This is a genomic window from Pseudomonas persica, assembly GCF_900291015.1.
Taxonomy (GTDB): Bacteria; Pseudomonadota; Gammaproteobacteria; order Pseudomonadales; family Pseudomonadaceae; genus Aquipseudomonas.
Genome location: NZ_OLKL01000045.1, coordinates 112,310 through 169,980, shown reverse-complemented (window position 1 = coordinate 169,980; position 57,671 = coordinate 112,310). Strand labels below are relative to the sequence as shown.

Here is a 57,671-nt window from a genome sequence, read left to right as displayed (position 1 = left end):
CATCCTCAAGCAGCTGCGTGCCATCGGCCAGGCCGAAGGCGAGCGGCTAGGGATTGCCCCCGAGCTGATGCTGCGCAAGAAAGCCCTGGAGGCGCTGCTCAAGAGCGGCTACCCCAATGGCCCCTATCAATTGCCCGATTCGCTGCGCGGCTGGCGCCGTGAGCGCATGGGCCAGGCCCTGCTGGACAGCCTGGCAGGCGCCGGAGAGACCCGATGAAACGCATTTGCTCTATCTACAAGAGTCCCCGCAAGAACGAAATGTACCTGTACGTGCTCAAGGCCGACGGCCTGGAGCGCGTGCCCGAAGGCCTGCTACCGTTCTTCGGCACCCCCATGCATGCCTTCGACCTGGTGCTTACCCCCGAGCGCAAGCTGGCCCGCGAGGATATCGCCAAGGTACTGGAAAACCTCGACAACCAGGGTTACCACCTGCAGATGCCGCCGCCGGAAGACGACTACATCGAGCACCTGCCCGAAGAGTTGCTGCGACGTAACGACCCGGCCTGATCATGCGAGTACTGATTGCTGAGCATGATCATGCTCGATACGCCGAGATTTTGCGTGCAGCCGCGCCTGAACTGGAAATCCTCACCAGTGGCGACTCCGCCGAACTGGCCCGCCAGGCGCCGCAGTGCCCGGTGTGGCTGGGCCAGCCGGACCTGCTGGCAAGCCTGCTGCGCCAGGGCCACAAGCCGGGCTGGATACAGTCCACCTGGGCCGGTATCACCCCGCTGCTGGCCGAGGGCCTGCCGCGTGACTATCGCCTGACCCGCGCCGTGGGCATTTTTGGCCAGGTGATGGCCGAGTACATGCTCACCTACATGCTCGGCCATGAGCGCGAGGTGCTGTCGCGCCTGGTCAGCCAGGTCGAACGGCGTTGGGACGACCGCCCGGGGCGTACCCTGGAAGGGCGCAAGGTGCTGATCGTCGGCACTGGCGACATTGGCCAGCGGGTGGCCGAGTTTCTGCAGGCGTTTGGCGTGGTCCTGTATGGCGTTGCCAGCAGCGCCCGTGAACAGGTGCCGTTCGTCGAGGTCGCGGCGCTGGCCGACCTGCCGCGCATGGTTGGCCAGGTCGACTACGTGCTCAACCTGCTGCCGGATACCCCGGCCACCCACGACTTGTATGACGCGGCGCTGTTCAAGTGCTTCCAGCCCACGGCGCTGTTCATCAATGCCGGGCGTGGGGCGGCGGTGGTCGACGCAGACCTGGTCGAGGCGCTGAGGGAAGGGCACCTGGCGGGAGCGGTGGTCGATGTCTGCCGCCAGGAGCCGCTGCCCCGACAGCACCCGTTCTGGACTGCATGGGGCTTGCTGCTGACCGGGCACAGCTCGGCACCCACCTCGCCAGCGGCGATGGTGCGGTTGTTTGTCGAGAATGTGCGGGCGTTTGCGGCGGGGCAGGGGTTGCGTGGCGAAGTGGACTTCGCCCGGGGCTACTGATTTTGTAATGCCTGGGCCGGCCTCTTCGCGGGTAAACCCGCTCCCACAGGATCTCCACTGCCCTCAGGTCCTGCGGGAGGCTGGTGTTGGCTGTACTGGCAAAGCCCCATGGGCCAGTGGAGATCCCTGTGGGAGCGGGTTTACCCGCGAAGAGGCCAGTACAGCAAGTGCAAGGCTTACAGGCTGAAATCACCCTCGGCAGCCAGCTCGCTCAGTGGCTTGCGCGGGCTGGGCACTTCACGCGCCTGCAATGCCTCGTTCAGGCTGGCCTTGTCGCCCAGCTTGCCGATAGCCACCATGGCATGCAGCACGTAGCCTTCAGGCACCTTCAACTCCTGACGCGCCAACGCCTGGTCGAAACCGGCCATGCCATGGGTGTGCCAGCCGCTGATGCTGGCTTGCAGGGCCAGGTGCCCCCAGGCGGAGCCGGTGTCGAAGGTGTGCCACAGCGCCGGTTTTTCTTCCGTGGCGCCCGGGGCGGCGTAGGTGGTCTTGGAAATCACCAGCACCAGCGCCGAAGCCTGTTGCGCCCAGCTGCGGTTGGCCGGCACCAGCAGGTTCAGGTAACGCTCCCAGTTCGGCGTGTCACGGCGGGCATAGAGGAAGCGCCAAGGTTGCGAGTTGTTCGCCGACGGTGCCCAGCGTGCGGCTTCGAGGAAGCTCAGCAGGGTGTCTTCGCTGATCGGCTCTGCGGTGAAGGCGCGTGGCGACCAGCGGTTGATGAACTGCTCGTTGATGGTGTAATCGGCAATGCGGGGGTTGGCGCTCATGGCGGCTCCTGCAAAAGGACGGCAAACGCGCACGCTACTGCGTCGTGTCGCGCCTGACAAGCGGTCTGGCTTTGCCGAAGGCCAGGCTCTAGACTGGCGCCGCCGCGCGCCGTGGCCCCAAGATGAATGCAGGAAACCCGTGTCATGATCGCTGAAAACGCGCCGTTCTGGCAGCGCAAGACCCTCGAGCAACTCAGCCCGCAAGAGTGGGAGTCGCTGTGTGACGGCTGCGGCCTGTGCTGCCTGCAAAAGCTCGAGGACGAGGACGACAACAGCGTCTATTACACGCGCATCGCCTGCAAACTGCTGGATCTGGACAGCTGCCAGTGCAGCGATTACCCCAACCGCTTCGCCCAGGTACCTGACTGCATCCAGCTCACCCCGGGCAAGGCTGACCAGTTCAAGTGGCTGCCGAGCACCTGCGGCTACCGCCTGGTCAGCGAGGGCAAGGACCTGCCGGCCTGGCATCACCTGGTCTGCGGCGATCGCCAGCAGGTCCATGAACAGCGCATTTCCCAGTCGGGGCGCATGCTCAGCGAACACGATGTGCACGAAGACGACTGGGAAGACCACCTGATCTTCCGCGCCAGCTGACCGGCGCGACCCGCTGCCGCGGGGAAACAAGGAGTTTCTGTATGCGTTGCCAGCTGTTGTTGCTGTTGGGCTTGATGGCCAGTTCGCCGGCCTGGGCGAAAAAGGTCGACCTCGACTATCAGGTGCGCCTGTTACCGGCCAGTGGCCAAGCGGAAGTCCGCCTCACCTTGGCCGAAGGCAGTGCCGTGCGCAGCCTGGACTTCGACCTGGGCAAGGCCGGGGCCTACAGCGGCTTCCAGGCTGATGGCCAGTGGCAACTGCAGGGCCAGCGCGGCGTGTGGCAACCGGCGGCTGGCAAGACCAGCCTCAGCTACCGCGTGCAACTGGACCTGAAGCGCGGCAGTGGCGCCTATTCGTCGCGCATTACTCCGCATTGGGCGCTGTTCCTCGGCGACCAGCTGGTACCGCCTGCGCGCCTCGACCAGCAGGATGGCACCGAGCTGGTGGCGCGTCTGGGGTTCGACCTGCCGGAAGGCTGGAAGAGCATCGAAACCTCCTGGCCGCGCATCGGCAAGGACAAGTTCCGCATCGACAACGTTTCGCGCCTGTTCGACCGCCCCACTGGCTGGATGCTCGCCGGCGACCTGGGCAGCCGCCGCGCCCGCCTGGGCGAAACCGAGGTTACCGTGGCCGCACCGGTGGGGCAGGGTATGCGGCGCATGGACAACCTGACCTTGCTGACATTTGTCTGGCCGCAATTGCAGGCGGTGTTCCCGCGCAACCCGCCGAAGCTGCTGTTGGTCGGGGCCCGCGACGGCATGTGGCGCGGGGCCGTGGCCGCGCAGGGCTCGTTGTACCTGCACAGTGCCCGGCCGATGATCAGCGAGAATGGCAGCAGCCCGTTGCTGCGCGAAGTGGTGCAACTGTTTGCGCAGATCCGTGGGCGTGACGGTAGTGACTGGCTGGTGGAAAGCCTGACCGACTACTATGCCAGCGAGTTGCTGCGCCGCTCGGGCGGGGTGAGTGATGACCGTTACCAGGCCTGGCAGGCGCGCCTGAGCAAGCAGGGCACCAAAGTCACCCGGCTCAAGGGCGAGCATGCCACCCCGGCGCAGGTGGCGCGTGGGGTGATGTTGCTGCAGGCGCTGGACAAGGAAATCCGCATCCACACCCAGGCCAAACGCTCGCTGGACGATGTGGCACGCGGGCTGATGCGCCTGCCCAGCGTCAGCACCGAAGACTTCGTGCAGATCAGCGAGAACGTGCTGGGGCGGCGCTCCGAGGTGTTGCAGAGCAAGGCGTTGCGCTAGGGCTCTCTATTGCCTGTCCCGGCCCTTTCGCGGGCACCTGTGGGAGCGGGTTTACCCGCGAAGAAACCAACGCGGTGTATGGCACCGGCTTCGCCGGTGTTCGCGGGTAAACCCGTTCCCGCAGGGGCCCGGCTAAAGCGACAAGTCAGGTGCAGTTCAGTGCAAGATCAACTGCCAGCCAACGGGTCCTTGCCGGTCACCGTCACCCCGCGTGTCGCCGCCTTGGCACTGGCCTTCAGCGCCTCCAGCTCCGCCGCACTGCGCTCGATGTCCGCACGCAACTGCTGATATTCCTGCCGATGCCGCTGCCACCAGGCCTTGGTCGAGCAATGCCCGCTGACCCCGCGCGCCACCGCCAGGCCTCCCACCACCATCTGCAGCAAGCCGACCAGGCCACCATGGCGCAGCCCCTTGCTGAACATCAGCGCCCCTCCGGCCAGCGAGCTGACCCGTTCCAGCCCATGAACATTGTGCTGCGACGCCGCCGCCGCGGAATGGATATCGAGCATGGCAAGTCACCGAGCACCTGAAGGACTGGAAGCTGGGCGACCCGCTCGACCCGGACAACCGCCTGGGCGCCATGGTCAGCAAGTCGCACTTCGAGAAGGTCAGGTCGTACCTGGAATACGCCGCCGAGCACAAGCTCAGTATCGTCCAAGGTGGCGAGAGCGAAGACGGCGTGTTCGAGCAGCCGACCATCGACGAGGCGATCGCGCTGGCCAACGACACTCAACGCTTCGTAATCTGAGCAAGACCGGTGCTGTTCTGACGGAGTTCGGCACCTGGCCGCCCTGTGATGGCAGGGCTGGCCTTTTCGCGGGTAAACCCGCTCCCACAAGGAATGCACAGTCTGTGGGAGCGGGTTCACCCGCGAAAGGGCCGGCCCTGATGTCGCAGTGGCGGCCTTTTCATTACTTGAACCTGGGCCCCGAGCGGGTATTCAGCCCCTTGGCCATGCGGTCATACAGCACCACATTCACCGTCGCCGCCAGGTTCATGCAGCCCTCGGTCGGAATGTAGATGGTCTCTTCGCACCACGCTCGCACATCGGCACCGAGGCTACCGTCTTCCGGCCCGAAGATGTAGATGGCCCGGTCCGGGTGGGTGTACTCCGGCAATGGCCGCGCACCCTCCACCAACTCCACTGCCACCGGCGTGCAGCCCAGCGGGATGATGCGCTGCAGGTCGTCGATGCCGATCAGCGGGATGTCGTAGTGCACGCGCTTGGTGTCGGTGACGAAGTCTCGGGCGCGCTCGTAGCGTTTGCCGGTGTAGAACACCGAGTTGACGCCATAGCAACCCGCGGCGCGCATCACCGAGCCGACGTTTTCTGCCGACTTGGGGTTGAACAGACCGATGCAGCTGTATCGTTTGTTTGCCACGTACCGGGGCCCTTCGCGAAAAAAGCGCGATTATACGGGCTGCCCGGTAACAGCGGGGGGCGAATCGATGGTCAGTCTTTCTTCAGCAGGCCCGCCAGCCCGGCGAACGGGTTGTGGGTGGCCTTGGCGATGCTCGGGGTGCTGGTGGAGCCTTCGCTGAAGTACTGCTGGTCGGTGTAGCGCGAGTGCTCGTTGTCGTGGCAGTACAGGCACAGCAACTCCCAGTTGGAGCCATCCTGGGGGTTGTTGTCGTGGTTGTGGTCGCGGTGGTGCACGGTCAGCTCGCTCAGGCGCTTGCCGGAGAACTCGCGGGCGCAGCGGCCGCAGACGTGCGGGTACATTCTCAGGGCCTTGTCGCGGTAGCCCATTTCCTTGTCGCGCTTGGCATCGGCCAGGATGCGGTCCAGGCGCGCGGTGGCGGCGGCGGAAGAGGTGGAGCTCATGGTGTTTCCTTTGTTCTGATCAGGCAAATGACGGTTATGCCACTGAGTCTAGCGCGCTTGCGGGGCAGGCGGACAGGCGAAAGCTTCGATTTAGGCGTAGCCTGTAGGAAGGTTCCCGACAGGAGGTTGCTGATGTTTCGCGCGATCCTCGCTGTGCTGTTGTTGGCCGGCCTGCCCATGGCCGAAGCTGCCAGCACGCCACCCCGGCTGACCACGCCGGTGCCCGGTGCGCCGGGTACGCCTACGCCTACGCCATATCCGCAGATTACCCCGAGTACGCCGCCCAAGGCCTACGACAACCAGCCGGGGGCGCCGTTGCTACCGCCGATGCCGCTGCCCGGGCCGCCGAAGGACCAGCCATTGCCGGGGTTGCGCCAGGACCCGCCGAAGCCGCCGGTGCAGGATGATTGACTGAGAGGGCCGTGTTGGCTGTGCGATCCTGGGGCTGCTTTGCAGCCCATCGCGACACAAGGCCGCTCCCACAGGGATCGCGCAGGATTCAGGGCATGCGCGATCCCTGTGGGAGCGGCCTTGTGTCGCGAAAGGGGCGCAAAGCGCCCCCAGATATCTCAAACGATACCTAGCTCGCCGAATACGAACGCATACTCAAGGGCCACATCCTTCAGCCCCTGATACCGCCCGCTCATCCCGCCATGCCCAGCGCCCATCTCGGTCTTGAGCAGCAGCAGGTTGTCGTCGGTCTTGCGCGTGCGCAGCCGCGCCACCCACTTGGCCGCCTCCCAGTACTGCACGCGGCTGTCGTTGTAGCCCGCCACTACCAGCATCGCCGGGTAGGCCTGTTGCTTCACGTTCTCGTACGGTGCGTAGGCCTTGATCCGCTCATACACCTGCGGCTCTTCAGGATTGCCCCATTCGTCGTACTCGGTCACGGTCAGCGGCAGTTCGGGGTCGAGCATGGTATTGAGCACGTCGACGAACGGCACTTCGGCAATCGCACAGCGGAACAGCTCGGGGCGCAGGTTGAGCACTGCGCCGATCAGCAGGCCACCGGCGCTGCCGCCACTGATGGCCAGGCGGTCGGCAGCGGTCACACTCTCGGCGATCAGGTGCTCGGCACAGGCGATGAAGTCGCTGAAGGAATTGTGCTTGTGCTCCTGCTTGCCGGCGCGGTACCAAGCTTCGCCCAGTTCGCCGCCGCCACGCACATGGGCGATGGCAAAGGCCACGCCGCGCTCCAGCAGGCTCAGGCGTGCATGCGAGAACCATGGGTCGAGGCTTTCGCCATAGGCGCCGTAGCCATACAGGTACAGCGGTACGGTCCGGCCCAGGTCCTGGCGGCGGCGCACCAGGCTGATCGGCACCTGGGTGCCGTCCGCTGCGCTGGCCCACAGGCGTTCGCTGACATAGTCGTCGGCATCGAACGGCCCCAGCACCGGGGTTTGCTTGAGCACCGCCTGGGCACCGCTGGCCAGCTCCAGCTGGCGCACCTGGGCCGGGCGGTTGAGTGCTTCGTAGCGCAGGCGCAGGCGTGGGCTGGCAAACTCCAGGCTGTCCTGCACGTACAGGCTGTAGGCCGCGTCGGGCAGGGCGACGCGGTAGGCCGCCAGGCCCTGCGGGCGTACCTCGATGATCGGCAGGCCGCCTTCGCGCAGGCTCAGGGTCAGCGCGCCGGCATTCAGGCTGAGGCCTTCGAGCATGATCGTGTCGCGGTGCGCTACCAGCACCTGCCATTGCTCACGGCTGGGCACCGGTGCGACCGGGGCGTGGTACAGGGCGAAGTTGATGCCGTCCTGGTTGGTGCGGATGAACCAGCGCCACTGGCCGTCGAGCTGGCCGTGGTCGGGGAAGTACTCGTGGCCTTCGACGCGTGGTGCCAGGCAGGTGAACGACGCCTGCGGGGTCTGCGCATCCAGCACCCAGGCCTCGCTGGTGGTCTTGCTGTTCAGCAGCAGCACCAGCTGGCGCTCGGAGCTGGTGCGGTAGCAATGCAGGAAGAAGCGCCCGTCGGGCTCCTCGAACACGGTCTGCGCGCCTTCGTTGCCCAGGGTGTGGCGCCGCAGGCGCCACGGCCGGTGGGTGTCGTCCAGTTCGGCGAAGAACAGCGTCTGGCTGTCGTTGGCCCAGGTCAGGCTGCCGTCGCAGTCGTCGAAGGGCAGGGTGGTGACGCTGTCACTGGCCAGGTCCTTGACGTACAGGGTGAAGATTTCGTCGCCGCTGGTGTCCAGGCTGTAGGCCAGCAGGCGGTGGTCGGGGCTGACGTTGAACGCGCCGAGGGACAGGAAGCTGCCGTTGGCCAGGGCGTTGGGGTCGAGCAGCAGTTGCTCCTGGCTTTCATCGACCGTGTTGGAGTCGTCGGCCGGGCGCGGGCAGCGGTAGTGGCGCGGGTATTCGTCGCCTGCGGTGGTACGGGTGTAGTACAGGTAGGGGCCCCAGGGCGCCGGCAACGACAGGTCGGTTTCCAGGATGCGGCCCTTGATCTCTTCGAACAGTTGTTCGCGCAGTGGCGCCTGCTCGGCCAGGCAGGCTTCCTGATAGGCGTTCTCGGCCTGCAGGTAGGCCAGCACCTCGGGGCTGTCGCGCTGTTGCAGCCAGGCGTACGGGTCAGCGGTGTTGTCGGCGTGGGCAATCGGGGGTTGGGGCTTGGTTTGCATTGTAGATCTCATGATTGGGGTTGCCTGTACTGGCCTCTTCGCGGGTAAACCCGCTCCCACAGGATCACCGCAGACTTCGAGCCATGCGCATTACCCGCGAAGAGGCCGGTACAGGCAAACACTGTCTGCGCCCGGAAAAGTGTTTATCATAGGCATCTCTTTGCCTGGCTTGCACGAACACCATGACCGAGAACGACTACACCCTCGCCTGGGGCCTTTATGCCGTTGCCGCCCTGGGCTGCCTGCTGGTGGGCTTCAAACTCACCGGGTGGATGTGGCGCTGGCTGCGCGAACCGCTGCGGGTGGTGCTTGCGGTGCTGCTGCTGACCCCGACCATCGTCGACCCGGTCAAGGACAGCTTCGCCCCGGCCATTGCCATCACCGCCCTGGATGTCGCCTTCAAGGTCGGCAACAATGCCTGGCGCGCGGTGTCCGACTTCGCCATGTACGGCATGGGCGCCTTTTCCCTGTATTTCCTCTTCGTACTGCTGCGCTTTCCGCTGGAGAAACGCGCCCGCGAGCGCCGCGCGCAGGCCGAGGCCGCTGCCCAGCGCCAGGCTGGCGAAGATGACCAGTTTGGCGCCCAGGCCCCGCTGGCTGCCGAGCGCCGCGACCGTTACCGTGATGCGCCACCCCCTGCCGTCTCCCGAGGCGGCGGCCGGGTCGAGCCCCGTCTGTAAGTGGAGACACGCCTATGTGCGAACTGCTGGGCATGAGTGCCAACGTCCCCACCGACATCGTCTTCAGCTTCACCGGCCTGATGCAGCGCGGCGGCCGTACCGGCCCGCACCGTGACGGCTGGGGTATCGGCTTCTACGAAGGCCGTGGCCTGCGCCTGTTCCAGGACCCGGCCGCCAGCAGCGAGTCGGAAGTGGCCAACCTGGTGCAGCGTTATCCGATCAAGAGCGAAGTGGTCATTGGCCACATCCGCCAGGCCAACGTCGGCAAGGTATGCCTGTCCAACACCCACCCGTTCGTGCGCGAGATGTGGGGCCGCAACTGGTGCTTCGCGCACAATGGCCAGCTGGGCGACTTCAAGGGCCAGGCCAGTTTCTACCGGCCGGTGGGCGACACCGACAGCGAGGCGGCCTTCTGCGATCTGCTCAACCGCATCCGCAGCGCCTTCCCCGAGCCGGTGCCGGTGGAACAGCTGTTGCCGGTGCTGGTCGAAGCCTGTGCCGGCTACCGTGGCCAGGGCGTGTTCAACTGCATGCTCAGCGACGGCGACTGGCTGTTCTGCTTCTGTTCGACCAAGCTGGTGCACATCACCCGCCGTGCACCCTTTGGCGCGGCGCGGTTGAAGGATGTCGACCTGATCGTCGATTTTCACGCAGAAACCACCCCCAACGACGTGGTCACGGTGATCGCCACCGAGGCCTTGACCGAGAACGAGACCTGGCAGCGCTACGAGCCGGGTCAGTGGGCCCTGTGGCGCCACGGCGAGTGCGTGGCGCACGGCCAGAGCTAAGGACGCGGCATGTTCATGAGTTACCTGCGGTTGCTGCTGTTCACCTTCGGCCTGCTGGCCGGTATCCAGGTCCCGGGGCTGGTCAAGGACTACAGCCAGCGGGTCGAGGCGCACCTGTTCGAATCGCGCGAGGCGCTCGACGGTTTCCGGCAGACCGCCGAGCGCTTCTTCAATGGCGACCTGCAGGCGCTGCTGCGGCATTACCGCAGTAGCGACGACCCGGTGTTCAACAGTGATGCCAACAGCATCGAAAGCCTGATGATCCGCAACGAACTGCTGGAAAACGAATGGCAGGCGCTGCAAGGGCCATGGGCGCTGCGTACCTGGCACGTGCTGGTGCAGGCCGACCCGCAGTTGCGCGAAGAAACCCTCAATGGCTACAGCTACCAGATTCTGCTGGTGCCCGAAGCGGTTGGCTGGGGGCTTGGCGCAGGGTTTGTGCTGGCCTTCGTGGTCGAGAGCGTGTTGCTGGGGATTGGCTGGGTGATCCTGGGTGGGCGGCGTGGCGCGGTGAAAGAGAGCTGGCGCTAAGGCGTTCTGTGCCTGTGCTGGCCTCTTCGCGGGTAAACCCGCTCCCACAGGTACAGCGCAGCCTTCAAGATCTGTGATGATCCTGTGGGAGCGGGTTTACCCGCGAAGAGGCCAGCACAGGCACTGCAAATCGGTCAGACCAACACAATCCGTTGCCCACCCACATCCCGCGCATACCCCTCCAGCACCTGCCGGCATACCCCGACCACTTCATCCACCAACGCCACCCCGGTCTGCCAGGCCACCACCAGCTCCAGGCTTGGCGGCGGTTGCAGCCCCTGCAGCAACACCAGCTCACCCCGGCTCAACTCGGTATCCACCAGCGCCGGCGGCAACGCGCCAATGCCAAACCCGTCGCGCAACAGCCGGGTAATCGCCGCCACCGAGTTCACGCAGTTCAGCCGCGGCGCTTCGGCCCCCGCGCCCTGCAGCAGGCTCAGCACTTCCTGGTGCGGCCGCGAGTTCTTCGAGAAGGTAATGATGCGTTCCCGCCCAAGCTCGGCCAGTGAAGCGTAGTCGCGGTGCTGGTGCGCGCCGGCGGCCACCACCCAACCCATCGGGTAACGCGCCAGGTCCAGGCTGCGGATCGACTGCTCGCGCAGCAGGTCGGTCTGCAGGATCACGTCGAGAAAACCCTTCTGCAATTGTTCGCGAAGGTTCAGCGCCGTGTCGGCCACCAGTTCGATCTCCACCTGCGGGTAACGCTCGGTCAACTCCGCCACCAGCGCGCTCATCCAGGTGTGGATCACCGTGTCCATCACCCCGATACGAATGCGTCCGACCTTGGCCCGGTCGCTGTCCAGCGACTGTTTCATGGCCTTGGCGGTTTCCAGCATGCGCTCGGCGTACTCCAGCACCTTGCCGCCCTCCGGGGTCAGGCTGACGCCACGCGAATCGCGCAGCAGCAGCTTCACGCCGAGGTCGGCCTCCAGCGCGGCAATGCGGCTGGACACCGAGGCCTGGGTGGTGAACAGCTTTTCCGCGGTCAGGCGGAAGCTCTTGAGCCGGGCGACCCAGACGAAGGTTTCGAGGAAGCGAAGGTTCATGATCAGTTTTTCTTGTTCCAGACCGGCGGTTTTTCTCGTTGGACGTGGGTGACGCGGCCTCTGAACAATGACGCACAGGCCGCGACACTTTGTCGCTCATAAAACAATACCAACAAGCCGAGGCAAGCATGAACCCCACCGGCGTACAGCAGCAGGTCAGTTCCCTACCTTCGTCCGGGCCTTTCGCCTGGTATCGCGACATCGACTCACAGCAACGCCGAACGTTCTGGAGCTGCAAGATCGGCTATGGCCTGGACGGCATGGACACGCAGATGCTCAGCTTCGTCATCCCCACGCTGATCATGCTGTGGGGCATCACCACCACCGAAGCCGGGCTGATCCATACCAGCACGTTGATCGCCTCGGCCGTGGGTGGCTGGGTGGCCGGCATTCTCTCCGACCGTATTGGCCGCGTGCGCACCTTGCAACTGACGGTGCTGTGGTTCGCCTTCTTCACCTTCCTCTGCGGCTTCGCCCAGAGCTACGAACAGCTGCTGATCGCCCGTACCCTGATGGGCTTTGGCTTTGGCGGTGAGTGGACCGCCGGCGCGGTGCTGATCGGCGAGGTGATCCGCGCCCAGGACCGTGGCAAGGCAGTGGGCATGGTGCAGTCCGGCTGGGCCCTTGGCTGGGGCCTCACCGCCATCCTCTACGCGCTGCTGTTCTCCTGGCTGCCGGCAGAGCAGGCCTGGCGCGCGCTGTTCCTGCTGGGCCTGGTGCCGGCGATCTTCGTGATCTTCGTCCGCCGTCTGGTCAAGGACCCGGAGGTATACCGCGAGGCCAAGGCGCTGGAAAACGCCGAGGCACCTGCGCAATTCTACGAAATCTTCGCCCCGGGCATGCTCTGGACCACCGTGCGTGCGTCCCTGCTGACCACCGGCGCACTGGGCGGCTACTACGCCATTACCTCGTGGCTGCCTACTTTCCTGAAAAACGAGCGCGGCCTGAGCGTGCTGGGCACCGGTGGCTACCTGGCCATGGTGATTGTCGGCTCCTACATTGGCTATGTGGTCAGTGCGTACCTGTCCGACCTGCTGGGGCGCAAGAAGAATTTCATCCTGTTCGCCGTGGGCTCGTTCGTCATCGTGCTGCTGTACACACAGATGCCGGTCAGCGACGGCGTAATGCTGTGGCTGGGATTCCCGCTGGGCTTCTTCGCCTCGGGCATCTTCAGCGGCATGGGCGCGTTTCTCACCGAACTGTTCCCCACGCGTATCCGCGGTTCGGGGCAGGGCTTCTGCTACAACATCGGCAAGGTCATCGCGGCGCTGTTCCCGCTGCTGATCGGCGTGCTCGGCCAGAAGGTGCCGCTGGGCCTGGGTATCGGCGTGTTTTCCGCGGTGTCCTACGGCGTGGTGATCGTGGCCGCGCTAAGCCTGCCGGAAACACGCGGCAAACAGCTGCAGGCGCGGTAAGGTAGGCATATGAACAACGACAACGGAGGCCGCGCGGTGGAACGCCTGCTACTCAATTGCGACATGGGCGAGAGTTTCGGCAGCTGGCGCATGGGCCTGGATGCCGAAGTCATGCCCTATATCGATTGCGCCAACATCGCCTGCGGCTACCACGCCGGGGACCCCGGCATCATGCGCCGCACCGTGGCCCTGGCGCTGGCGCACGGGGTAACCATCGGTGCACATCCGGCCTACCCGGACCTGGTCGGCTTCGGCCGCCGCTCCATGGCCTGCAGCCCGGAGGAAATCCGCGACCTGCTGCACTACCAGATCGGTGCGCTGGACGGCATCTGCAAAGTGTTGGGCAGTCGGGTGGCCTATGTGAAACCCCATGGTGCGCTGTACAACGACATGATGGCCGACCCGCTCAAGCTGCGTACCGTACTGGAGGCTGTGGCGGCTTATGGCGGCGAGCTGCCGCTGATGCTGATGGCCACCGCCGACAACCGTGCCGCCCAGGCCCTGGGCGATGAAATTGGCGTGCCGCTGTGGTTCGAAGCATTCGCCGACCGCGCCTACACCGCCAGCGGTCACCTGCTGTCGCGACGCCTGCCGGGCGCGGTGCACCACGACCCGGCGCGGGTGGTGGAGCAGGCCGTGCGCCTGGCCCGTGGCGACACGCTGGTGGCGGACGATGGCAGTGCCTTGAGGCTTGCGGCCCGCACCCTGTGTGTGCACGGCGACAACGACAGTTCGGTGGCGGCGGTGCGGCAGATTCGCCAGGCCCTCGATGCCCTGGAGTCGCGATGAAACCGCGCATTGAAATCGTGGCCATCGACAGCCTGATGGTGCGCCTGTTCGACCGTATCGACGAGGGCAACATGCCGTGGATGCTCGCCGCCAGCCAGCGCTTGCACGCGGCGTTCGGCGAGCACCTGCTGGACCTGGTGCCGTCCTACACCACGCTGATGGTGCAGTTCGATCTGCCACCGGGTGAGGCGAGGGCGCTGATTATCCGTGCGCTGGAAGGCTTGCAGCCAGACACGGGCAGCGCTGGCCGCAGCCATGAGATCCCGGTGTGGTACGACGCCAGCGTCGGCCCGGAACTGCCGGTGCTGGCGGCCCGTAGCGGTTTGAGTGAAGCAGAGGTGATCCGCTTGCACAGCCAGCGCGAGTACCCGGTGTTTGCCCTGGGTTTCGCCCCCGGTTTCGGTTTCATGGGCCTGGTGGACGAACGCCTGGCCAGCCCGCGCCTGAGTACCCCGCGCAAGCGCGTGGCGGCCGGCAGTGTCGGTATTGCCGAGCGCCAGACAGCAGCTTATCCGGCGGTATCGCCGGGAGGCTGGAACCTGATCGGGCGTACCCCGGTGCGCCTGTTCGACCGTGAACGCGAGGGCTACAGCCTGTTGCAACCCGGTGACCGGGTGCGTTTCGTGCCGGTTTCGCGCAGCGAGTTCCTGGCCTTGGGCGGCGATGTGGAGGCACAAGGATGAAGCAGTTGAAGATCGAGGCCAGTACACCGCTGTGCCAGTTGCAGGATGCCGGGCGCTTTGGCGTACGCCACCTGGGCGTGACTCAGGGCGGGGCGCTGGACTGGGTGGCGATGCACTGGGCCAACTGGCTGCTGGGCAACCCGTTGGCGGCGCCGGTGGTCGAGGTAGCGCTAGGTGGCTTCTGTGTGGTCGCTGAGCAGGATTGTGTGCTGGCCCTGGCCGGTGCCGATCTGGATGCACGGGTCGATGATCAGCCGCTGGCGCCCTGGCGCAGCTTCACATTGGCCAAGGGGCAGCGGTTGACCCTGAAACAGCCGAAGCAAGGCGTGCGGGCGTATCTGGCAGCACCTGGCGGCTTCCTGGGCGAGGATGTACTGGGCAGTTGTGCCACGGTTGTACGGGAAGAACTGGGCGGTATCGATGGCCAGGGCGCTGCGCTCGGCAAAGGCCAGGCGCTGGCCTTTTCAGGCACTTCAGCGACCCTGCGTGAGGTACCGGAAGCGCTGCGGCCACAGTACGCACAAAAGCCTGTGCTTGACCTGGTGATGGGCGCACAGCTCGGTGACTTCAGCGGTACCAGCCTGTTCGAGGCGTTCAACCGCGAGTGGACGCTGGACAACCGGGCCGACCGCATGGGCATCCGCCTGCAGGGGCCGCAGCTGGTCTACCAGGGCGCGCCGATGATTTCCGAGGGGATTCCGCTGGGGGCGGTGCAGGTGCCGCCGGATGGGCAGCCGATCGTGTTGCTCAATGACCGGCAGACCATTGGCGGCTATCCACGGCTGGGGGCATTGACGCCGTTGGCGCTGGCGCAACTGGCGCAGTGCATGCCGGGGGCGGTGGTGCGGTTCCGGGCGGTGGTGCAGGATGAGGCGTGGCGGGAGCAGCAGGTATTCCTGGACCGTTGGCGATAAGGCTGCCGGCCTCTTCGCGGGTGAACCCGCTCCCACAGGTACAACACAGCCCTTGAGAAATGTGCTGTACCTGTGGGAGCGGGTTTACCCGCGAAGAGGCCGGTACCGGCAACCTCACTTGGACAGGTAGCGCATCCCTTCCTCCAACCCCTGCAAGGTCAGCGGATACATCTTGTCCTCGATCAAGTCGCGCACCAGATGGGTTGATGCAGTGTAGTCCCAGGCCTGCTTGGGGTACGGGTTGATCCAGATGATCTTCCTGAACTTCTCCATGAAGCGTTGCATCCACACGTACCCGGCTTCCTCGTTCCAGTGCTCCACGCTGCCACCCGGCTGGGTGATTTCGTAGGGCGCCATGGCCGCGTCGCCGACGAACACCACCTTGTAGTCATCGCCGTATTTGTGCAGCAGGTCGAAGGTGGAATACCGCTCCGAGGTGCGGCGCAGGTTGTTCTTCCACACCGACTCGTACACGAAGTTGTGGAAGTAGTAGTACTCCAGGTGCTTGAACTCGGTCTTGCACGCCGAGAACAGCTCTTCGCAGACCTTGACGTGGGCATCCATCGAGCCACCGATGTCGAACAGCAACAGCAGCTTCACCGTGTTGCGCCGCTCGGGGCGCATCTGGATGTTCAGCAGCCCGGCATCCCGTGCGGTGTGGTCGATGGTGCCGTCGATGTCCAGCTCTTCGGCGGCGCCTTCACGGGCGAACTTGCGCAGCCGGCGCAAAGCCAGCTTGATGTTGCGCGTGCCCAGCTCCACCTGGTCGTCGAGGTTCTTGTATTCGCGCTGGTCCCACACCTTCACCGCCTTGCCCTGGCGCTTGCCGGCTTCGCCCACGCGGATGCCCTCGGGGTTGAAGCCGCCCGAGCCGAACGGGCTGGTGCCACCAGTACCGATCCACTTGTTGCCGCCGGCGTGACGTTCCTTCTGCTCTTCGAGGCGCTTCTTGAATTCCTCGATCAGCTTGTCCAGGCCGCCCAGCGACTGGATCTGCGCACGCTCCTCGTCGGTCAGCGAACGCTCGAATTCCTTGCGCAGCCAGTCTTCGGGGATCAGCGCCTCGATGTGCCGGTCGAGGTTTTCCAGGCCCTTGAAGTAGGCGGCGAAGGCCCGGTCGAACTTGTCGAAGTGGCGCTCGTCCTTCACCAGGATGGCGCGGGCGAGGTAGTAGAACTCGTCCATGTCGGCGAACACCACGCGCTTTTGCAGGGCCTGGTGCAGGTCGAGCAGTTCGCGGACCGACACCGGCACCTTGGCCGCGCGCATTTCATTGAACAGGTTGAGCAGCATGGCCCGGCTCCTGTCAGCGGTTGCCGCGCCGGCTCATGAAGGCCAGGCGCTCGAGCAGCTGCACGTCCTGCTCGTTCTTCACCAGCGCGCCGGCCAGCGGCGGAATGGCCTTGGTCGGGTCGCGTTCGCGCAGCACCGCTTCACCGATGTTGTCGGCCATCAGCAGCTTGAGCCAGTCGACCAGTTCGGAGGTGGACGGCTTTTTCTTCAGGCCCGGTACCTTGCGTACGTCGAAGAACACGTCCAGCGCCTCGCTGACCAGCGACTGGCTGATGTTCGGGTAGTGCACGTCGACGATCTGCTGCAGGGTGGTGCGGTCGGGGAAGGCGATGTAGTGGAAGAAGCAGCGGCGCAGGAAGGCGTCCGGCAGCTCCTTTTCGTTGTTGGAGGTGATGATGATGATCGGGCGCTGTCTGGCCTTGATGGTCTCGTCGATTTCGTAGACGTAGAACTCCATCTTGTCGAGCTCTTGCAGCAGATCGTTGGGGAACTCGATGTCGGCCTTGTCGATTTCGTCGATCAGCAGGATGACCCGTTCCTCCGCTTCGAAGGCCTCCCACAGCTTGCCCTTTTTCAGGTAGTTGCGCACATCGTGGACCTTGTCCACGCCCAGCTGCGAGTCACGCAGGCGGCTGACTGCATCGTACTCGTAGAGGCCCTGGTGGGCCTTGGTGGTGGACTTGATGTGCCAGGTGATCAGGCGCGCACCGAACGAGGCCGCCAGCTGCTCGGCGAGCATGGTCTTGCCGGTGCCGGGTTCGCCCTTGACCAGCAAGGGGCGTTCGAGGGTGATGGCCGCGTTTACCGCCAGTTTCAGGTCGTCTGTGGCGACGTAGTCGCGGGTGCCTTCGAACTTCATGGGTCTGTCCTCTGCTGGAAGCCTGTACCGGCCCTTTCGCGGGTAAACCCGCTCCCACTGGTACCCCACCTATCCTGAGGTTTGTGGAATACCTGTGGGAGCGGGTTTACCCGCGAAGAGGCCAGGACAGGCAGCACATATTTTTGATTTGCCACCGACTATAACGCGGGGTTCGCCGAGTGGAAACGCAGACCAGCTATTCAGTCCCTGAATGCCCCGTCACGCGCGTTCAGTCAGACTTCGGCGCCGGCTGCTCGTACTGCGCATTGAACGCCTGGATAAAGCCGTTGCACAGGATCTGCAAAAACGCCTCGAAAGCGCTGATATCCTGCTTGTGTACGCTGCCATTGAGTTCCACGCGGGTGGCGAACTGGTTTTTCGGCTGGTTCTTCAGCACGGTCTGGGTCGCACCCACCAGCGCCTCCCACACCGAGCGGAAAAAGCCTTTGTCCTCTTCCTGCACATCCTGGTGCCAGTTGAACACCTCCACATCGCGCAGCAGCGGCTTGATATAGCCGGTCAGCCGGCCCTTTTCGGCCTGGGCTTCGATCACCAGGTCGCCGTGCCCGGCATTGAAGTCGAACTTGCCGTAGGCGCCGGAAAAGTCATTGAGCTTGCGCAACTCGATGCCTGTGGCGCGCAGGCGGAACTGGAAGTCGTCGAAATCGCTGAACGGGTCGAAGGTGGCACGGCTTTCCACCTTGGCATCTCCCAGCAGCAGGGCGCTGGCGTCCAGGCTGGCGTCGCGCCGGCCCTTTTTGTCGCGTACGTTGGTCAGGTTGCGGATGTTGGCGTCCAGTTGGGTGGCCTTGAGGTTGACCGGTGGTCTGGAGTTGAAGTTGCGGAAAGTCAGCACGCCTTTGTCGATGCGAACCTCGTCCAGGGTGATCGGCAGCAGTTTTTCCAGTTGCTGGCGCCAGTCGGTGCCCTGACCGGTCTGCGAGTTCTGTTTGTTGCCGCCATCGACGAAGTTGAGTTCCGGCCGGTCGAACACCACTTCGGCTACCACTGCGCGGTCGTACCACAGGGCCTGCCAGCTCACCGACAGGTCAATCAGCGGAGCGTCGAGAAACGGCACCGGCACCTTGCCGGTGGTCTTGACGATCTTCAGCCCGTTGATCTGGTAGGCGCCGCGCCACCAGGCCAGGTCCACATCGGCCACCTGGCCGCGGTAGTCGCCCATGTCGGCCAGTTTGTCGTTGAGGTAGTCGCGCACCAGATAGGGCAGGGCCAGGTGCAGTGCCACCAACAGCACGATCAGGCTCGCCAGGCCGATCGACGGCCAGCGAAAACGGGCTCTCATCGAAGTGTCTCCAAGGCAGGATATGCGGTTGACCGCAACAAGTCTGGGTGAGTTCGAACAGGCTTTACGGGCCACCGGCCCGGGCTTACCCTTTAGGTCTTTCCCTGCTTTTCTTCATGCCAAGGACCCCTGCCATGAGCCGTATCTTTGCCGACAACGCCCACTCCATCGGTAACACGCCGCTGGTGCAGATCAACCGCATTGCCCCGCGCGGCGTGACCATCCTGGCCAAGATCGAAGGGCGTAACCCGGGCTATTCGGTCAAATGCCGCATCGGTGCGAACATGGTCTGGGACGCCGAAAGTAGCGGCAAGCTCAAGCCGGGCATGACCATCGTCGAACCGACTTCGGGCAACACTGGCATCGGCCTGGCCTTTGTCGCCGCTGCCCGTGGCTACAAGCTGATGCTGACCATGCCTGCTTCGATGAGCCTGGAACGGCGCAAGGTGCTGAAGGCGCTGGGCGCCGAGCTGGTGCTGACCGACCCGGCCAAAGGCATGAAAGGCGCCATCGAGAAAGCCAACGAAATCGTCGCCTCCGACCCGGCCCGGTACTTCCTGCCGGGCCAGTTCGAAAACCCGGCCAACCCGGCGATCCACGAGAAAACCACCGGCCCGGAAATCTGGAGCGACACCGACGGCGCGGTCGACGTGCTGGTGGCGGGCGTCGGTACCGGCGGCACCATCACCGGGGTGTCGCGCTACATCAAGCATACGCAGGGCAAGGCGATCCTGTCGGTGGCAGTGGAGCCAGCGGCATCGCCGCTGATCAGCCAGACCCTGGCCGGCGAAGAACTCAAGCCCAGCCCGCACAAGATCCAGGGCATCGGCGCCGGCTTCGTGCCGAAGAACCTCGACCTGTCGATTGTCGACCAGGTGGAAACGGTGACCGATGAAGAGTCCAAGGCCATGGCCATCCGCCTGATGCAGGAAGAGGGCATCCTCTGCGGCATTTCCTGCGGTGCGGCGATGGCGGCGGCTGTGCGTCTGGCCGAAAAACCGGAAATGCAGGGCAAGACCATCGTCGTGATCCTGCCTGACTCCGGCGAGCGCTACCTGTCGAGCATGCTGTTCAGCGACCTGTTCAGCGAGCAGGAAAACCAGCAGTAAACGGCCTTGCCGCTGATCCGGCGCAAGGCTCGGCGGCTTGCTTTATTGCAAAATCTTCATGAATGAGTTGCCGCCCAGGCTGTTTTTACCCCGGCGGCATCGGTTTATGATGGCAGGATGATTTTCAGGAGGGCAGGGCGCGCAGCCCGGTCTCTTCGTCAAGGAGTGAATGCATGACCTTTTCCTTTGCAGCCAAGGCGGGTGTCTTGCTGGTGTTTTTCGGCAGCGTGCTGTTCGTGCACCTGCGCGGCAAGGCTCGCCTGCCGGTGTTGCGCCAGTTCGTCAACCATTCGGCGCTGTTCGCCCCCTACAACAGCCTGATGTACCTGTTTTCCGGCGTACCGTCCAAGCCCTACCTGGACCGCCAGCGCTTCCCCGAGCTGGACGTGCTGAAGGACAACTGGCAGGAAATCCGCGAAGAGGCCATGCGCCTGTTCGACGAGGGCTACATCCGCGCCGCCGCGAAGGATAACGACGCCGGCTTCGGTTCATTCTTCAAGAAAGGCTGGAAGCGCTTTTACCTGAAGTGGTACGACAAACCGTTGCCTTCTGCTGAGACCCTGTGCCCACGCACCGTCGAACTGGTCAGCAGCATCCCCAACGTCAAGGGTGCGATGTTCGCCCTGCTGCCCGGCGGTAGCCACCTGAACCCGCACCGCGACCCGTTCGCCGGTTCCCTGCGCTACCACCTGGGCCTGTCCACCCCCAACTCCGATGCTTGCCGCATCTACGTCGACGGCCAGGAATATGCCTGGCGTGATGGCGAGGATGTGATGTTCGACGAAACCTACGTGCACTGGGTCAAGAACGAGACCGATGTGACCCGGGTGATCCTGTTCTGTGACATCGAGCGCCCGCTGAGCAGCCCGCTGATGACCCGCATCAACCGCCAGGTCAGCGCCTTCCTCGGCCGTGCTACTGCACCGCAGAACACTGACGACGAGCGTGTGGGCGGGATCAACCAGGCCTATGCCTGGAGCAAGCGCTTCAGCAACCGGATCAGTGGCCAGGTGAAGCAGTTCAAGCGCGCCAACCCCAAGGCCTACCGCGTGTTGCGGCCAGTGCTGGCGGTGATGGTGGCTTATCTGCTGTATCGCTGGTTGTTCTGATTCTGCCTGGTGGGCTGCTTTGCAGCCCATCGCGAAACAAGGCCGCTCAGGCAAGACCCTCCAGCAAACCGTCGCCACGCACGATATCAACGATCACCTGTTCATCTACCGCGTACACTCCCCGCGATGCTTTCCACACCAGGCTCTTGTCCTGCAAGGCAATAAGCGCTTGCTGTACCCCCGGTACCTCGGCCTTTACTTCGCTTGCCTCCACGCCGGCCTGTTCCATCGCGCTGGCATACAGTGCCAGGGTCGGGGCCTCGAACGGCGCGTAGTCGTTCCCTTTCAAGCACATCACACGTAAAACGGCAGACTGGATAGGCGTAAGGCTGTGGATCACCTTTTTCAGGTTTGCGTTCAAGTCATTGGCTTGTGCCTGAACAAGCTCCCTGAATCGTGCCGGAATGGCCTCGGGTTCGATGCCGAAGTCAAAGCGGATTTCATCCGCTGCCGCACCCAACAGCTCTGGCCGGTAGCCGCTTTCCTTGAAGAGCTGGAACACCTCTGCCGGGTCGAGTGCGCATGGCAGGTCGATATTGGCGCATAGCCAGTCGATGAAGTCCTGGTCCAGCGTCGGGAACTGCACCATGGAGGCGCCGAAGAACGCCTGGTCCTTGCTGTTGCGCAGCATGGCCAGCTTGTCCCGGTTGGAACCGGTGCAGACGATGCGCAGGCCATGGTGCTTCGAACTGTTGAGCTCGTCTCTGGCTGCCTTGAGGGCGAACAGCGCCGTTATTCCTTGCTCGGTCGTGATTGCATGCTGTGCTTCGTCGATGATCAGTACGATGATCTTGCGGGATTCATCGGAGAGCGCCGCCAGGGCGGTGGTCAGGTCGACATCTTGCCCCAGTCCGATCTTGTCCAAGCTGAAGTTCAGGCCGCCGACAGTGACCTTCTCCATGCCAGATGACCTTGCCAGCCGCGTGATGAAGCCTTCGTTACGCCCGACCGCCTCACGCACTGCTTCTACGATGACCTGCCCGGGATCCTTGGTCAGGTCTTTCCACAGATCGGCATACAGCACGATGGCCCCGGCTGTTTCGAGGGCGGGGCGTAGGTCTTCGCGGGCAAAGGTGGACTTACCGGTACGCCGTGGCGCTGCGAGAAACACGCCTGAACCTGCTGCGCTGCCCACGGCGACTTGCAGGATCAATTTCGACAGGCGGGACGCGAGCGCCGGACGGTGATAGACGGTTTCAGGCATTGCCGCCCCTCCATTTCAATTTATAGGCAATTATAGGTTGATTATAGAAGGATTATAGATTTGGCAGCGGCAGGGTTTATAGAGAATTATAGATGCTCTATAGAGCGATTATAGCTTGTGGCTGACAAGAGGGTTGCGCACAACCCCCTTGCTGCTTCACGCCGGCTCCAACGCCTCGACCACCTTGCCCCGGCTAAGGTGCACCACCTTGTCCGCGGTATCGAAATAGCGGTCATCATGCGAAATCACGATGATGGTCTTGCCCAAACGCTTCAGGTCCGGCAGCAGCTCGGTGTAGAACACCCGACGGAAAGTCGGGTCCTGGTCCGCCGCCCATTCGTCGAACACCAGCACCGGCCGCCCGTCGAGCCAGGCATTGACCAGCGCCAGCCGTTTGCGCTGCCCGGTCGACAGGTCGGTGGTGGTAAAGGCACCATCGCGCACGCTCACCTTGTGGGCGATCTCCAGCCGTTCCAGGTAGCGCGTGGCATCGCTGGGCAGGCTGTGCTCGTGCTCGGGCAGGTCGTCGAACAGGTAATAGTCGGCGAACACCGTGGTGAACAGCTGGCGATAGTCATCCAGCCCCTCCGGGCCGACCGCCTTGCCGTTCAGGCGTACTTCGCCGCGTTGCGGGGTGTACAGGCCCAACAGCAGCTTGATCAGCGAAGTCTTGCCGCAGCCGTTCTCGCCGACGATGAACAGGATCTCGCCCGGTTCGATGCTCAGGTTCACCGGCCCCACGCGGAACGGCTCGTTGCCGTCCACCGGCGGGTAGGCGTACTCGACGTTGTGCAGTTCCAGATGCGCGCTGGCCGGGGCAGTGCGTTTGACCGGCGGCTCCAGCAACAGGTGCGGCTCCGGCGAGGAGAAACGCTCGGACAGCTCGGCAATGCGGCGGAACGCCACTTGGGCGCGGCCAAGGATCGGCAGGTTGCCGATCAAGGTTTCCAGCGGGCCTTTCATGTACAGCAGCACCAGCACGAAGCCGCTCATCACCGCCGGGTCGTTGCTCGGCCATAGCGATTGCAGGGCCAGGGTCAGGCCGATGACCACGAAGAACAGCATCGAGCCCAGGCTCTTGGCCGCGACGAAGATGTTGATGGCGCGGATATGGGTGTTGGCGATGAAGTCGGCGCTGCCCTGGATGTTGCGGGTCAGCATGGCGTGGCGGCGGCGACGGTCGATGCGCAGCTCCTTGGCGCCCTCGGCGATGGCCGAGTAGTGCTTTTGCAGGTTGTCTTCGGCATCGCGGGCAGCGTTGAAGCCGGCAACGCCTTTTTGCCGGGCAAAGTACTGCACGCCGCTGCCGATGCCGATGGCTGCCAGGGTGATGAGGAAAATCGGCCACGATAGCCAGGCCAGGTAGGCCATGCAGCCGGTCACGGTGGTGAGCGAGATGGCCAGCGGGGCGAAGGCGAAGGCGAAGTCGCTGATGGTGTCGACGTCGCGGGTCAGCACCGGGATCAGGCGGTGGGTGCGGTAGCGCTCGATCTGCTCGATCGGCGCGGACAGCACCTTGGCGCCGAGGTCCTTGCGCAGTCTGGCGATGACTTTCTGCCCTACGTAGTTGGTGCCGCTGTCGGCCGCCACGCTGCTGACCAGGGCCAGCACGCACAGGCCGGCGAAGGCCAGGATCACGCCCTGGCTCATGCCGCCAGCGGCATGCAGGCCCTGGTTGACGGTAGCCAGCAGGGCGGTCACGGCCAGGCCGCCGAGCATGCCCAGCAGCACCGACACGAATACCGCCGGGCGGTAGGGTTTCAGCAGGCCCAGCAATTCGCGGATGGCCCCGGGGGAGGAGGTTTTCATGAAGCGTGATCTCGCTGGTGAGGTGGCGGCGGTTCAACTGCCGAGGGTCAGGGAGCCTTTCATCAAGGTGCTGTGGAACGGGAACGAGCAGTAGAAGCTGTACGCGGTACCTGCCTTCAGCGACCGGGTGTCGAGGCTGATACTGTCTGTTTCACCGCCGCCGATCAGGCGGGTGTGGGCGATCACCCGGGTGTCGCCGGGCTTCACGTAGTCCAGCGCTTCGCCGGCTTTCTGGCCGTCGTCGAGCACGCCCTGCATGTCGGCCTGGGTACTCAGCACCCAGTTGTGGCCCATCACGTTTTTCGGCATGGCGCCGGGGTGGGTCAGCGTGACGGTGAACACGGCGCAGGCCTTGGGCACGCTGATAACGGTCTTGTCGAAGGTCATCTGGTCGGTGCCATGGATTTCCACGGCGCATGGCTCTGCCGACCACGCGGCAGGGGCCACGGCGAGCAGGGCGAGGAGCAGAAGCTGGCGAGTCATGTACGGTTCCTGGGCGATAGAAGGGTGCACATCGTTCAGACGAACCGGCGCGCGCTGGTTTTAGCTGTGTGTGCGGCCGAGGTGAATTTTCCCATCGCCCGCTCGTTCATTCAGTCAGGCGCCGACATGGTGCATATCCCGATTTTGCCGCCTATGCGGCCCAGGCCTGAGGTGACCGGACATGAGTGAACTGCTGAGCTTTGCCATCGAACCCCTGGATGCCGCGCGCGGCAACCTGCCGCTGCTGGTGCGCGCGCCGGAGCCGGGTATCGACCTGCTGGAAGCCTTTGCCGAGTTGCAGCCGCTGGTGGACCGGCACCTGCTGCAGGCCGGCGGCATCCTGTTTCGCGGGTTCGAGGTGGGTGGCGCCGAAGCTTTCCGCCAGTTCGCCGCTTCCTTCGGCCACCCGTTGCTCAACTATGAGTTTGGCTCCACCCCGCGCAGCAACGTGACCCAGGGCGTGTACACCTCCACCGAGTACCCGGCACACCAGAGCATCCCCCTGCACAACGAGCAGGCCTATACCCTGGAATGGCCGATGAAGATCTGGTTCTACAGCGTGATCCCCGCCGAGAGCGGTGGCCAGACGCCGATTGCCGACAGCCGCGAGGTGTACCGGCGCATGCCGGCAGGCATTCGTGAGCGGCTGGTGGAGAAGGGGCTGATGTACGTGCGCAACTACGGCAACGGCCTTGATGTGGAATGGTCGCAGGTGTTCAACACTGAAGACCCGCGCCAGGTCGAAGCCTATTGCCGGGCGCATGCCATCGAGTGCATCTGGAAGGATGACGGCGAATTGCGCACCCGCCAGCGCTGCCAGGTGGTGGCGCGCCACCCGCGGACCGGGGATGACGTGTGGTTCAACCAGGCGCACCTGTTCCATGTGTCGAACCTGCAGCCAGAAGTGCGCGAGTCGTTGATGGACATCGTCGAGGAAGAGGACCTGCCGCGTAACGTGTACTACGGCGACGGTACGACCATCGAGGATTCGCTGCTCGATGAAGTGCGCGGGGTGCTGGATGAGTGCACCATCAGCTTTCCGTGGCTGGCGAATGATGTGCTGATGCTGGATAACATGCTTGCGGCGCATGCGCGGTCGCCGTTTACCGGCAAGCGCAAGGTGGTGGTGGCGATGGCGCAGGGGTATAGCGAGGTGTTGGGCTGACAGGTGTTCACCTTGGCAGGCGCTGAACCTGTCATGGCGAACACCTGTCAGCGCTGGCGCACTCCCAAGATATGCCCCCAGCAACCTACAACAATCCCAGACTCTTCCTACGCCTCGGGACTGGCAACCCCACCCCCTGCGAAATACCCTACAACCTCTGTCGACACGCGTCTGATTGTTCCTGCAAATCCCGCACTCTAGGCTTTGCCCGTCGCTGACGGTTCAGCGATCGGGTGTGGAAACCTGCAGCAAGCATTTCAGGTTATGTCGTTCATGGCGGCTGTACCCGGGAGGCCTTGTGCCTACCGAGTTTTCCCTGAATGCACTCGGGTTTCCACCCCGTGTACAGCCGCCACCCTTCGTGTGGAAACGGAAGAGGCGGTCAACGAGCATTCAGGAAAACCCATGACCGACGAAACCAAAACCACCCCCGGCGTTACCTACTTCTACCAAGGCGAAGGCCAAACCCATCCGCTGTTCCGTATCGCTGAGGGCATCCCCTGCCGCAGCGCCCGCGAGCAAGCCTCGGAGTTGATGGGCTATGCACGCGACTTGTCACTGACCGGTTTGATGGACGGCGATCAGCAGATGCTCTGGGCTTCGCATTACTTCGCGGCCATGGCCAAGGCGCTGCTGGATGATGCCGAGTTGGGTTTGCTGCGCTGATCCTTGTATTGGCTGGGCTGGCCCTTTCGCGGCTAAAGCCGCTCCTACAGGGGTTGTGCATGCCTCAGGTTAAGCAGAATGCCGCAGGGTATGCACAACTCCTGTGGGAGCGGGCGTGCCCGCGAACACGGGCGAAGCCCGTGCCATCCATCGCGCTGCCTGCTTCGCGGGTAAACCCGCTCCCACAGGTACTGTACTGACACTGAGGTCGGTGATGACCCTGTGGGAGCGGGTTTACCCGCGAAGAGGCCCGACAAGGCGACTCCCAGAGCCCAGGAATCCTCCACTAAATCAGCCCCCCACACCTTCGTCTGACAGTTACCGCTCGACTGCCAGGACACCGCTCGACATGAATGCCGACCAAACGCTCAAGCTCGCCCGCCGCTTCATCGAACTCAGCCCTGACAAGCGCCGCCTGTTCCTCAAGGCGCTGCAGGGCGAGGGCATGGATTTTTCCGTGCTGCCGATCGCGCCCGGGGTGGAGGTGGCCGAGCGTGACCAGCTGTCGTACGCCCAGCGGCGCATGTGGTTTCTCTGGCAGCTCGACCCGCAGGGGGCGGCGTACAACCTGCCCATGGCCGTGCGCCTGCATGGCCCGCTGGACCTGGCCGCCCTGCAGCATGCCTTCGATGCCCTGGTGGCCCGCCACGAAACCCTGCGTACCCGCTTCGTCGCCGACGGCGATGACGTGCGCCAGCAGGTCGATGCCAGCGCCGCCCCGGTGCAACTGCACCAGGATGCCCTGGCCGGCCTGGATGAGGGCGCCCGTAAGGCCGCCATCGAATCCATCGCCGAAACCGAAGCCCTGGCCCCCTTCGACCTGGCCAGCGGCCCGCTGCTGCGGGTGCGCCTGCTGCAACTGGCCGCACAGGAGCACATTCTGCTGCTGACCTTGCACCACATCGTCGCCGATGGCTGGTCGATGAACGTGCTGATCGACGAATTCCTGCGCCTGTACGACGCTGCTGTGGCCGGCAGCGAAGCCCGCCTGGAACCGCTGCCGATCCAGTACCGCGACTACGCCCTGTGGCAGCGCAGCTGGCTGGAAGCCGGCGAACAGGAGCGCCAGCTGGCCTACTGGCAGGCGCGCCTGGGCGACGACCATTCACCGCTGGAACTGCCCCTGGATCGCACCCGCCAGGGCCGGCCCAGCTACCGTGGCGCGCGCCACGAGTTCCCCATCGCCGCCGATCTCGCCGAACGCCTGCGCGGCCTGGCACGCAAGCATAACGTCACCCTGTTCATGGTCCTGCTGGCGGCCTTCAAGTTGCTGCTGCAGCGCTATAGCGGCCAATCGGCGATCCGCGTCGGCGTGCCCATCGCCAACCGCAACCGCGGCGAAGGCCAAGGGCTGATCGGCTGCTTCATCAATACCCAGGTGCTGCATACCGAAATCGACCCGTTGCTGGACATCGCCGGCCTGTTGCAGCGCGTGCGCGAAACCGCCGTGGGCGCGCAAAGCCACCAGGACCTGCCGTTCGAACAACTGGTCGAAGCCCTGGACCTACCGCGCAGCAGCGAGAGCCCGCTGTTCCGTGTGCTGTTCAACCACCAGGCGCAGGTGGCGGATGTGCAGGCCATCGCGACCCGCTCCGGCCTGAGCCTGGCGCCGATCACGCTGGCAAAGCACAGCGCCCGCTTCGACCTGGCACTGGATACCCATGAGCGAGCGGGGCAGCTGCACGCAGCGTTCACCTATGCGACCGACGTGTTCGATGCGGCCACCGTCGAAGCCCTTGGCGAGCAGTGGCTGGCCTTGGTACAGGCATTGGCCGCCGAAACGGGTGGCGCAGTCGGCGAGCTGCCATTGCCCGGCCTGGCTCCTGCCATTGGCGCGCCTGTGCAGGCTGACGCAACGCTGCTGGTCCACCAGCGCTTTGCCGCCGCCGCCAGCCGCCACCCCGAGCGCACGGCGGTGATGGCCGCAGGCGAGCAGGCCAGCTTCGCCGAGCTCGATGCCCGCGCCGAGGCCATTGCCGGTCGGCTGGTGCAAGCCGGAGCAGGGCCGGACACATTGGTCGCAGTGTTGGCCGACCGTAGTGTCGGCATGCTCGCCAGTATCCTTGGCGTGCTCAAGGCCGGTGGTGCCTACCTGCCACTGGAGCCCGAGCAGCCGGCCGAACGCTTGGCCTACATGCTTGCCGACAGCGGCACGCGCCTGGTATTGGCGCCCGCTAACTGGCCGGCCGAACTGCCCGAGGGCGTGCAGCGCCTGGACTGGGCGCAAACCGGCAATGGCAGCGCCGCCCGCATCGCCCCGGCGCCGGCCAACCTGGCCTACGTGATCTACACCTCCGGCACCACCGGCCAGCCCAAGGGCGTAGCGATCAGCCACGGCGCCCTGGCCAACTATGTCGAAGGCATCGCCGCACGTTTGCCGGTCGAGCGTATCCGCAGCATGGCCCAGGTCTCGACCCCGGCTGCCGACCTTGGCCACACCATGCTGTTCGGCGCCTTGTGCGGCGGCCACACCCTGCATTTGCTGCTACGCGAGCAGGTGCTGGATGCCGAAGGCTTCGCCGCCTACCTGGCCGAGCACCAGATAGACGCGCTGAAGATCGTACCGTCGCACCTGGAGGCCATGTTGCTGGCTGGCCGCTCGGCGCTGCCGGCCCAGTGCCTGGTGCTTGGCGGCGAGGCCATCAGCCCGGGTCTGCTGGGCAAGGTCCGCAACCTGGCCCCGGCGCTCAAGGTGTTCAACCACTACGGCCCGACCGAAACCACCGTCGGTGTGCTGGTCGCCGAACTGAACGAGCAGGCCAGCCTCGGCCAGCCGCTGGCCAACACCCGCGTCGCGGTGCTCGACCGCTGCCTGCAACCCCTGCCGGCCAAGGCCAAGGGCGAGCTGTACATAGGCGGTGCTGGCCTGGCCCGTGGCTACCTGAACCGCCCGGCACTCACCGCCGAGCGCTTCGTCCCCGACCCGAGCGGCAGTCACGGCCAGCGTCTGTACCGCAGCGGTGACTGGGTACGCCAAGGCAGCGACCTGCAGTTCGCCGGGCGCATGGATGGCCAGGTGAAGATCCGTGGCTATCGCGTGGAACTGGCCGAAATCGAAAACCAGCTGCGTGCCCTGGACGGCGTTGCCAATGCCCTGGTCCGCGTGCATGGCCAGGTGCCGCAACTGCAACTGGCTGCCTGGCTGGTGCCCAGCCAGATGCCGGCCGACAGCCTGGCCTGGCAGGCGTCGATCCGCGTCAGCCTCAAAAGCCTGCTGCCCGAACACATGGTGCCGACCCACCTGATGGTGCTGGAGCACCTGCCGGTCACGGCCAACGGCAAGGTCGATGTCAAGGCGCTGCCGGAACCTGTCGCTACCCAGGTGGCCCATCAAGCACCGCAGACCCCGCTGCAAACGCAATTGGCACAGATCTGGGCGCAAGTCCTGCAAGTACCGCAGGTCGGCCTGAGCGACAACTTCTTTGCCCTTGGCGGCCATTCGCTACTGGCCACCCAGGCGGTATCGCGGATACGCCAGCAACTGGGCGTGGATATCCCGCTGCGCAGCCTGTTCGACAGCGTCGACCTGCGGGCCTTCGCCCAGGCCGTGGCCGAAGGTGAGCAGGGCGCGGGCCTGGACATCGAAATCCTCGACCGCCAGCAGCCACTGCCGGTGTCCCGTTCGCAGAACCGTCAGTGGCTGTTCTGGAAGCTCAACCCCGAAAGCCTGGCCTACAACACGCCGATGGCCGTGCGCATGCAGGGCCACCTCGACCGCGCCGCCGTGCAGGCCGCGCTGGATGCCTTGGTGGCCCGCCATGAATCGTTGCGCACGGTGTTCGTCGAGGCCGACGGCCTGCCTTGGCAGCGCATCCTGCCGGCCGCCACGGTATCGATCGGTTTCGAAGACCTCAGCGGCCAGGATCACGCCGCGCAGATGCGCAAACTGGAAGCCGAAGCCTTCGTCCCGTTCGATCTGCAGCGCGGCCCGCTGTTGCGCGCCCGGCTGTTCAAGGTGCATGCGCAGGAGCACCTGCTGTCGCTGACCTTGCACCATATCGTCTCCGATGGCTGGTCGATGAGCCTGCTGGTGCGCGAGTTCGCCGCCGCCTACAACGCTGCCGCCACGGGGCAGGCGCGAACCATCGAGCCGCTGCCGGTGCAGTACGCCGACTTCGCCGCCTGGCAGCGCAAGTGGCTGGCCGAGGGGCAGATGCAGGCGCAGATCGACTACTGGAAGGCCCGCCTGGAAGACGACTTCGAAGTGCTGGAACTGCCCGCCGACCGCATTCGCCCGCAGGTCAAAAGCTACCAGGGCAGCCGCTTCGACGTGCGCCTGCCACAGGCCCTCAGCGAGCGCCTGCGGGCACTGGCGGTGGCATCCAACGCCACGCTGTTCCATGTGTTCCTGGCGGCCTATGCCATCGTGCTGTCGCGCTACAGCCGCAAGGGCACGCTCAACATCGGCGTGCCGGTCACCAACCGCAACCGCCTGGAACTGGAAGGGCTGATCGGCTTCTTCATCAACGTGGTGGTGGCCCGTATCAGTGTCGATGGCAGCCAGCCGTTCCCGCAGCTGCTGGCGGCGATCAAGGAAACCACCTTGCAGGCCCAGGCCAACAAGGACGTGCCGTTCCTCGAGGTAGCCGAGGCGCTGTACCCGGAGCGCGACCAGGGTGTGAACCCGTTTTTCCAGGTGCTGTACAACCACCTGCGCGACCTCGGTGAGCAGGTGTCCAGCGATGCCCTGCACGGCCTGCAGGTCAAGGAAGTGGACCTGCAGGAGCCGGGCGCGCAGTACGACATCTCGCTCAATACCCTGGAGCGCTCCGATGGCGTGACGGCCTCGTTCAACTATTCCACCGACCTGTTCGACGCCGCACGCATCGAACGCATGGCCGGGCATTGGCAAACACTGCTGGAAGCCATCTGCGCCGAGCCACAGCGTTGCATTGCCGAGCTGGATTTCCTCGGCAGTGGCGAACGCCAGCAGCTGAGCTACGGCTGGAACCCGGCGCCCCAGGCTGACAGCGGCTTGTGCGCGCACCAGCTGCTGGCGCGCCAGGCGCACGAGCGGCCGGATGCGCTGGCGCTGATCTTCGACGACCAGCAGATGACCTACGCCGAACTGGACCGCAGCAGCAACCAGCTGGCCCAGCGTCTGCGGGCGCTGGGCGTGGGGCCGGACTGCCTGGTCGGCGTGGCTGTCGAGCGCGGCCTGGCCATGGCCCTGGCGCTGATCGCCATTCACAAGGCCGGTGGCGCCTACGTGCCGCTGGACCCGGACTACCCGCAAGAGCGTCTGGCCTACATGGTCGAGGACAGCAACATCGGCCTGCTGCTGGCCGACGCGCCTTCGCTTGAGCGCCTGCAACTGGGCAAGCAACTGCCCTGCGTGGTACTGGAACCGGGCACCGAGTGGCTGCAGGCCTGGCCCGCCGAACCGCTGGCCAACCTGGCTGCGCCGCACAACCTCGCCTACGTCATCTACACCTCCGGCTCCACCGGCATGCCCAAGGGCGTGGCCATCGACCACCAGGCCCTGTCGCTGTTCTGCCAGGTGGCCGGCGACTATTCGCGCCTCAGCCCGGGCGATCGCGTGCTGCAGTTCGCCACCATCAGCTTCGATGGCTTCATCGAGCAGTTCTTCCCGCCACTGGCCCGGGGCGCCTGTGTGGTGCTGCGCGACCGGCGGTTGTGGGACACCGCCACCCTGCTGGACGAGATCAACCGCCACGGCGTGACCGTGGCCGACCTGCCGGCGGCCTACTGGCGCCTGCTGGCGCTGGAGCGACGTGCCCCCGAGGCCTATGGCCGGCTGAAGCAGATTCACGTGGGTGGTGAGGCGGTGCCGGAAGATGCCCTGCGTGCCTGGCTGGCCGATGGCCCGCCAGCAGTGCGCCTGCTGAACACCTACGGCCCGACCGAAGCCACCGTGGTCGCCAGCACCTACGACTGCTCGCAGATGACCGTGGCGCAGATCAGCCAGGGCGGCGTGCCGATCGGCCGTGCCTTGCCGGGGCGGACCCTGCATGCCCTGGACGATGGCCTGGCGCCGACGCCGGTGGGCGTGCCCGGCGAGCTGTTCATCGGCGGGGCAGGGTGCCTGGCGCGCGGCTATCACCGGCGGCCGTCGCTGACCGCCGAGCGTTTCATCCCCGACCCGTTCGACCCGGTTGGCGGTGGCCGGCTGTACCGCACCGGCGACCTTGGCTGCTACGACGAAAACGGCCAGCTGGCCTATCGCGGCCGGGTCGACCACCAGGTGAAGGTGCGCGGTTTCCGTATCGAACTGGGCGAGATCGAGCAGTACCTGCGGGCGCACCCGGACGTACGCGAAGCCACCGTGCTGGCCATCGACCAGCCCAGTGGCAAGCAGCTGTGCGCCTATGCGGTGCCGGCCGAAGGTTACCGCGGCGATCTGCGTCAGGCCCTGAAGCAGTACCTCAAGGCCAGCCTGCCTGACTACATGATCCCGGCCTACCTGGTGACCCTGCCGAGCATGCCGCTGACCCCCAGCGGCAAACTCGACCGCAAGGCCCTGCCGCTGCCTGACCCGAACCAGCCGCAGCATGCCTACCAGGCGCCGCAGACCGAGCGGCAGCAGCAGCTGGCGAACATCTGGGCGCAGTTGCTCAACGTTGCCCGGGTCGGCCTGAACGACAACTTCTTCGAGCTGGGCGGCCACTCCTTGCTGGCGGCCCAGGCCGTGTCGCGGATCAACGTCGAGCTGGGGCTGGACATACCCCTGCGGCTGATCTTCAGCCACCCCGAATTGCGCGCGTTCGCCCAGGCGCTGGACGAGCAGGGCCTGTCGCTCTCCGACGACGGCCTGAGCGATATCGAACAAATGATGAATGCATTCACAGAGGCCTGACATGGAACTCACTGCAGCACAACGCATTGCCCAACGTTTCGTTGGCCTCCCCGTGGAGCAACGCCAGCAGATCCTGGAAAAGATGCAGGCCAGCGGGCAGAGCTTCCGCCTGCTGCCCATCGTGCCCGCGCGCCAGGGCCTGGCGCGCATTCCGCTGTCGTACGCCCAGCAGCGCCTGCTGTTTCTCTGGCAACTGGAGCCCGACAGCCCGGCCTACAACGTGCCGATGGCGGTACGCCTGAAAGGCGCGCTGGACCAGGCGGTGCTGCAACAGGCGCTGGATGCGCTGGTGCAACGCCACGAGTCGCTGCGCACGCGTTTCGCCTCGGAGGAGGGCGCGTTTTACCAGGAGATCCTTGAACACTGTCCGCTGCCGCTGGAACTGGTGATGTTCGACGGTGCCGCCAATGAGGCGGCGCTGAGCGTGGCCGTGGACGCCGCCCTCAAGCAGCCCTTCGACCTGCTGACCGGCCCGTTGCTGCGGGTGACCCTGCTGCGCGTGGCGGCCGATCACCACGTGCTGGCGCTGAGCATGCACCACATCATCTCTGACGGCTGGTCCAGCGATGTGCTGGTGCAGGAGTTCATCCAGCTGTACAGCGCCATGGCCGAAGGCCGGCAGGCCGCGTTGCCGGCATTGCCGATCCAGTACGCCGACTACGCCATCTGGCAGCGCGCCTGGCTTGAAGCCGGTGAAGCGCAGCGCCAGCTGGCCTACTGGCAGGCCCAGCTGGGCGATGAGCAGCCGCTGCTGAGCCTGCCGCTGGACTTCGAGCGCCCGGCCACGCCCAGCCAGCGTGGCGCAGTGGTGCGCGTGGACATCGGCGCCGAACAGGCCGAGGCCCTGCGCAGCCAGGCGCGCCAGGGGGGGCATACGTTGTTCGTGCTGATACTGGCGGCCATGGCGGTAGTGCTGTCGCGCTACAGCGGCCAGGCCGATATCCGCATTGGTGCACCGAATGCCGGGCGCAACCGCAAGGAACTGGAAGGCCTGATCGGTTTTTTCATCAACACCCAGGTGTTGCGCGTGCAGGTGGACGAGCGCGCCACCTTCGCCGCGCTGCTGGAGCAGGTCAAAGAGGTGATTGGCGGTGCCCAGTCGCACCAGGAACTGCCATTCGAGCACCTGGTCGATGCCTTGCTGCCTGAGCGTAACCTGGCTCACAACCCGCTGTTCCAGTTCAAGATCAACCAGCACGTGGCCGCCAGCGATGCAGGGCGCAAGCGCCTGGGCGCGCTGGAGGTGGAAGGCTTTGCCCGTGACGGCGGCGATGCCCGCTTCGACCTGGCGTTCGACTTCTCCGACAAGGCCGACGGCATCGAAGGCTACTTCACCTACGCCACTGACCTGTTCGAGCAGGCCACCATCGAACGCATGGCCGCTTCGCTGCGCCAGGTGCTGGATGCGCTGATCCGCGACCCGCAGCAGGCGATCGTCGACTGCCCGCAAGTGGCGACGCTGCTGCCCGCAGCCACCCAAGCCTACCCGCACGGCGACTTCCTCGCCCTGTGGCGTCAGGCCATGGCGCCAGGCCAGGCCCATGGCGGCGTGCGTGCCGGTGACCGGTTCATGACCCAGGCCGGGCTGGAGGCAGCGTCCAACCGCCTGGCCGACTACCTGCGCCAGCGCGGCGTCGGTGCCGGCAGCATCGTTGCCCTGTGCCTGCCGCGCTCCATCGAGTGGGTCGGCGCCTTGCTCGCGGTGCTCAAGACCGGCGCCGCCTACCTGCCGCTGGACCCCCAGCAACCGCAGGAGCGCCTGCAACAACTGATTGCCGACAGTGGCGCCGCGGTGCTGCTGCATGAGCCGGGCGACCAGCGCTTCGCCGGCCTGGACGGCGTGCAGCTGATTGCCTGTGATCACACCGCCTGGGCTACCTGCAGTGACAGCCCGGTCGAAGTGGCCATCGCCGCCGAACAACCGGCCTACCTGATCTACACCTCGGGCTCGACCGGCCAGCCGAAAGGCGTGGTGGTCAGCCACGGCGCACTTGCCAGCTACATTCAGGCGGTGCTGGAGCGCCTGCAACTGCCAGCCACGGCGAGCATGGCCATGGTCTCCACCACTGCAGCCGACCTGGGCCACACCGTGTTGTTCGGCGCTCTGGCCTCGGGCCGCCTGCTGCACCTGCTGCCACAGGAACTGGCGTTCGACCCGGATGGCTTCGCCAGCTATATGGTGCAGCACCAGGTCGGCGTGCTGAAGTTGGTGCCGAGCCACCTGCAAGGCTTGCTGCAAGCGGCCCGCGCCGCCGATGTGCTGCCTGGCGAAGCGCTGATCCTCGGGGGGGAGGCTTGCAGCTGGGGCCTGTTGGACAAGGTCCGCGAACTGCGCCCGGATTGCCGGGTCATCAACCATTACGGCCCGACCGAAACCACTGTCGGCGTGCTCACCTTCGAGCCGGATCAGCCGCGGCCAGGCTGTCGCACGGTGCCGGTCGGGCGCCCGCTGGGCAACGCCTGCGCCCAGGTGCTGGATGGCTACCTCAACCCGTTGGCGGCGCAGGTGCCCGGTGAGCTTTACCTGGGCGGGCAAGGCGTCGCCCAGGGTTACCTGGGCATGCCTGCGTTGACCGCCGAACGCTTCGTGCCGGCCGAGGGTGGTGCCCGCTGGTACCGCACCGGCGACCGTGCGCGGCTGACTGCCGATGGCCTGGTCGAGTTCATCGGCCGTGCCGACGACCAGGCGAAGATCCGTGGCTATCGCGTGGAGCCAGGTGAAGTTGGCCGGGTGCTGGCCGGCCTGCCCGGTGTCATTGAGGCCGTGGTGCTGGCCTTGCCGCTGGAGGGCGACGCCGAGCGCTTGCAACTGGTCGCCTACGGGGTAGCCGACGCAGGCGTGACCGTGCAGCAGTTGCAGGCGCAACTGCAAGCACGCCTGCCGGACTACATGGTGCCGGCGCAGATACTGCTGCTGGAGCGCCTGCCACTGACCGCCAACGGCAAGCTCGACAAGCGCGCCTTGCCGGCACCGGGCGCGGTCAGCCGCGGCTATGTGGCGCCGCAAGGCGATATCGAGGAGAAGCTGGCTGCGGTATGGGCCGATGTGCTCAAGCTGGAGCAGGTCGGCAGCAGCGACAACTTCTTCGAGCTGGGCGGCGACTCGATCCTCAGCCTGCAGATCATCGCCCGGGCCAAACGCCAGGGCATCAGGATCACCCCCAAGCAGCTGTTCGAACAGCAGACCATCGCCCAGCTGGCCCAGGTGGCCAAGCGCATCGAGGCCAAGCCAGCGCTTGCGGCCGCAGCCGTGGACACTGCCAGCAGCGGCGAGGTGACGTTGCTGCCGGCCCAGGCGCGGTTCTTCGAGATGGAGATCGCCCAGCCCGCGCATTGGAACCAATCGGTGTTGCTCAAGCCGGCCAGCCCGGTACAGGTACAACATCTGCAGGCAGCCCTGCGCGCTGTGGTCGAGCAGCACGATGCCCTGCGCCTGCGCTTCAGCCGTGGCGATAGCCAGTGGCAGGCGCGCTTGCAGCCGCTGGACAGTGCCCCACTGCTGCGCCAGCGCAACCTGGCCGCACTGAGTGAGCTGGATGCCGCCGGCAACCAGGTGCAGGCCAGCCTGAACCTGGAGCATGGGCCACTGCTGCGTGCCGAACTGTTCGACTTCGCCGATGGCCAGCAGCGTCTGTTGCTGGTGGCCCATCACCTGGTAATCGATGGTGTGTCGTGGCGGGTGTTGCTGGAAGACCTGCAAGAGGCTTACCGGCAGTTGCTGAACGGCCAGGCCGTGAGCCTGCCCGCCAAGACCACCTCGGTGCAGACCTGGGCCGAGCGCCTGGCCGGCCATGCCAGCAGCCCGGCGCTGCAGGCACAGCGCGACTACTGGCTGCAGGCGCTGGCCGGCGACCACGGCGAACTGCCGCGTGACAACCCGCAGGGCAGCCTGGCCAACACCCATGCCCGCACCGCCGCCACACGGCTGGATGCCGAGCGCACCGCCAGGCTGCTGAAACAGGCCCCGCTGGCCTACCGCACGCAGATCAACGACCTGCTGCTGACCGCGCTGGCGCGCACGCTGTGCCAGTGGAGCGCGCAGGACAACCTGCAGGTACTGCTGGAGGGCCATGGCCGCGAAGACCTGTTCGACGACCTCGACCTCAGCCGCAGCGTGGGCTGGTTCACCAGCCTGTTCCCGGTGCGCCTCACGCCCGGCCACGACCTGGGCCAGTCGATCAAGGCGATCAAGGAGCAACTGCGCGGCGTGCCGGGCAAAGGCCTCGGCTACGGCTTGCTGCGTTACTTCGGCGATGCTGAGGTGCGTGACCAGCTCGCGCGTGCCGCCCAGGCTCGTGTCACTTTCAACTACCTGGGCCAGTTCGATGCCAGTTTCGATGCCGAGGCCGGCGCCCTGTTCACCCCGAGCGGGGAGAGCGCAGGCCGTACCCAATGTGCCGGCGCCCAGCTGGGCAACTGGTTGAGCATCACCGGCCAGGTGTACGGCGGCGAGCTGTTCCTGGAGTGGACCTACAGCGCCGACGTTCATCACCCGGCCACCATCGAAAAGCTGGCCCAGGCCTACGAACAGGCCTTGGCAGAGCTGGTCGAGCACTGCTGTGATGCCCGGCACCAGGGCGTGACACCGTCGGACTTCCCGCTGGCCGCGTTGACCCAGGCGCAACTCGACAGCCTGCCGCTGGAGGCCAGGCAGATCGCCGATGTGTACCCGCTGTCACCCATGCAGCAGGGCATGCTGTTCCACACCCTTTACGACCAGCAGGCCGGCAACTACATCAACCAGCTGCGCGTGGATGTGGACGGGCTGGATGTGCAGCGCTTCCAGCAGGCCTGGCAGGCCACGCTCGCTGCTCATGACATCCTGCGCAGCGGTTTCATCCTGCAAGGCGAGCTGGAGCAGGCCATGCAGGTGGTCCGCAAGGCTGTCGAACTGCCGTGCAGCGAGCACGACTGGCGTGGCCAGCCGGCGCTGGAGCAGGCATTGCAGGCCCTGGCCGAGGGTGAGCGCCAGCGCGGCTTCGACCTTGCTGCCGCGCCGCTGCTGCGCCTGGTACTGGTACGCACGGGCGATACCCGCTACCACCTGATCTACACCAACCACCACATCCTCATGGATGGCTGGAGCACCTCGCGCCTGTTGGGTGAAGTGCTGCAGCGCTATGCCGGCCTGGCGCCGCAGGCCCAGGCCACGCACTACCGCGACTACATCGCCTGGTTGCAAGGCCAGGACGCGGCTGTTGCCGAAGCCTTCTGGAAAGCCCAGCTTGCGGCCCTGGACGAGCCGACCCATTTGGCCCAGGCCATCGCCGGCAGCGCAGGCGGTAACGGTTACGGCGACCACCGCCTGGCCTTCGACCGTGAGCAGACCACGTGCATCGAAGCCTTCGCCCGGGCCAACCGGGTCACGGTCAACACCCTGGTACAATCGGCCTGGCTGCTGCTGTTGCAGCGCTGCACTGGCCAGGCCTGCGTGTGCTTCGGCGCCACGGTCGCTGGCCGCCCGGCAGACCTGCCTGGGGTAGTGGAGCAGATCGGCCTGTTCATCAACACCTTGCCGGTGATCGGCGCGCCGCGTGCCGAGCAGACCGTGGCCGAGTGGATCGCCCAGGTGCAGGCCGGCAACCTGGCCGTGCGCGAGTTCGAGCACACCCCGCTGTACGATGTGCAGCGTTGGGCGGGGCAGGGCGGTGACGCGCTGTTCGACAGCATCCTGGTGTTCGAGAACTACCCGGTGGCCGAGGCGCTGCAACAGGGCACGCCTGGTGGCCTGCACTTCGGCGATGTGGCCGTACAGGAGCAGACCAACTACCCGCTGACCCTGGTGGTGGAGCTGGGCACGACGCTGTCGATGCAGTACAGCCACGACCGTGCGCTGTGGAGCGACGAGAGCATTGACCGCCTGGCTGGCTACTTTGCCAACCTGCTGCAGGCGCTGGTGGAGAATGCTGACGCGGTGGTTGGTGAACTGCCAATGCTGGGCCTACCAGAACAGCAACAGATGGTCGAAGGCTGGAACGAAACCCAGGCGAAGTATCCGGACGAGCGCAGCATTCACCAGCTCATCGAGGCCCAGGTATCCGCCACCCCGCACGCCCCGGCGCTGGTGTTTGGCGAGCAGACCCTGAGCTATGCCGAGCTCGACCGCCGTAGCAATCAGCTGGCGCACAAGCTGCGCGAACTGGGTGTGGGCCCGGACGTGCTGGTGGGCATCGCCATGGCGCGCAGCCTGGAGATGGTCATCGGCCTGCTGGGTATCCTGAAGGCCGGTGGCGCCTATGTGCCGCTGGATCCGGAATACCCGCAGGACCGCCTGAGCTACATGTTCGAGGACAGCGGCGTCGCCTTGCTGCTGACCCAGTCGCACCTGCGTGAAACCCTGCCGGTCCCGGCCGGGCTGCGCAGCCTGGACCTGGATACCGAGAACTTCGACGGCTACAGCGATGCCAACCCGAATATCGAGGTGGCCCCGCTGAACCTCGCCTACGTGATCTACACCTCCGGCTCCACCGGCCGCCCGAAGGGCGCTGGCAATAGCCATCAGGCGCTGGTCAACCGCCTGTGGTGGATGCAGAAGGCCTACGGCCTGGACGCCAGCGACAGCGTGCTGCAGAAAACCCCGTTCAGCTTTGACGTGTCGGTGTGGGAATTCTTCTGGCCGCTGATGACCGGGGCGCGCCTGGTCTTGGCCCAGCCGGGGGCGCACCGCGACCCGCAGCTGCTGGTCGAAAGCATCAACCATTACGGCATCAGCACGCTGCACTTCGTGCCGTCGATGCTGCAGGCGTTCATGAGCCATGAAGCGATCGAGAGCTGCGTCAGCCTCAAGCGCGTGGTGTGCAGCGGTGAAGCGCTGCCGGCCGAGCTGGCCCGCCAGATCCTGCAGCGCCTGCCGGCGGCGGGCCTGTACAACCTGTATGGCCCGACCGAAGCGGCGATCGACGTCACCCACTGGACCTGCCAGCCGGACGAAAGCATCAGCGTGCCGATCGGCCAGCCGATCGACAACCTGAAAACGCACATCCTCGAAGGCAGCCTGCAACCGGCGGTACGCGGCAGTGCCGGCGAGCTGTACCTCGGTGGTGTCGGCCTGGCCCGTGGTTACCACCAGCGCCCGGCGCTGACCGCCGAACGCTTCGTGCCGGACCCGTTCAGCGAAAACGGTGGGCGCCTGTACCGCACCGGCGACCTGGCGCGCTACCGCGCCGATGGCGTGATCGACTACGCCGGGCGCATCGACCACCAGGTGAAGATTCGCGGCCTGCGCATCGAACTGGGCGAGATCGAAGCACGCCTGCTGGAGCTGCCGAGCGTGCAGGAAGCGGTGGTGCTGGCCCAGGACGGGCCGAGCGGCAAGCAGCTGGTGGGTTATGTGGTGCCTGCCGACCGCACGCAGGATGAAGGCGTATTGCGCGACAGCCTGCGCGAGGTGCTCAAGGCCGGCCTGCCGGACTACATGGTACCCGCGCACCTGCTGCTGCTCGACAAGCTGCCGGTAACGCCGAACGGCAAGCTCGACCGCAAGGCCTTGCCGCAGCCGGATGCCAGCCAGTTGCAGGGCCAGTACATCGCCCCGCAAAGCGCGCTGGAGCAGCAGATCGCGGCGATCTGGGCGGATGTGCTGAAGCTGCAGCGGGTTGGCCTGAGCGACAACTTCTTCGAACTGGGCGGCGATTCGATCATCTCGTTGCAGGTGGTCAGCCGTGCACGGCAACAGGGTATCCAGTTCACGCCCAAGGACCTGTTCGAAGCGCAGACGGTGCAGGCACTGGCGCGGCTCGCCTTGCGTGGCGACAGCGTGCTGATCGATCAGGGTACGGTGACCGGCATGATGCCGCTCACACCTATCCAGCGCTGGTTCTTCGAGCAACCCATTGCCGAGCGCCATCACTGGAACCAGTCGGTACTGCTCACCCCAGGCGAAGCGCTCGACCCGATGACGCTTGATGCCGCCTTGCAGGCATTGTTCATTCATCACGATGCCCTGCGTTTGCGCATGGTCAACCATGGGGCGCACTGGCAGGCCGAATTTGCCGATGCGGGTCACGCCCAATTGTGGCATCGCGATTTCGCCAGCGTCGAACAACTGCAGCAGGCCGCCAGCGAGGCCCAGCGCAGCCTGGACCTTGAGCATGGGCCCTTGATGCGTGCCATGCTCGGTGTGCTGCCTGACGGCAGCCAGCGGCTGCTGTTGGTCATCCATCACCTGGTGGTGGACGGTGTGTCGTGGCGTGTACTGCTGGAAGACTTGCAGCAGGCCTATCAGGCCCTGGCGACCGGCCAGCCGCTGCAACTTCCGGCCAAGACCACTTCGTACAAGGCCTGGGCCGAGCGTTTGCAAGCCTATGCTGCAGCGCCCGTGCTGCAACAGGAGTTGGGCTACTGGCTGGAGCAATTGCGAGGGGCCAGCGAAATACTGCCCTGTGATAACCCGCAAGGCAGCCGGCAACTGAAGCATGCAGCCTCGGTCAGTACGCGCCTGGACGTGGCAAGCACCCGACGGCTGTTGCAGGATTGCCCGGTGGCCTATCGTACGCAGGTCAACGACCTGCTGCTGACGGCCCTCGCACAGACGGTCAGTCACTGGAGCGGCCAGCCTGATGTGCTGGTGCGTCTGGAAGGGCATGGCCGTGAAGACCTGTTCACGGGCATCGACCTGACGCGCACGGTGGGCTGGTTCACCAGCCTGTACCCGGTAAAGCTGAGCCCGCAGGCAGACCTGGCAAGTTCGATCAAGACCATCAAGGAACAGCTGCGCGCCGTGCCTGACAAAGGCATTGGCTATGGCGTGCTGCGCTACCTCGGCGATGCCGCGAGCCGTGAGGCCCTCGCAGCGTTGCCTGAGGGCCAGATCGTCTTCAACTACCTTGGGCAGTTCGACGGCAGCTTCGATGGCGAAACAGGTTTGTTCATCCCCGCCAGGGAGAACGATGGCGCCAGGCAGGATGCCGAAGCACCGTTGGCCAGCCTGTTGACCGTCAACGGTCAGGTATATGGTGGCGAGCTGCGCCTGGAGTGGACCTTCAGCCAGGACATGCATCACCGCGAAACCATCGAGCAACTGGCCCAGGCTTACCAGCAGGCCTTGGCTGAAATCATTGAGCATTGCTGTGAGTGTGGACATCGCGGCCTGACCCCATCGGACTTCCCGTTGGCTGATTTGACCCAGGCACAGCTGGACCAGTTACCCGTTGCCGTGGCCGATATCGCCGATGTCTACCCGCTGTCGCCGATGCAGCAGGGCATGCTGTTCCACAGCATCTACGAGCAAGGCAGCGGCACCTATATCAACCAGATGCGCGTGGATGTGGATGGCCTGGATGTGCAGGCCTTCAGACAGGCCTGGAGCGCTGCCTTGCAGACCCACGACATCCTGCGCAGCTGTTTCATCTGGCAGGGCGACCTGGGCCAGGCGGTGCAGATCGTGTGCAAGCAGGTGACATTGCCGTTCAGCGAACATGACTGGCGTACCAAGGACGAGCTGGCGCCGGCGTTGGACAGCCTGGCGGATGCCGACCGGCAGCGTGGCTTCGACCTGGTCGAGGCCCCCTTGTTGCGCCTGGTGCTGGTGCGTACGGCGCAGGCACGTCATCACCTGATCTTCACCTGCCATCACATCCTGATGGATGGTTGGAGCACCTCGCAGTTGCTGGGTGAGGTGTTGCAGCGTTATGCCGGTCAGCCTGTGGGGGCAGCGGCGGGCAGCTACCGTGACTACATCGACTGGTTGCAGCGCCAGGATGGAGTAATGGCAGAGCGGTTCTGGCAGGGCCAGATGGCCAACTTCAACGAGCCGACGCGCCTGGCCCAGGCCGTGCGCAATGGTGAGCCTGATGGCCAGGGCCACCACGTTCATCACCAGGCATTCGATGCAGGGCGTAGCGAGCGGATTGAAGCCTTTGCCCGTGCCCAGCGAGTCACCGTCAACACCTTGGTCCAGGCTACCTGGCTGTTGCTGTTGCAGCGCTATACCGGGCAGTCGTCGGTCTGCTTCGGGGCGACGGTCGCCGGCCGGCCGGCGGAGCTGGCGGGGGTGGAAACGCAGATCGGCTTGTTCATCAACACCCTGCCGGTGGTCGGTACACCGCAAAGCGAGCAAAGCGTCGCGCAGTGGATCGCGCAGGTACAGGCCAGCAACCTGGCCATGCGGGAATACGAACATACACCGTTATACGACGTTCAGCGCTGGGCTGGCCTTGGTGGTGAAGCGCTGTTCGACAGCCTGGTGGTGTTTGAAAGCTACCCGGTTTCCGAGGCACTTCAGCAGGGCGCACCGAGTGGCCTGCAGTTTGGCGCAGTGCAGGTGCGCGAACAGACCAACTATCCGCTGACCGTGCTGGTGAGCCTTGGCGCCAGTCTGGCGATCCAGTACCGGTATGACCGCGAGCATTGGCACGGCGAGGCGATCGAACAGTTGGCCCATCATTTCGCAACGCTGCTGGACGCTCTGGTGAGCGATCCGGGTGCTGCGCTCGGTGATCTGCCACTGCTCGATGCCGTGCAGCATCAACGTATCGTGCAGGACTGGAACCAGACGACGGCCAGTTACCCGGCCGACCGTTGTCTCCACCAACTGTTCGAGGCCCAGGCGGCTAGCGGGCCAGACGCCGTTGCGTTGATCCATGGCGAGCAGACGCTTACCTATGGCGCGCTCAATGCCCGGGCCAACCAGCTGGCACACAAGCTGCGTGAATCGGGTGTAGGGCCGGAAGTGCTGGTGGGCGTGGCCATGGAGCGGGGCCTGGACATGGTGGTGGCGTTGATGGCGATCCTCAAGGCGGGTGGCGCCTATGTGCCGCTCGACCCGGGCTACCCGCAGGATCGATTGGTGTACATGCTCGAAGACAGCCAGTCGCTGTTGCTGCTGTCGCAATCGCACCTGCTCGAACGTGTACCGTCCAGCTTCCTGGCGCGCACGCTGCTGGTTGACCAGCTGCAGCTCGAGGGCTACGAGGTGATCGACCCGGTGTGTGCAACCACGCCGGACAACCTGGCGTACTGCATCTACACCTCGGGCTCCACCGGCAAGCCCAAGGGGGTGCAGATCGAACATCGCAACGCCGTGGCCATGATCGGCTGGGCGCAGTCGGTGTACAGCCAGCAGGACCTGTGTGGTGTGCTGGCGTCCACGTCGATCTGTTTCGACCTGTCGGTCTGGGAGCTGTTCGTGACCCTGGGGTCGGGCGGCTACGCGGTGCTGGCGGCCAACGCCCTGGCGCTGCCACACCTGCCGGCCAGGGACCAGGTGCGTCTGGTCAACACGGTGCCGTCGGCCATCAAGGTGCTGCATGAAACCGGCCAGTTGCCGTCCAGCGTCCGCATCATCAACCTGGCGGGGGAGGCGCTCAAGCAAGGGCTGGTCGACGCGCTGTACGCCACCGGCCACGTGCTCAAGGTATACGACCTGTACGGGCCTTCGGAGGACACCACCTACTCCACGTTCACCCTGCGCACTCAGGGCGGCAAGGCCAATATCGGCCGGCCGCTCTCCAACAGTGCGGTGTACCTGTTGAGCGAAGCCGGGACGCCGCTGCCGACAGGCGTGGTGGGTGAGCTGTACATGGCCGGTGCAGGTCTGGCGCGTGGCTATCTGGCGCGGCCTGGGCTTACCGCCGAGCGCTTCATCCCCGACCCGTTTGGCGCAACGGGCAGCCGCCTGTACCGCACAGGCGACCTGGCACGCTATGACACCGACGGCGTCATCGAATACGTCGGGCGCATCGATCATCAGGTGAAAATCCGCGGCTTCCGTATCGAACTGGGGGAAATCGAGGCGCGTCTGCAGCAACAGGATGCCGTTCGCGAAGCGGTGGTGCTGGCGTTGGATGCGCCGGGTGGCCAGCAACTGGTGGGCTATGTGGTGCCAGGCGATGCTGCGCTGGTGGAACGCGAGGAGGCCCAGGCGGCGCTGCGTGACACCCTGCGTGACGTGCTGAAGGCCAGCCTGCCGGACTACATGGTACCTGCGCACCTGTTGCTGCTGGAGCGCCTGCCACTGACACCGAACGGCAAGCTGGACCGCAAGGCCCTGCCGCAGCCGGACGGTAACCTGCGGCAAACAGCCTGTCTGGCACCGGAAACGGAGCTGGAGCGGCGGATAGCGGCGATCTGGGCTGAAGTTCTTGGCCTGGAAAACGTATCTCTTACCGACAACTTCTTCGAGCTGGGTGGCCACTCCTTGCTGGCAACCCAGGCGGTAGCACGCCTGCAGATCGAACTGGGTACGAACCTGCCACTCGCGTTGTTGTTCCAGACAGAGAACCTGCAGGCCTTTGCACAAGAGGTCGGCAGTCTCGGTACCCGAAACGACGGAGACCTGGATGAACTCCAGGACTTCATGGCAGAGCTCGAGGCGGTTTGAGATGCACACGGACAACAGAAACGCAGACCTGGTTTATCGCTTCATTCGTCTGCCACAGGCACAGCAGAGGCTGTTTCTCGAGAAGCTGGCGGCCAAGGGCGTCACGCTCGCGCAGCTGCCCATTCCAGTGGTCAGGCACGAAGTCGAACGGCCTGTGCTGTCCTATGCCCAGCAACGCCAGTGGTTCCTCTGGCAGCTGGAACCTGCCGGCTCGGCCTACAACATTCCGACCGCGCTCAGGTTCAGAGGGCGGCTGGACCTGGCTGCCCTGCAGCGCAGCTTCGAGACGCTGATCCAGCGCCATGAAGCCTTGCGCACGACCATTGGCGAGGCGGATGGCCAGTTGATACAGGTGATCCACCCGAACCAGCCTTTCGAGCTGGCCCAGCAGCAATTGGGGGCAGTGGACGAGCAGGCTTTGCAGGTGCAGGTTGCGCTGGAAGTTCAGCAGCCGTTCGACCTGGTCAACGGGCCGCTGCTGCGGGTGAAGCTATTGCAACTGACGCAGGATGAGCACGTGCTGGTGCTCACCTTGCACCATATCGTTGCCGATGGCTGGTCGATGCCATTGCTCATCGATGAGTTGGTGCGTCTCTATGAAGGCTACAGCCTGGGGCATGAGCCGGGGCTGGCCGCACTGCCGATCCAGTACGCCGATTATGCGATCTGGCAGCGTGCCTGGATGGACGCCGGCGAGCGCGAGCGTCAATTGGCGTACTGGACGGCGCAGTTGGGCGATGAGCATCCGGTGCTGGAACTGACTACCGACAGACCGCGCCCGGCGCTGCAGAGTTACCGGGGTGAGCGGATCTACCTCGATCTTGGCGAACGATTGAGCCTGTCGCTCAAACAGTTGGCCCAGCAAAAGGGCGCGACACCCTTCATGCTGCTGCTGGCCAGTTTCCAGGTGTTGTTGCATCGCTATTGCGGGCAGGCCGATGTGCGGGTGGGCGTACCCATCGCCAACCGTAACCGGGTGGAGACCGAGCGCCTGATCGGCTTTTTCGTCAACACCCAGGTGATGCGCGCCGAGTTTGCCACGCAGCTGACTTTCAGCGAGTTGTTGGTGCAAGTCCGTCAGCGTGCCTTGGGCGCTCAGGTCCATCAGGACCTGCCGTTCGAACAGCTGGTCGATGCCCTGCAGCCTGAGCGCAGCCTCAGCCACAGCCCGTTGTTCCAGGTAATGTATAACCACCAGACCCGGGTCAAGGGCGAGCGCCGCAGCTTGCCTGGCCTGGAGGTAGAGAGCCTGCAGTGGCATGTGCATGCGGCGCAGTTTGACCTTGCGTTGGACAGTTTCGAGCATGAGCAGGGCATCAGCGCCACGCTGACCTTCGCCACCGACCTGTTCGATGCATCGACCATTCAACAGATGGCGCGGCACTGGGTGAACGTGCTGCAGGGCATCGTTGCCAACCCGGACCAGCGAGTGGCTGAGCTACCGTTGCTGGATGACCATGAGCGGCAGCAGATTGTGCATGGCTGGAATGCCACACAAGCCGTCTATCCAGGTGAAACCTGTGTTCATCAGCTGATCGAAACCCAGGTATCCGCCACCCCTGATGCACCGGCGCTGGTGTTTGGCGAGCAGACCCTGAGCTATGCCGAGCTCAACCGCCGTAGCAATCAGCTGGCGCACAAGCTGCGCAAACTGGGTGTGGGCCCGGACGTGCTGGTGGGCATCGCCATGGCGCGCAGCCTGGAGATGGTCATCGGCCTGCTGGGTATCCTGAAGGCCGGTGGCGCCTATGTGCCGCTGGATCCGGAATACCCGCAGGACCGCCTGAGCTACATGTTCGAGGACAGCGGCGTCGCCTTGCTGCTGACCCAGTCGCACCTGCGTGAAACCCTGCCGGTCCCGGCCGGGCTGCGCAGCCTGGACCTGGATACCGAAAACTTCGACGGCTACAGCGATGCCAACCCGAATATCGAGGTGGCCCCGCTGAACCTCGCCTACGTGATCTACACCTCTGGTTCCACCGGTCGCCCGAAGGGCGCTGGCAATAGCCATCAGGCGCTGGTCAACCGCCTGTGGTGGATGCAGAAGGCCTACGGCCTGGACGCCAGCGACAGCGTGCTGCAGAAAACCCCGTTCAGCTTTGACGTGTCGGTGTGGGAATTCTTCTGGCCGCTGATGACCGGGGCGCGCCTGGTCTTGGCCCAGCCGGGGGCGCACCGCGACCCGCAGCTGCTGGTCGAAAGCATCAACCATTACGGCATCAGCACGCTGCACTTCGTGCCGTCGATGCTGCAGGCGTTCATGAGCCATGAAGCGATCGAGAGCTGCGTCAGCCTCAAGCGCGTGGTGTGCAGCGGTGAAGCGCTGCCGGCCGAGCTGGCCCGCCAGACCCTGCAGCGCCTGCCGGCGGCGGGCCTGTACAACCTGTATGGCCCGACCGAAGCGGCGATCGACGTCACCCACTGGACCTGCCAGCCGGACGAAAGCATCAGCGTGCCGATCGGCCAGCCGATCGACAACCTGAAAACGCACATCCTCGAAGGCAGCCTGCAACCGGCGGTACGCGGCAGTGCCGGCGAGCTGTACCTCGGTGGTGTCGGCCTGGCCCGTGGTTACCACCAGCGCCCGGCGCTGACCGCCGAACGCTTCGTGCCGGACCCGTTCAGCGAAAACGGTGGGCGCCTGTACCGCACCGGCGACCTGGCGCGCTACCGCGCCGATGGCGTGATCGACTACGCCGGGCGCATCGACCACCAGGTGAAGATTCGCGGCCTGCGCATCGAACTGGGCGAGATCGAAGCACGCCTGCTGGAGCTGCCGAGCGTGCAGGAAGCGGTGGTGCTGGCCCAGGACGGGCCGAGCGGCAAGCAGCTGGTGGGTTATGTGGTGCCTGCCGACAGCACGCAGGATGAAGGCGTATTGCGCGACAGCCTGCGCGAGGTGCTCAAGGCCGGCCTGCCGGACTACATGGTACCCGCGCACCTGCTGCTGCTCGACAAGCTGCCGGTAACGCCGAACGGCAAGCTCGACCGCAAGGCCTTGCCGCAGCCGGATGTCAGCCAGTTGCAGGGCCAGTATATCGCCCCGCAAAGCGCGCTGGAGCAGCAGATCGCGGCGATCTGGGCGGATGTGCTGAAGCTGGAGCGGGTCGGGCTGAGCGACAACTTCTTCGAACTGGGCGGCGATTCGATCATCTCGTTGCAGGTGGTCAGCCGTGCACGCCAGGCGGATATCCAGTTCACCCCCAAGGAGCTGCTGCAGTATCAGACCGTGCAAGGGCTGGCTTCGGTTGCCCGACGCAGCAAGGCACAACAGCAGGAGCAGCGTGCGGTCACCGGGCCCCTGCCACTGATTCCGGTGCAGCAGTGGTTCTTCGAGCAAGCGCTTGCAGTACCTGAGCATTGGAACCAGTCGCTACTGCTCGAGCCTGCTGAGGCGCTGGATGCCCACCTGTTGAGCGCGGCGCTGGAGACCCTGCATGTGCATCACGATCTGTTGCGGCTCAATGCCAGACACACTGAGGGCCATTGGCAAGTCGCGATTGGCGAGCCGTCATCGACCGGGTTGCTGTGGGTACGCGAATGCGCTGATGCCGAGGCGCTGACCAAGGTAGCTGAGCAGGCCCAGCGCAGTCTTGACCTGGCTCGGGGGCCACTGTTGCGCGCTGTGCTGGCAACGCTGGCAGACGGCAGCCAGCGGTTGCTGCTGGTCATTCATCATCTGGTGGTGGATGGCGTGTCATGGCGGATTCTGCTGGAAGACGTGCAACAGGCCTACCAGGCGCTTACTCTCGGGCAGCCGCTGAAGTTGCCGGCCAAGACCAGCGCTTTCAAGGTTTGGGCCGAACAGTTGCAGGCCTATGCCACCAGCCAGGCACTGCACCATGAGCTGCACTACTGGCGTGATCAACTGAAAGACGCCAGTGATGCCCTGCCTTGCGATTACCATCAGGGCGAAAACCGCCAGAAGCATGCTGTATCAGTGAGCACCCGCCTGGACTCGGACTGGACCCGCAAGCTGTTACAACAGGCCCCGGCAGCTTACCGCACGCAGATCAATGATCTGCTGTTGACGGCGTTGGCCCGTGTAGTCAGCCGTTGGACTGCACAGCCGCAGGTGCTGGTGCGCCTGGAAGGTCATGGCCGTGAAGAGCTGTTCGAGGGTATCGACCTGAGCCGCACGGTGGGCTGGTTCACCAGCATGTACCCGGTCAGGCTGAGCCCGCAGCATGAGCTGGCTACCACGATCAAGACGATCAAGGAGCAACTGCGCGCTGTGCCCAACAAGGGGCTTGGCTACGGGGTGCTGCGCTACCTGGGGGCTGGCGAAGCGCAGGAGACATTGGCGGCGCTGGCCCGGGGCTCGATCATCTTCAATTACCTGGGGCAGTTCGATGGCAGCTTCGACCAGCAGGCCAGTCTTTTCAGGCCTGCCAGGGAGAGCGCCGGGTCGAATCAGGATGAAGATGCGCCGTTGAATGGTCTGCTGGCCGTGAACGGCCAGGTGTATGGCGGCGAGCTGACGTTGGGCTGGACGTTCAGTCGCAAGGTCTTCGACCCTGCGACCATCCAGCGCCTGGCCGACGCCTACACAGAAGAACTCCAGAGCCTTATCGATCATTGCTGCCAAGCTGACAACTGCGGTGTCACGCCAACGGACTTTCCGCTGGCCCGCCTCAGCCAGGCGCAACTGGATGGCTTGCCGGTGCCGGTTTCGCAGGTTGCCGACATCTATCCGCTTTCGCCCATGCAGCAGGGCATGCTGTTCTATACCCTGCAGGAGTCTGAAGCGGCGCTGTACATCAACCAGACTTCGGTCGATGTGCATGGCCTGGACATCGACCGCTTCGTAGCGGCATGGCACCAGGTGATCGCCAGTCATGACATCCTGCGTACGGTCTTCCTGTCATCGGCCCAGTGGAGCGAGCCACTGCAGGTGGTGCTGCGTCAGGCCAGCCTGCCGCTGCGCATGCTCGACTGGCGTGGGCGCGAGGTGACAGACGAAACCTTGCAGGCGCTGGCTGGCGAGGATGCCGCCGAAGGTTTCGACCTGGCCAGTGCACCCTTGATGCGGCTTACCTTGGTTCAACTGGATGAGCAACGGCTGCACCTGATCTGGTCGCGTCATCACATCCTCATGGATGGCTGGAGCAATTCGCGGTTGCTGGGCGAGGTGTTGCAGGTTTACCACGGCCGACCTGTCAGCCATGTCGGCGGGCGCTTCGCGGACTACATTCGATGGCTTGCAGCGCAACCACAGGGCAAGCTGGAGCAGTTCTGGAGCGAAAAACTGCGTGCCCTCGAGGGGCCGACGCTGTTGGCTGACAGTGTCGCGCCGCAACCAGCCGACAAGCTTGCCGGGCACCGTGCGCTTTACCTGCGTTGGGATGCGCAGCGCACGCAACAACTGCGTGACCAGGCCCGGCGTCTGCGGGTCACGCCCAATACCTTGGTGCAGGCCACCTGGCTGTTGCTGCTGCAACGCTACACCGGCCAGACCACCGTGTGCTTCGGCGCCACGGTGGCCGGGCGCCCCACCAGCCTGGTGGGTGCGGACGAGATGCTGGGGCTGTTCATCAACACGCTGCCGGTGGTGCAGGCACCGCAACCCCAGCACATTGTCAGCGACTGGCTGCACCAGCTGCAGCATTACAACCTGGAGTTGCGCGACCACGAGCATGCGGCGCTGGCCGATGTGCAACGCTGGGCCGGGCGGCCAGGGCAAGCGCTGTTCGACAGCATTGTGGTGTTCGAGAACTACCCGGTTGACGACCGTCTGCGCGAGGGCGGGGGCGGCACACTGCGCTTTGGCGAGGTCCGCAACCGCGACGTTACCAACTATGCCATGGACCTGGCCGTTCAACTGGGCGAAACCTTTTCGGTGGAGTTCCTGTACCTGCGCAACCGTTTTACCGACGCCGCTGTCGAGTGTGTGCGCGGCAGTTTCGCAAGCTTGCTGAGCGCCATGCTGGACAATCCCCAGGCCACGCTGGGTAGCCTGGGCATGCTGACGCCAGCGCAGGTAAGGCACGCCGACCTGCGTAACCAGCTTGCGGCACCTGGGTGCGAGCAGCCGCTGCTCGCCGAGCGTATCGCCGGGCATGCCCGTGAGCGTGGCGAGGCCCAGGCGCTAGTCTGCGGCGGCCATCAGTTGACCTATGCCCAACTGGATGTGCGCGCCAACCGCCTTGCCCACCACCTGATTGCGCAGGGCGTACGTCCGGAAACCTGCGTTGGTATCGCTCTGGAACGCTCGGTAGAGGTGATCGTGGCTTTCCTGGCGGTGATGAAGACCGGCGCAGCTTATGTACCACTGGATATCGACTACCCGCAGGAGCGCCTGCAGTGGATCGTCGAGGACTCGGCGATGCACCTGCTGGTCACCAGCAGTGGCCTGCGCCAGCGCTTTACCCAGGTGGCGCGGTGCGTCGAGCTCGACCAGCAAGCGCTGGACCATCTGCCTGCAACCGCGCCTGAACAGCGCGCCTGCGCGGATAACCTGGCTTATCTGATCTACACCTCTGGTTCCACCGGCATGCCCAAAGGTGTGGCGGTGAGCCACGGCCAGATTCGCATGCACTGCCAGGCCATCGCCGGGCTGTACGAGATGGACCCGCAGACCCGCGAGCTGCTGTTCATGTCGTTCGCCTTCGACGGGGCCCAGGAACGTTGGCTGTCGACGTTGTCCTCGGGTGGTTGCCTGGTGGTGCGTGACAACCGGCTGTGGACGGCAGAAGAAACCTGGCAGACCTTGCATGCCCAGCGCATCGATATCGCCTGCTTCCCGCCGGCGTACCTGCAACAGTTGGCCGAATTCGCCGATAGCCGGCAGCAACCCGCACCTGCGGTGCGGGTGTACTGTTTTGGCGGCGATGCGGTACCGGATGCCCTGTTCGAGCAGGTCAAGCGCACGCTGCGTCCGCGCTGGTTGACCAACGGCTATGGGCCGACGGAAACCGTGGTTACGCCGCTGCTGTGGAAAGTGCCGGTGCAACGAACCTGTGGGGCTGTGTACGCGCCGATCGGCGACCGCGTGGGCGAGCGCACGTTGCACGTGCTGGACCAGCACCTCAACCCGCTGCCCGATGGTGTGGCCGGTGAGCTTTACATCGGCGGCGAGGGCGTGGCGCGTGGCTATCACCAGCGGGCCGCACTCACGGCCGAGCGCTTCGTGGCCGACCCGTTTGCCACGGGTGGCCGCCTGTACCGCACCGGTGACCGGGTGCGTCGTCGCGCCGATGGCGTCATCGACTTCCTCGGGCGCCTGGACAACCAGTTGAAGATTCGGGGGTTCCGCATCGAGCCGGGAGAAATCGAGGCACGCCTGCGCAACCTGGCTGGCGTGCGCGATGCCGTGGTGGTGGCGCGTGACATCAGCACGGGTAAGCAACTGGTCGGCTACGTGGTGACGGCCAGCGCCGACACCCGCGCCGAGCATTTACGTGATGCCCTGCGCGCCGACCTGCCGGATCACATGGTGCCGGCACAGCTGGTGCTGATGCCGGCGCTACCGCTCACCCCCAATGGCAAGATCGACCGCAATGGCCTGCCGGCACCAGCGTTTGCCGCAGGCCGGGCGTGGGTTGCCCCGCGTAATGCCATCGAGCAGGCGCTGGCAGCGATCTGGCAGGAAGTACTGGAAGTTGAGCAGGTCGGCGTCGATGACAATTTCTTCGAACTGGGAGGTGACTCGCTGCGCGTGCTGAAGATGCTGTCCAAGGTCCGTGCCCGCGAGGATTTGCCTATCGAACTGAAACTGCGTGATGTGATTGCCCGGCCGACCATCGCCGAGTTGTCGGGTTATGCCCCCGACGATGCCAGCCTGGACCCGCTGTTGTTGCTGAACAGCCGCGTGAGCACGAATATGCCGCTGTTCTGCCTGCATGCCGGGTTTGGCACTGTGTTCGATTACGAGCCATTGGCGCGCCGGCTGGAGGGCCGTTGCACGGTTTATGGCTTGCAATGCCGGATGCTGCTGGATCACGCCTGGGTGGACGATTCGCTGGAAACGATGGCGATCGATTACGCACAGTACATTCGGCAGAAGCAACCTGAAGGCCCTTATCAGCTGGCAGGTTGGTCGCTGGGCGGCACCCTGGCGGTGTTGGTGGCCAAAGAGTTGGAAAACCAGGGGCAGCGGGTTGCGGTGCTGGCTTTGGTGGACAGCTTCGTGCCCTCGGCCAGGCAAGCCGTGCAGGAGAGTGACTGGAGCGCCGACCTGCGTGGCTTCCTGGCGGTAATTCTCGGGGTTTCGGCTGATGCCCTGGTTCTGCCGGTGGTGCCGGCCGGCAGTGCTCTGCAGGCCCTGGAACGCGTGATCGAGACGGCACGGGCCGCACAGGCTGCACAGTCGGCCTATGCCGAAATCGGCAACGCTGATCTGGCGCAGACCTTTGTCGTAGCCATGCAACTCAAGGCGCTTTCGCGGCAATTGCGACAGCTGCCGTCTACCGAGGCAGCAGCAAGTTGCTGGTGGGCGGGAGAGGGCGCGCACGCGGGTAGCATCTCGGGGAGCTGTCAGGACATTGCTGTTGATGCCGGGCACTATGACATCCTTGAACAGGTGGATGTCCTTGAGGGAATGATTGCCAGGCTGTTGCTGGCAGACTCGGTTAGCCAGTAACCCCACCACTGACCGCGCAGCCAGGCGCATGAAAAAGCGGCGCTTCCCGAATGGGGAAGCGCCGCTTTTTTGTGGGGAGCGATCAGAAATCGTAGCGCAGGTTCAGCGTCGCGTTTCTCGGCGTGCCATAGTGACCATAGTTACCGGCCAGGCCTGCGTAGTACTTCTTGTCGAACAGGTTGTCCACGTTCAGCGTGGCGGCCAGGTGCTCGCTGATCTTGTAGCGGGCCATCAGGCTGGCCACGGCGTAGTCTTCCTGGGTGATACGGGTCTTGTAGCTGGTGACCAAGGATTGCTTGGAGTTCCAGTTCACGCCTCCACCTACGGTCAGGCGCTCCCATTCGCCGGGCAGGCGGTAGGTCGTCCACAGGCGGAAGGAGTCCAGCGGCAGTTGAGGTGTCTGGCGAGTGCCGCTGGCATCCTCTGTGCGCGAATGGCTATAACCGGTGTGAACTTCCAGCCCTGGCGCCACTTCGCCGGACAGTTCAAGGTCGATACCCTTGGTTTCGGCGCCGCTCACAGCTTTGGAAACCGTCCAGGTTACTTCCTGCGGTGCCTTGAAATCGGTGTCGGTCACGGCGAAGTTGTCACGCTTGATCAGGTAAATCGCCGCGTTGGCGTTCAGGCGACCATCGTAGAATTCACCTTTCCAGCCCATTTCATAGTTCTGCCCGATCACAGGGTCCAGCACCTTGCCGGTACGGTCGCGGCTGGTCTGGGGCTTGAAGATATCGGTATAGCTGGCGTACACCGATTGCTCATCGGTCAGGTCGTAGATCAGGCCGGCGTACGGTGTTACCTCTCCGTGCTCCTTAAGTTGCGTAGGGTTGCCGTTGCCCGTGGTCAACACCACCTGGTTCGAGTCCGAACGGTAATTGGTGGTACGGGCACCAAGAATCATGTGCAGGTCGTCGGTGAAGTTCAGCCGGGTGGCAATGAAGTAACCGGTCTGGCGAATGCTCAGGTCATAGTCCAGCAACGGCGAGTAGCTGCCAGGTTGCGGCAAGCGGTTACCCCAGTTGTAGAAATTGGCGTTGACCGGCCCCGCCGTCCCGGTGAAGTGGTTGTTCTCGTAATCCAGGTAATCGAAGCCTGTGACCAACTCGTGGGTCTGGCCGAAGAGTTCGAAGGGACCTTGCAGGGTGACGTTGACGCCTCGTTGAACCTGATGGGCATCCACTTGCAGGCGGTCGAAGGTGGCATCGCCGGTGGCTTGATCGAGCGTGGCCATCCCTGCACCGGTGCGATAGAACGCCGACAGCGAGTCACGATCGACATCCATGTAGTTGCCGGCCACTTTCAACTGCCAACCATTGCCAAGCTCCTGATCCAGGCCGAAGGAGTAGTTCTTGGTGGTGTAGTCTTCATACATCCAGCGCGGCCCGGAACTGGTCGAGCGGGAGAAATTGGTGGGCTGGCCATTTTTGAAAAACAGCGGCACACCCGGCGCCCCGTTGGCGTCGTAGGTCTGGTAGTCCATGCCGAAGCGCACGGTGGTGGTATCGGTCAGGTCTGCCTCGAGCACGCCGTAGACCAGGTCACGGTCCTGGCTGTACCAGTCCATGTAGCTCTGGTTGCTCTGCTTGGCGGCTACCAGGCGGCCGCGCAGCTTGCCGCTTTCGATCAGCGGGCCGGACACGTCGGCTTCGGTGCGGTAGTAGTCCCACGAGCCGACACCGGCCTGCACATACGACTGGAATTCACGGGTAGGGCGCTTGCGCACCATGTTCACCACACCGTTGGGCTCGCCGGCACCGGTCATCAGGCCAGTGGCACCGCGCACGATTTCGATGCGGTCGAACATGGCCATGTCCATCAGGGTGTTGGGCATGTTGCGCGTCAGGTAATCCTGCGTGGTGTTCACGCCATCGAGCTGGTAGGTGCTGATTTCCGAGCCGCGCGAATAGATGTGAAAACGCTCGCCACCATCCTGGGACATGGTGATGCCCGGGTTCTGCTTCAGCACATCGGTAATGGTCGCCAGGCGCTGGTCATCCATTTGCTGGCGGGTGATGACACTGATGCTTTGCGGTGTTTCGCGAATCGACAGGTTCATGCGGGTGGCCGTGCTGGTCAAGCCGGTAGTGTAGGAACCTGTACCTTCGGTAGTGGCCCCCAGGCCCATGCTATTGACGTTGGTCGCCGAAAGCTCGACCTGGCCGTCCTTTGCCGCTGAGCTTGCCGTTACCGTTACGGTGTTGCCGTCGATCTGGTAGCGCAGCCCGCTGCCGCCCAACAGGATACGCAGCGACGTAGCGAGGTCATGGCGCCCTTTGAGCGTGGAGGAGCGCAGGCCGCCAGTATCTTCCGGGCTATACAGCAACTGGGTATCGGTCTGCCTGGCCAGTGCCTGCAACGCCGAATTCATCGACTGCGCGGGAATATCCAGGGTCCACTCCTGCGCCTGCACCTGGGCAGCCATTGCAGCGGATATCGCCAGGCCCAGGCCGAAGCGTGTGAACGCGCGCTGGGGACGAAGGGAATGACGGATCAGTAATGCTTTGGCAAGCGGGTTGAGCGGGCCGGGCAAGGACTTGGACATCTATTGCGGTCTCGTTGGCAGAGGGTTTTTTCTATGTCAGCTATAGGACGCAGCACCTGTGAAAAACCGGAACGATTCTTATTGGCGATTTTTTTAACCGATGCTGCGTCAACCGCGTCACAACTTTACAGTTCGCGTGCTACGCGAAAGCCGAGGAAGTCACCGCGGGTGGTCTTGAGGCGGTCGTTGCGGTTGGCCGAGCGGGAGAAGATCGGTGGTTCGCCCCAGTCGTTGCCACGCATGTGCGCGCGGATGCAGGTGGGGTCCTGGATCCAGGCGCTGCCGTCGCCGGGCGCGCCTTCATAGCTGTCGTGGTAGCAGTCGGCGACCCATTCGTAGACGTTGCCGTGCATGTCGTACATGCCGAAGGCATTGGGCGGGTAGCTGCCCACCGGGGCGGTGAAGGCATAGCCGTCCTTGGGGCCATAGGTGTTGGCGTGCTTGCTGATCTGGTACTTGCCCGGTTCATCGAAGGGGAAGGGGAACGGGCCGCTGGAGCCGGCTCGGGCGGCGTATTCGCGTTCGGCTTCGCTGACCATGCGGTACGGTTTGCCGGTGGTTTTCGCCAGCCATCGGGTGTAGGCCTGCACTTCGTCGTAGTCGACGCACACCGCCGGTTGGCGGGGGCCTTGCTTGTAAGTAGGCTTGCTGGCTTCGCACCAGCGGCCGGGGCGCTCGTCGCCGCTCTTGATAACGGTGCCGGTGGCCTTGATGTAGGCGTCCAGTTCACCGGCGGTGACCGGGTAGCGGCTCATGGCGAAGGGTTTGGCGAAGGTCACGCTGTGCAGCGGGCCCTCGTCGGGCTGGCGGCCGACTTCGTCGTCGGGGGCACCCATCAGGTAGCTGCCAGCGGGCAGCACGACCATCTCGGGGCAGTCCTTGCAGTCTTTGAACACGTCACCGGGCTTGGCGGCGTGGGCGTAGGCGCTGACCAGCAGCAGGCAGGTGACCTGGGCTGGCCGGTAGAGCCAGGCGGATACGTTCATCGGTGGTCCTCGAAACGGGTGAATGCGGGCTGCGTTTCGCATTCAGACGAATCGGGGTGGTGAGAAATTAACTAATAGAGACGTGGC

General features: G+C 64.7%; 34 protein-coding genes and 1 pseudogene (1 of these 35 cut by a window edge). 21 read left to right on the top strand and 14 right to left on the bottom strand.

Going from position 1 to position 57,671, the window contains the following annotated elements:
* The 3 genes in view from rnd to FQ664_RS21350 are tightly spaced (at most 2 nt apart) and all read left to right on the top strand, a layout consistent with a single transcriptional unit that may run on beyond the window.
* Positions 1 to 217: the 3' end of a ribonuclease D gene (gene rnd, locus FQ664_RS21360; protein ID WP_144174704.1), read on the top strand. 917 nt of this gene lie to the left of the window's left edge; the window shows 217 of its 1,134 coding nt (coding positions 918-1,134); the start codon falls outside the window, past its left edge; it ends in the stop codon at positions 215 to 217.
* The gene (locus FQ664_RS21355; RefSeq protein WP_063912980.1) at positions 214 to 507 is read left to right on the top strand and encodes a YcgL domain-containing protein; all 294 of its coding nucleotides are present in this window, start codon (positions 214 to 216) and stop codon (positions 505 to 507) included. The genes rnd and FQ664_RS21355 overlap by 4 nt, the downstream gene beginning before the upstream one ends.
* Before the next feature lie 2 nt (positions 508 to 509).
* The gene (locus FQ664_RS21350; protein WP_144174703.1) at positions 510 to 1,442 is read left to right on the top strand and encodes a D-2-hydroxyacid dehydrogenase; all 933 of its coding nucleotides are present in this window, start codon (positions 510 to 512) and stop codon (positions 1,440 to 1,442) included.
* Positions 1,443 to 1,618: 176 nt separating this feature from the next.
* Here FQ664_RS21350 and FQ664_RS21345 read toward each other — a convergent pair whose 3' ends face one another.
* On the bottom strand, positions 1,619 to 2,212 hold the full coding sequence (locus FQ664_RS21345; protein ID WP_144174702.1) for a nitroreductase family protein: 594 nt from the start codon (positions 2,210 to 2,212) through the stop codon (positions 1,619 to 1,621).
* Positions 2,213 to 2,356: 144 nt separating this feature from the next.
* On the opposite strand from FQ664_RS21345, the gene FQ664_RS21340 reads away from it, so the two are divergent.
* Positions 2,357 to 2,806: a YcgN family cysteine cluster protein gene (locus tag FQ664_RS21340; RefSeq protein ID WP_144174701.1), complete on the top strand. Its 450-nt coding sequence runs from the start codon at positions 2,357 to 2,359 to the stop codon at positions 2,804 to 2,806.
* 41 nt (positions 2,807 to 2,847) lie between these two features.
* Entirely contained in the window at positions 2,848 to 4,056 is a 1,209-nt protein-coding gene (locus tag FQ664_RS21335) for a hypothetical protein (protein WP_144174700.1), read from the top strand.
* A 167-nt stretch (positions 4,057 to 4,223) separates the two neighbouring features.
* Here the strand turns inward: FQ664_RS21335 and FQ664_RS21325 are convergent, their stop codons facing one another.
* Complete coding sequence (locus FQ664_RS21325) at positions 4,224 to 4,565, bottom strand: DUF2892 domain-containing protein (protein ID WP_144174698.1); 342 nt, start codon at positions 4,563 to 4,565, stop codon at positions 4,224 to 4,226.
* 5 nt (positions 4,566 to 4,570) lie between these two features.
* Here FQ664_RS21325 and FQ664_RS21320 point away from each other — a divergent pair.
* Positions 4,571 to 4,786 (top strand): annotated as a pseudogene (locus tag FQ664_RS21320) (aldehyde dehydrogenase family protein); the annotation flags it as partial.
* Between the two features lie 181 nt (positions 4,787 to 4,967).
* On the opposite strand, the gene FQ664_RS21315 reads toward FQ664_RS21320, so the two are convergent.
* Both FQ664_RS21315 and FQ664_RS21310 read right to left on the bottom strand, forming a co-directional pair.
* Positions 4,968 to 5,438: an RNA methyltransferase gene (locus tag FQ664_RS21315; protein ID WP_144174696.1), complete on the bottom strand. Its 471-nt coding sequence runs from the start codon at positions 5,436 to 5,438 to the stop codon at positions 4,968 to 4,970.
* A 71-nt stretch (positions 5,439 to 5,509) separates the two neighbouring features.
* The gene (locus FQ664_RS21310; RefSeq protein ID WP_144174694.1) at positions 5,510 to 5,881 is read right to left on the bottom strand and encodes a YajD family HNH nuclease; all 372 of its coding nucleotides are present in this window, start codon (positions 5,879 to 5,881) and stop codon (positions 5,510 to 5,512) included.
* 132 nt (positions 5,882 to 6,013) lie between these two features.
* Between FQ664_RS21310 and FQ664_RS21305 the strand changes: the two genes are divergently transcribed.
* Complete coding sequence (locus FQ664_RS21305; RefSeq protein ID WP_144174692.1) at positions 6,014 to 6,292, top strand: hypothetical protein; 279 nt, start codon at positions 6,014 to 6,016, stop codon at positions 6,290 to 6,292.
* Between the two features lie 158 nt (positions 6,293 to 6,450).
* On the opposite strand, the gene FQ664_RS21300 is transcribed toward FQ664_RS21305, so the two are convergent.
* Positions 6,451 to 8,493, bottom strand: coding sequence for a S9 family peptidase (locus tag FQ664_RS21300; RefSeq protein WP_144174690.1), 2,043 nt, complete (start codon positions 8,491 to 8,493; stop codon positions 6,451 to 6,453).
* A 182-nt stretch (positions 8,494 to 8,675) separates the two neighbouring features.
* Between FQ664_RS21300 and FQ664_RS21295 the strand changes: the two genes are divergently transcribed.
* From FQ664_RS21295 to FQ664_RS21285, 3 genes are read left to right on the top strand one after another with little or no spacing between them, the layout of a single operon-like run.
* On the top strand, positions 8,676 to 9,173 hold the full coding sequence (locus tag FQ664_RS21295) for an MFS transporter (RefSeq protein WP_144174688.1): 498 nt from the start codon (positions 8,676 to 8,678) through the stop codon (positions 9,171 to 9,173).
* Between the two features lie 14 nt (positions 9,174 to 9,187).
* Positions 9,188 to 9,961 (top strand): class II glutamine amidotransferase, encoded by a 774-nt coding sequence (locus FQ664_RS21290; RefSeq protein ID WP_144174686.1) that lies wholly within the window; start codon positions 9,188 to 9,190, stop codon positions 9,959 to 9,961.
* A 9-nt stretch (positions 9,962 to 9,970) separates the two neighbouring features.
* A complete protein-coding gene (locus FQ664_RS21285) occupies positions 9,971 to 10,492 on the top strand; it encodes a DUF2937 family protein (RefSeq protein ID WP_144174684.1) in 522 nt (173 codons plus the stop codon).
* 134 nt (positions 10,493 to 10,626) lie between these two features.
* On the opposite strand, the gene FQ664_RS21280 is transcribed toward FQ664_RS21285, so the two are convergent.
* Positions 10,627 to 11,538 carry a LysR family transcriptional regulator gene (locus FQ664_RS21280; RefSeq protein WP_144174683.1) on the bottom strand — a complete coding sequence of 304 codons (912 nt, stop codon included), beginning with the start codon at positions 11,536 to 11,538 and terminating at the stop codon, positions 10,627 to 10,629.
* Between the two features lie 128 nt (positions 11,539 to 11,666).
* On the opposite strand from FQ664_RS21280, the gene FQ664_RS21275 reads away from it, so the two are divergent.
* Genes FQ664_RS21275 through FQ664_RS21260 form a run of 4 tightly spaced genes read left to right on the top strand, consistent with a single transcriptional unit; the run spans position 11,667 to position 15,339 of the window.
* Complete coding sequence (locus tag FQ664_RS21275; protein WP_144174681.1) at positions 11,667 to 12,953, top strand: MFS transporter; 1,287 nt, start codon at positions 11,667 to 11,669, stop codon at positions 12,951 to 12,953.
* Positions 12,954 to 12,962: 9 nt separating this feature from the next.
* The gene (locus FQ664_RS21270) at positions 12,963 to 13,742 is read left to right on the top strand and encodes a 5-oxoprolinase subunit PxpA (RefSeq protein WP_144174679.1); all 780 of its coding nucleotides are present in this window, start codon (positions 12,963 to 12,965) and stop codon (positions 13,740 to 13,742) included.
* Positions 13,739 to 14,425, top strand: coding sequence for a 5-oxoprolinase subunit PxpB (pxpB, locus tag FQ664_RS21265; RefSeq protein WP_144174677.1), 687 nt, complete (start codon positions 13,739 to 13,741; stop codon positions 14,423 to 14,425). The genes FQ664_RS21270 and pxpB overlap by 4 nt, the downstream gene beginning before the upstream one ends.
* Entirely contained in the window at positions 14,422 to 15,339 is a 918-nt protein-coding gene (locus tag FQ664_RS21260) for a 5-oxoprolinase subunit C family protein (RefSeq protein ID WP_144174675.1), read from the top strand. Before pxpB ends, FQ664_RS21260 begins: the two co-directional genes overlap by 4 nt.
* A 114-nt stretch (positions 15,340 to 15,453) precedes the next feature.
* On the opposite strand, the gene FQ664_RS21255 is transcribed toward FQ664_RS21260, so the two are convergent.
* The 3 genes from FQ664_RS21255 to FQ664_RS21245 form a co-directional block, all read right to left on the bottom strand.
* Positions 15,454 to 16,632, bottom strand: coding sequence for a vWA domain-containing protein (locus FQ664_RS21255; RefSeq protein WP_013973749.1), 1,179 nt, complete (start codon positions 16,630 to 16,632; stop codon positions 15,454 to 15,456).
* 13 nt (positions 16,633 to 16,645) lie between these two features.
* Positions 16,646 to 17,491, bottom strand: a complete 846-nt coding sequence (locus tag FQ664_RS21250; RefSeq protein ID WP_013973748.1) for an AAA family ATPase — start codon at positions 17,489 to 17,491, stop codon at positions 16,646 to 16,648.
* Positions 17,492 to 17,720: 229 nt separating this feature from the next.
* Positions 17,721 to 18,794, bottom strand: a complete 1,074-nt coding sequence (locus FQ664_RS21245; protein ID WP_144174673.1) for a DUF748 domain-containing protein — start codon at positions 18,792 to 18,794, stop codon at positions 17,721 to 17,723.
* A 134-nt stretch (positions 18,795 to 18,928) separates the two neighbouring features.
* Here FQ664_RS21245 and cysK point away from each other — a divergent pair, with 134 nt between their 5' ends.
* Positions 18,929 to 19,903 carry a cysteine synthase A gene (gene cysK / locus FQ664_RS21240; RefSeq protein ID WP_144174672.1) on the top strand — a complete coding sequence of 325 codons (975 nt, stop codon included), beginning with the start codon at positions 18,929 to 18,931 and terminating at the stop codon, positions 19,901 to 19,903.
* Between the two features lie 173 nt (positions 19,904 to 20,076).
* Entirely contained in the window at positions 20,077 to 21,012 is a 936-nt protein-coding gene (locus tag FQ664_RS21235; RefSeq protein ID WP_144174670.1) for an aspartyl/asparaginyl beta-hydroxylase domain-containing protein, read from the top strand.
* Positions 21,013 to 21,058: 46 nt separating this feature from the next.
* Here FQ664_RS21235 and FQ664_RS21230 read toward each other — a convergent pair whose 3' ends face one another.
* The 3 genes from FQ664_RS21230 to azu all read right to left on the bottom strand — a co-directional run bounded on the left by FQ664_RS21230 (position 21,059) and on the right by azu (position 24,508).
* A complete protein-coding gene (locus FQ664_RS21230) occupies positions 21,059 to 22,216 on the bottom strand; it encodes an AAA family ATPase (RefSeq protein ID WP_144174668.1) in 1,158 nt (385 codons plus the stop codon).
* 156 nt (positions 22,217 to 22,372) lie between these two features.
* The gene (locus tag FQ664_RS21225) at positions 22,373 to 24,025 is read right to left on the bottom strand and encodes a cyclic peptide export ABC transporter (protein WP_144174666.1); all 1,653 of its coding nucleotides are present in this window, start codon (positions 24,023 to 24,025) and stop codon (positions 22,373 to 22,375) included.
* Between the two features lie 33 nt (positions 24,026 to 24,058).
* Positions 24,059 to 24,508 (bottom strand): azurin, encoded by a 450-nt coding sequence (gene azu / locus FQ664_RS21220; RefSeq protein ID WP_144174664.1) that lies wholly within the window; start codon positions 24,506 to 24,508, stop codon positions 24,059 to 24,061.
* Between the two features lie 181 nt (positions 24,509 to 24,689).
* Between azu and FQ664_RS21215 the strand changes: the two genes are divergently transcribed.
* The 5 genes from FQ664_RS21215 (at position 24,690) to FQ664_RS21195 (ending at position 54,056) form a co-directional block, all read left to right on the top strand.
* Positions 24,690 to 25,673 carry a TauD/TfdA family dioxygenase gene (locus FQ664_RS21215; RefSeq protein ID WP_144174662.1) on the top strand — a complete coding sequence of 328 codons (984 nt, stop codon included), beginning with the start codon at positions 24,690 to 24,692 and terminating at the stop codon, positions 25,671 to 25,673.
* 405 nt (positions 25,674 to 26,078) lie between these two features.
* The gene (locus FQ664_RS21210; RefSeq protein WP_015271332.1) at positions 26,079 to 26,339 is read left to right on the top strand and encodes a DUF3077 domain-containing protein; all 261 of its coding nucleotides are present in this window, start codon (positions 26,079 to 26,081) and stop codon (positions 26,337 to 26,339) included.
* A gap of 349 nt (positions 26,340 to 26,688) precedes the next feature.
* Positions 26,689 to 33,156: a non-ribosomal peptide synthetase gene (locus tag FQ664_RS21205; protein WP_144174660.1), complete on the top strand. Its 6,468-nt coding sequence runs from the start codon at positions 26,689 to 26,691 to the stop codon at positions 33,154 to 33,156.
* Position 33,157: 1 nt separating this feature from the next.
* Entirely contained in the window at positions 33,158 to 45,475 is a 12,318-nt protein-coding gene (locus FQ664_RS21200) for a non-ribosomal peptide synthetase (protein ID WP_144174658.1), read from the top strand.
* Position 45,476: 1 nt separating this feature from the next.
* Positions 45,477 to 54,056: a non-ribosomal peptide synthetase gene (locus FQ664_RS21195; protein ID WP_144174656.1), complete on the top strand. Its 8,580-nt coding sequence runs from the start codon at positions 45,477 to 45,479 to the stop codon at positions 54,054 to 54,056.
* Between the two features lie 82 nt (positions 54,057 to 54,138).
* On the opposite strand, the gene FQ664_RS21190 is transcribed toward FQ664_RS21195, so the two are convergent.
* Both FQ664_RS21190 and pvdO read right to left on the bottom strand, forming a co-directional pair.
* Positions 54,139 to 56,598, bottom strand: a complete 2,460-nt coding sequence (locus FQ664_RS21190; RefSeq protein ID WP_144174654.1) for a TonB-dependent siderophore receptor — start codon at positions 56,596 to 56,598, stop codon at positions 54,139 to 54,141.
* A 125-nt stretch (positions 56,599 to 56,723) separates the two neighbouring features.
* Positions 56,724 to 57,584, bottom strand: coding sequence for a dihydropyoverdine dehydrogenase (pvdO, locus tag FQ664_RS21185; RefSeq protein WP_178091028.1), 861 nt, complete (start codon positions 57,582 to 57,584; stop codon positions 56,724 to 56,726).
* Between the last annotated feature and the right edge of the window lie 87 nt (positions 57,585 to 57,671).

Excerpts from the sequence above, each read along its gene's own strand:
- FQ664_RS21355 (WP_063912980.1), top strand. The coding sequence starts at position 214 with ATGAAACGCATTTGCTCTATCTACAAGAGTCCCCGCAAGAACGAAATG.
- FQ664_RS21350 (WP_144174703.1), top strand. The coding sequence starts at position 510 with ATGCGAGTACTGATTGCTGAGCATGATCATGCTCGATACGCCGAGATT.
- FQ664_RS21345 (WP_144174702.1), bottom strand. The coding sequence starts at position 2,212 with ATGAGCGCCAACCCCCGCATTGCCGATTACACCATCAACGAGCAGTTC.
- FQ664_RS21340 (WP_144174701.1), top strand. The coding sequence starts at position 2,357 with ATGATCGCTGAAAACGCGCCGTTCTGGCAGCGCAAGACCCTCGAGCAA.
- FQ664_RS21335 (WP_144174700.1), top strand. The coding sequence starts at position 2,848 with ATGCGTTGCCAGCTGTTGTTGCTGTTGGGCTTGATGGCCAGTTCGCCG.
- FQ664_RS21325 (WP_144174698.1), bottom strand. The coding sequence starts at position 4,565 with ATGCTCGATATCCATTCCGCGGCGGCGGCGTCGCAGCACAATGTTCAT.
- FQ664_RS21310 (WP_144174694.1), bottom strand. The coding sequence starts at position 5,881 with ATGAGCTCCACCTCTTCCGCCGCCGCCACCGCGCGCCTGGACCGCATC.
- FQ664_RS21305 (WP_144174692.1), top strand. The coding sequence starts at position 6,014 with ATGTTTCGCGCGATCCTCGCTGTGCTGTTGTTGGCCGGCCTGCCCATG.
- FQ664_RS21300 (WP_144174690.1), bottom strand. The coding sequence starts at position 8,493 with ATGCAAACCAAGCCCCAACCCCCGATTGCCCACGCCGACAACACCGCT.
- FQ664_RS21295 (WP_144174688.1), top strand. The coding sequence starts at position 8,676 with ATGACCGAGAACGACTACACCCTCGCCTGGGGCCTTTATGCCGTTGCC.
- FQ664_RS21290 (WP_144174686.1), top strand. The coding sequence starts at position 9,188 with ATGTGCGAACTGCTGGGCATGAGTGCCAACGTCCCCACCGACATCGTC.
- FQ664_RS21285 (WP_144174684.1), top strand. The coding sequence starts at position 9,971 with ATGTTCATGAGTTACCTGCGGTTGCTGCTGTTCACCTTCGGCCTGCTG.
- FQ664_RS21280 (WP_144174683.1), bottom strand. The coding sequence starts at position 11,538 with ATGAACCTTCGCTTCCTCGAAACCTTCGTCTGGGTCGCCCGGCTCAAG.
- FQ664_RS21275 (WP_144174681.1), top strand. The coding sequence starts at position 11,667 with ATGAACCCCACCGGCGTACAGCAGCAGGTCAGTTCCCTACCTTCGTCC.
- FQ664_RS21270 (WP_144174679.1), top strand. The coding sequence starts at position 12,963 with ATGAACAACGACAACGGAGGCCGCGCGGTGGAACGCCTGCTACTCAAT.
- pxpB (WP_144174677.1), top strand. The coding sequence starts at position 13,739 with ATGAAACCGCGCATTGAAATCGTGGCCATCGACAGCCTGATGGTGCGC.
- FQ664_RS21260 (WP_144174675.1), top strand. The coding sequence starts at position 14,422 with ATGAAGCAGTTGAAGATCGAGGCCAGTACACCGCTGTGCCAGTTGCAG.
- FQ664_RS21255 (WP_013973749.1), bottom strand. The coding sequence starts at position 16,632 with ATGCTGCTCAACCTGTTCAATGAAATGCGCGCGGCCAAGGTGCCGGTG.
- FQ664_RS21250 (WP_013973748.1), bottom strand. The coding sequence starts at position 17,491 with ATGAAGTTCGAAGGCACCCGCGACTACGTCGCCACAGACGACCTGAAA.
- FQ664_RS21245 (WP_144174673.1), bottom strand. The coding sequence starts at position 18,794 with ATGAGAGCCCGTTTTCGCTGGCCGTCGATCGGCCTGGCGAGCCTGATC.
- cysK (WP_144174672.1), top strand. The coding sequence starts at position 18,929 with ATGAGCCGTATCTTTGCCGACAACGCCCACTCCATCGGTAACACGCCG.
- FQ664_RS21235 (WP_144174670.1), top strand. The coding sequence starts at position 20,077 with ATGACCTTTTCCTTTGCAGCCAAGGCGGGTGTCTTGCTGGTGTTTTTC.
- FQ664_RS21230 (WP_144174668.1), bottom strand. The coding sequence starts at position 22,216 with ATGCCTGAAACCGTCTATCACCGTCCGGCGCTCGCGTCCCGCCTGTCG.
- FQ664_RS21225 (WP_144174666.1), bottom strand. The coding sequence starts at position 24,025 with ATGAAAACCTCCTCCCCCGGGGCCATCCGCGAATTGCTGGGCCTGCTG.
- azu (WP_144174664.1), bottom strand. The coding sequence starts at position 24,508 with ATGACTCGCCAGCTTCTGCTCCTCGCCCTGCTCGCCGTGGCCCCTGCC.
- FQ664_RS21215 (WP_144174662.1), top strand. The coding sequence starts at position 24,690 with ATGAGTGAACTGCTGAGCTTTGCCATCGAACCCCTGGATGCCGCGCGC.
- FQ664_RS21210 (WP_015271332.1), top strand. The coding sequence starts at position 26,079 with ATGACCGACGAAACCAAAACCACCCCCGGCGTTACCTACTTCTACCAA.
- FQ664_RS21205 (WP_144174660.1), top strand. The coding sequence starts at position 26,689 with ATGAATGCCGACCAAACGCTCAAGCTCGCCCGCCGCTTCATCGAACTC.
- FQ664_RS21200 (WP_144174658.1), top strand. The coding sequence starts at position 33,158 with ATGGAACTCACTGCAGCACAACGCATTGCCCAACGTTTCGTTGGCCTC.
- FQ664_RS21195 (WP_144174656.1), top strand. The coding sequence starts at position 45,477 with ATGCACACGGACAACAGAAACGCAGACCTGGTTTATCGCTTCATTCGT.
- FQ664_RS21190 (WP_144174654.1), bottom strand. The coding sequence starts at position 56,598 with ATGTCCAAGTCCTTGCCCGGCCCGCTCAACCCGCTTGCCAAAGCATTA.
- pvdO (WP_178091028.1), bottom strand. The coding sequence starts at position 57,584 with ATGAACGTATCCGCCTGGCTCTACCGGCCAGCCCAGGTCACCTGCCTG.